We start from the raw sequence: 57,671 nt of genomic DNA, 5'->3' as shown, positions 1-57,671 counted from the left end.
GTGCCAGTTGCCGGCGATAAACAGCACCAGCGCCAAGAGCCCAAGCCCCAGTGACTGGCGACGGATTGTGCTGCTCTGCATGGATGGGAAAGCCTTGTTCACCTAGCCGACATCCCTGACCTGTTCCACCCAGTTTTGCTGGGGAATCGGTAACTCGCAGGAATCGCCACGGCCAATGGGGAAATACTTGAAGCCTTTGCGTGTCAGGCGTTCGCCGTCATACAGGTTGCGGCCATCGAAGATCACCGGGGTTTTCAAGCGCTGATGAATCAGGTCGAAGTCCGGCGCCTTGAATTGTTGCCATTCGGTGCACACGATCAGCGCATCGGCGCCGCCCAGGGTGGACTCCGGGGTGCCCATCAGCATCAGGCGCGGGTCGTCGCCATAGATCCGCTGGGTTTCCTGCATGGCTTCCGGGTCGAAGGCGCGCACATTGGCACCGGCGGCCCACAAGGCTTCCATCAGCACGCGGCTGGGAGCGTCGCGCATGTCATCGGTGTTGGGCTTGAAGGCCAGGCCCCACAGGGCGAAGGTCTTGCCCTTCAGATTGCCCTTGAAGAACGCATTGATGCGCTCGAACAGCTTGCTCTTCTGGCGCTGGTTGATGGCTTCCACTGCTTCGAGCAGGTCGCTGGAGCAGTTGGCTTGCTTGGCGCTATGGATCAAGGCACGCATGTCTTTGGGGAAGCACGAGCCGCCGTAGCCACAGCCTGGGTAGATGAAGTGGTAGCCGATTCGCGAGTCTGCACCAATGCCCAGGCGCACCGATTCAATATCGGCGCCCAGGTGCTCGGCCAGTTCGGCAATCTGGTTGATGAAGCTGATCTTGGTGGCCAACATGCAGTTGGCGGCGTACTTGGTCAGTTCGGCGCTGCGCAGGTCCATAAAGATGATGCGGTCGTGGTTGCGATTGAACGGCGCGTACAGGTCGCGCATGACCTCACGTACTTCCTCGCGCTCGCAGCCAATGATGATGCGGTCCGGGCGGCGGCAGTCGGCAACGGCCGAGCCTTCCTTGAGGAATTCCGGGTTGGAGACAATATCGAACTCCAACTGACGGCCAGCGGCATTCAGGTTCTTTTCGATATGAGCGCGCAGGGTGTCACCGGTGCCGACCGGCACGGTGGATTTCTCCACCAGGATTACCGGCTGCACGCGATGGCGGGAAACGGCGTCACCCACCGACAGCACGTATTTCAGGTCGGCAGAGCCGTCTTCATCCGACGGCGTACCCACGGCGATGAACAACACTTCACCGTGCTCGACAGCGAGTTTTTCGTCGTAGGTAAAATGCAGGCGTCCGCTTTCCAGGTTGTCCTTGACCATCGCGGCCAGGCCCGGCTCGAAGATGGTCACGTGACCTTTCTGGAGCGACTCGACCTTGCTCTTGTCAACGTCCATGCAAATGACATCGTGACCGACTTCGGCTAATACAGTGGCCTGTACCAGACCAACGTAACCACTACCAAATACGCTGATTTTCATGGGGTATTCCTGGGACTTGAGGTGCATGCACGACGAGAGTTGATAACCAGTACGCCGAGGATGACCAAGGCCACCCCCAGGGTTTTTGAAAGCGAGAAAGCTTCGTTGAACACCGGCAGGCTGGCGGCCAGCAGGTAGACCAACGCGTAGCTGATGCTGAGCAGCGAGTAGGCACGGCCCAGAGGCAAATGCTTGAGTGCGCCAAGCCAGCAGAGCATCGACAGCGCGTAGGCGATGATCGCCAGGATCACCACGCCCAGGGCGCTCAGGTCGATGCTGTTGTGGGCGAAGGCGGCCAGCCACTCGGTGGGCAAGGGCAGGCGCGTCATGCTCCAGCGCATGCCCAGTTGGGCGCCACTCACCAGGCCGACACTGCCCAGGGCCAGGGCGAAACCCTTTATGCGGCTCATACCTGGCGCCCCAGCAGCACGACGCCGGCAATCACCAGCCCCACACCCAGCCAGTGGCGGCCATCAATGGGTTCGTGAAATACAAAGCGCGCCATCAGCGTGACCAGCACAAAATTCAGGCTGAGCATGGGGTAGGCAACTCCCACTTCCAAGCGCTGCACTACCAGCAGCCACACCAGCAGGCCCAGGCCCAGGCACACCAACGCTGACCATAACCACGGCGAGCGCACCTTCAATGCCCAGCCTTGAGGCAGGTTCCGCCAGCTTTCCACGGCAAACTTTTGCGATACCTGGCCCATGCAGGTGAGCAAGCAGGCTGTGAGCAGCAGCAGCAGGGTGGTCATGGCGCGACCTGCGGGAAAATGAGGATCACGATCTTGCCTTGGGCATAACGCTTGCCATCGGTGGGCAGCAGCGCGAGCTCGTCCTTTTCACCTTGGCTGTTGACGCGCATCACCACACCCACGGCACCGGTGCGGCGGGTTTGCGCCATCCACGCCTGGATCGCATTACGGTCGACCAGCCGATGGGTCGTGTCGGCGTAAGCCAGCCCGTACTTGACCTCGCCCGAGGTGTTGTAGAGCGTGATATCCGGTCGTTTGAGACGCCAGGACAGTGCAGAAGCAGCGCCCAGATCGTTGCTCAACAGGGCGACAGCGGGCTGTAATTCCTCGATGTGATCGATGATGAACTGGTCCGGGGTCTTGTTATAAACCACCGAATGGGGCAATGCCGCAGGCACCAAAACCACTAGTAGCCCACTGCCAATCAGCGGCGCAGCCCAAAACGTCAAGGGCCGTGCCGCTTGCAGCAGGTTGACCACGATCCAACCGAACAGGAAGATGAACACCAGCACCAGGCTGAAGGTTTCCTCACCCGGCTCGTACACCGGTTTTTTCAACTGGAACCAGCTGAGGGCCAGCAATACCAGCACACCGATCGCCAGGTTCAGCCAGCCATTGATGCGCAGGACGCGACCGTGGCCTTGCTTGAGCTTGTCGCTCAAGGTCGAGCCCATCAGCAACGCCAGGGGCAGCATGCAAGGCATGATGTAGGAGGGCAACTTGCCCTTGGCCAGGCTGAAAAACGCCAGCGGCATCAACAGCCATAGCAGCAGGAATGCGGTTTTCGGCGCGCGCTTTTGCAGCCATGCCTGCTTGAGCGTGGACGGCAACAGGGCTACCCACGGTAGCGCGAACGCTACCAGCAGCGGCAGGTAATACCAGAACGGCTCAGCGTGCTGGGCATCTTCCCCGGCAAAGCGCTGGATGTGCTCGTGCCAGAAAAAGAAATGCCAGTAGTCCGGTTCTTGCAGGTGCACAGCCAATGCCCACGGCACGCTGACAGCAATTGCAACCACCACGGCCACGCCGCCAAACGTGCACAACTCACCCAGGCGTTTTTGCCAGAGGGCGTAGGGCAGGGCGATCAATACCGGTAGCAACCAGGCCAGGAAGCCCTTGGTCATGAAGCCCATGCCGCACGCGAAACCCAACAGCGCCCAGGACCACAGTCGGCCCCGCCGCGTGCTGCTGTCAAAGCAGAACCACAACGCCACGCCGGTCAGGTTGACCCAGAAGGTGAACTGCGGGTCCAGGTTGGAATAACCACCGAGGGCCGCCACGCTGACGAAGCTCATGTACAGCAGGGTGCTGACCAGGCTTTTGTGCGGGTCGTTCCACAACCGGCGGGATACCAGGTAAACCAGCACAATGCTCAAGGCGCTGCTCAAGGCCGAGGCAAACCGCACGCCGAACAGGTTCTGCCCGAAAATCGCCTGGCCCAGCGCAATCATCCAGTAGCCCGCGGCGGGTTTTTCGAAGTAACGAATACCCATGAAGTGCGGTGAGGCCCATTTACCGGTCAGCAGCATTTCCTGGCTGATCTGCGCATAGCGGGTTTCATCGGGAATCCACAGGCCATGGGTGGCCAGCGGCAGCAGGTAAAACGCGGCAAACGCCAGCAGGAGCAGGGGCAAGGCCCAGCGACGAATCATGCCTGCTGTACTCCCAGCCAACCCTCGCGGCCGCTCAATGCGCCGCGCACCAGTTTTTGTTGGGGCAGGGTGGTTACATCTGCGGGCAGAAGATCACCCAAGGGTTTGAAATCAATGCCGCGCTGCCCTGCCTGGGCGAGCAACTGGCGAAAATCATTGGCCATCAAAATCCCTTCAACTTCTGCGTGGATGGTGTAGACGTTCAGCTTCGCTGCGCTGAACCGGTCCAGGATGAAGCGGTTGAAATCATTGGCAGCCACCACCGGCCCGACGACTTCGTCGAAGGTCGGCAGGTCTACCGGAATTTGTGGGGTGCCCGCGCTGCCATCGGCCAGTGTCGGTCGAAACAGGCTGGTGCCCCGGCAATCACTGTTGTAGCGAAAATTGAAGCCTTGCTTGGCTTGCACCACACGTTCGTCGGCGCGCCACCCGGCGGCGGCTGAACAGTCCACGCGCTCGCCTAGGATGTCGCTCAAAGTCTGCACACCACGCCGAATCTGCTCGACCAGCTGTGCCTCGCTCCAACGCCCGGTATTGGCCTGCCAGCCATGGTGATCCCAGGCGTGCAGGCCGACTTCATGCCCGGCGGCCTTGGCCTGGCGCATCAGATGCCCCAGGTCGCGGCCGATCGGCTTGCCTGGCCAGGCGGTGCCGGCCAGCAAGATGTCCCAGCCATACAGGCCGGCGGCGTTGGAACGCAGCATCTTCCACAGAAACTGTGGCCGAATCAGGCGCCACAGATGGCGGCCCATGTTGTCCGGGCCGACACTGAAGAAGAACGTCGCCTTTACCCCGGCTTCATCCAGGGATTCGAGCAGCCGCGGCACACCTTCACGGGTGCCACGGTAGGTGTCGACGTCGATGCGAAGACCTGCCTGCATTACTTTTTATCCGCAATTTCAAGCATGGCTTCACGCAGGAAGAAATCGAGCGTGTTGCCGATGGTTTCGCTCATCTGCACGCTCGGCTCCCAGTTCAGCAGGCGCTTGGCGTTCTCGATGCTCGGCTTGCGGTGCGCCACGTCCTGGTAGCCCGTGCCGTAGAACGCCTTGCTTTCGACGTCGCGGAAACCGGCGAACGGTGGGAAGTTGTGGCGCAGTGGGTGAGCCTCGAACTGACGCAGCAGTTCTTCGCCCAACTGGCGGATGCTCGCTTCGTTTTCCGGATTGCCGATGTTGATGATCTGGCTGTCGCACACGCTATTGTCGTTATCAATGATGCGCGCCAGCGCTTCGATGCCGTCGGCAATGTCGGTGAAGCAACGCTTCTGTTCACCACCGTCGAACAGACGGATCGGCGTGCCTTCCACCAGGTTCAGGATCAATTGGGTAATGGCGCGGGAGCTGCCGATACGCGCAGAGTCCAGGCGGTCCAGGCGCGGGCCCATCCAGTTGAACGGACGGAACAGGGTGAACTTCAGGCCCTTGTCGCCGTAGGCCCAGATCACGCGGTCAAGCAGCTGCTTGGACACCGAGTAGATCCAGCGCTGCTTGTTGACCGGGCCGACCACCAGGTTGGAGGTGTCTTCATCGAAATACTGGTCCTGGCACATGCCATAGACTTCGGAGGTCGAGGGGAAGATCACGCGCTTGTTGTACTTGACGCAGTAGCGCACCAGCTTGAGGTTTTCTTCGAAGTCCAGTTCGAACACACGCAGTGGGTTACGGGTGTATTCGATTGGCGTGGCGATGGCAACCAATGGCAGGACCACGTCGCATTTCTTGATGTGGTATTCGATCCACTCGGTGTGGATGCTGATATCGCCTTCCACATAATGGAAATTCGGGTGGCTGCGCAGACGCTCGATGGCGTCGGAGCCGATGTCCAGGCCATAGACTTCGTAACGGTCGTCACGCAGCAGGCGCTCGGACAGGTGGTTACCGATAAAGCCGTTTACGCCCAGGATCAACACGCGGGTACGACGTGGCTTGCGGCCAGACTCGGCGCCGCGCAGTACGGAGCCATCCACCAGGCCCAGTTCATCGGCCAGGGCCGGACCGGCCAGGTACAGGCCGTTTTCGTTACGCTGGCCAAACTTGATGACCAAGGAGTCTTCACCGCAGGCAATACGCAGCGGGTTGACGCTGATCACACGGCCTGGCGCCAAACCGTCGTTGCCCTTGACCACGTCGGCTTGCCATACGATCAGCTTGTGCTCGCCCACTGCGCAGAAGGCGCCCGGGTACGGCTGCGTCACCGCGCGCACCAGGTTGAACAGTTGTTCGGCAGGCTTTTTCCAGTCCAGCTTGCCATCGGCGGCAGTGCGGCGGCCAAAATAGGTGGCTTGGTTTTCGTCCTGGGCGGTTTCGGTGAGCTTGCCCAGGGCCAATTGTGGCAGCGCGTCGCGCAGCAAGGCTGTGGCCGCATCACGCAATTTGGCGTGCAGGCTCAGGCCGGTGTCGGTGCGGTCGATGCTGACTTTCTGCTGGGCGAGGATGGCGCCGGCATCGGCACGCTTGACCATGCGGTGCAGGGTGACGCCGGTTTCGGTTTCGCCGTTGACCAACACCCAGTTGGCCGGGGCGCGGCCACGGTATTTAGGTAGCAACGAACCGTGCAGGTTGAACGCGCCCTTGCGGGCGGTGGCCAGCAACGGTTCGCTCAGCAGGTTGCGGTAGTAGAAGGAGAAGATGTACTCCGGGTTCAACTTGGCGATGCGCTCGACCCACAGCGGGTGGTTGGCGTCTTCCGGGGCGTGCACCGGGATGCCATGGCGTGCGCAGAGTTGGGCGACGGAGCCGTAGAAATTGTTTTCCTTGGGGTCATCGGCATGGGTGAACACGGCAGCAATGTCGTAACCCGCACCGAGCAGGGCTTCAATGCCTGCACAGCCGATATCGTGGTAAGCGAAGACAACAGCTTTTGAACTCATGACTGAACCTGATCCGAAGGAGAAGTAGAAGTAGAAGTATGGGAAGACACCAGGCCGTCAACGACGACGACTGGAGTCGGTGCTGCCGGCTGGTTGCGCAGCACTTTTTCAATAAAGAAGCGCGGGCGGGCGCGTACATCGCTGTACATGCGGCCCAGGTATTCGCCCAGCAGGCCCATGCCGATGAACTGGCCACCGGTAAACACGAACAGCACCGCAAACAGCACGAACAGACCATCACCCGCCCAATCGGCGCCGAAGGCCAGGCGCATGACGATCAGCGCAAAGGCGAACAGCACGCCCAACGCCGCGAGGCTGAAACCGACGATGGACAGCAGGCGCAATGGTGTGGTGGTCATGCAGGTCAGCAGGTCGAACATCAAGCTGATCAGGCGCATGGCGCTGTATTTGGACTCGCCGTGCTCACGCTCGGCGTGGTGCACGAGGATTTCCGTGGTATGGCGGGCAAAGCCGTTGGCCAGGATCGGGATGAAGGTGCTGCGTTCACGGCAGGCGAGCATGGCGTCGACGATGGTGCGGCGGTAGGCACGCAACATGCAGCCGTAGTCGGTCATGGCCACGCCGGTAGAGCGCTGCACGGCCAGGTTGATCAAGCGCGACGGCCAGCGACGGAACGCGGAGTCCTGGCGGTTGTTACGCACGGTGGCGACCACGTCGTAGCCCAGGGCAGCTTGCTCCACCAGGCGCGGGATCTCTTCCGGCGGGTTCTGCAAGTCGGCGTCGAGGGTAATTACGACTTCGCCACGGCACTGTTCGAAGCCGGCCATGATCGCGGCGTGCTGGCCGTAGTTGCGGTTGAGGATCACCGCTACAACATGGCTGCCTTCTTCAGCGGCGGCGTCTTCGAGCAGTTGGGCCGAATTGTCGCGGCTACCGTCATCCACCAGGATGATTTCGTATTCGTAGGCCAGCTGCTTGCAGGCTGCTGTAGTACGACGCAGCAGCTCCGGCAGGCTCTCTTGTTCGTTGTAGACCGGGATAACGATCGACACGCAGTGAATAGGGTAGGGTTTCAAAGTTTCATGACCTCGGCTGGAGCAACTTGACGCGTGAAAACAGCAGCAATCATCGGGCAGAACTACAGCCCGCAGATGACAACGCGGCGCTAAAGATAAAGCGTAATCAACAGGTTAGTCGATAAACCACGGAATGCCCTGAAGTACTGCTTACAAGGTTAAGCGCAAATGTGTGCAACGAATATGAAAGGCGGATGAAAAACTCGTTTATTTGACAGGTAGACAGCTAGGGTTCAGCTAAGTAATCAAGGCGTTACATGTGCAGGCCGGATGGTCAGATCGGAACGCTGTGCCGGGCGTTTGGTTCAATCCGGGCGCTCCCGCTCGGCCAATGCCGGTGATTGAACAATCTTCTCTGCATTGGCGCTCAAGTGCCGGTAAAGTAAGCCATCTCTTGCCAGGGTACTCGGATGAATAGCGTGCAGCTTTTGCGCGGCCAGTTGCGGCCTGCGTTGATGGGATTATTGATGACGATGGCCTGTGTCACCAGCGTACGCGCCGATGAAGGGATCGCACTGACCAGCATTGAACAGGTGCCGGAAGGTGTGGAAGTGCCCGGCAAGCAAGTCGGTGCTTATACCTGGGATGACCTTCAGGGCAAGAACCTGCTGGTACTCGCCGAGCAGGTCAGCGAGCGGGAGGATGATGGCACCCAGTCGGCGTTTGTCTACGCAGCGCAGTACCTGCTCACGGGCGATCGCCCCAAGCGGGTCTGGATGCTGCACGACGACGTGCAACACTGCGAGTTCGACGCCAGCCTGCGCTTTGATCAGGCGGCCACCAAAGTCACCGACCTGCTGCGCGACGGCAATACCCAGGTCACGGTCGGTTATTCGCGCACCTGTACCAGTGATGTGAGCCCCAATGAGTTCAAGCTGATCATGCGGGTCGGCAAGTCCGGCAAGTATCGCCTGCGCGGCCTCGATCGCGTCGGCGCCAGTTGGTGGGACGAAGATGCCGGTGCCCTGCGCGGCATGCCCTTGCCCACTGACTGCAGCGTCGAGGCCCAACAGAAGTTGGTCAGCCAGTACAAGGAGCAGGGCACCGAACTGCCACTGCCAGGCTGCTATGGCGACGAGAAGGACTTTGCCAAGGCCCCGGCTGGCTACCTGACGTTTATGCGTGGGCATTGGTTTGCGCTGATGCAGCGACAGGACGCTGACTGGAGCCAGTCCCTGGCGCAACCGCAGGAACCGGCAGAGGAAGTCGAATTGGCGCCGTGATTTTGTGCCAGGGCCGCGCCTGGGTTAGACTCAGTCTTCGCCAATCCACTAAATACATCGATTAATCAACGAGTTGATTGATGTATTTAATCCAAAGGCTGATCCCTTGACCGAGACTATCCGCAACCCGCTGACCCTCTACCTCACTCGCCTGGCGCCCTCCAGCCAACTGACCATGCGCTACGTGCTGCAGGATGCCGCCGACCGCCTGGGTTTCGAAGACCTCAACCTCGAAGACATTGACTGGCATTTACTGCAACCCGAACACGTCGTCGCACTGGTGGCCGCATTACGCGAGGACGGCTATGCGCCGAATACCTCATCGCTGTACGTGAATGCGGTACGAGGAGTGATGAATGAAGCGTGGCGCATGAGCTTGATCAGCCAGGATCACCTGTTGAAGATGCGCTCGGTCAAGGCTGCCGCCGGTACGCGCCTGGGGCAGCGCCGTAACCTGCGTCGTACACTGATCCGCGAGATGCTCGATGTATGCGCCGCCGATCCTCGGCCCCAGGGGCTGCGGGATGCCGCAGTAATCGGCCTGTTGTATGGTTCCGGGATGCGCAAGTCGGAGTCGGTCAATCTCGACCTCGCGCAGATCAATTTTGATCAGCGCAGCCTGCGGGTGATCGGCAAAGGTAATAAGGAACTGATCAAGTACGCGCCGGACTGGGCGTTCGCAAAACTGCGGGCGTGGCTTGAGTTTCGTCGTGAACAACTCAAGGAAGGTGAGCAGGACGACACCTTTCTGTTCAACCGTATCCGCCGGGGCAGCCACATCACGCGCGAACGCATTACCAAACATGCGATTTATTACATTGCTCGGCAGCGCGGTGATCAGGTGGGTGTGAAAATCATGCCCCATGATTTCCGCCGTTCGTTCATCACCCGAGTGATCGAAGAGCATGATTTGTCGATTGCCCAGAAATTGGCGCATCACACCAATATCCAGACCACCGCCAGCTACGACGTACGCGACGACAATGAGCGGCGCAGGGCAGTGGACCGCTTTGATCTGTGAGCTGGGCGGGGTAGGGCAAGCCTCAGGAGGAGGGCGGGACGCTTGAGGCCAGGTGCGCCGGCAACCGGCGCAAGGTCCACAACGTGGTGAGCATTGCGGCAAGCGCACATAGCGCAATGCCGATCAACATCGGTGCAGGAGTATGGTCGGCGAATACGCCCACCAGGGTCATCGAAACGGCCGCGGTAACCATCTGGATCGCGCCAAGCAAGGCAGACGCAGAGCCTGCCACCGCGCCATGATCTTCCAGCGACAGCACACCTGCCGCCGGCAGCAACAGGCCGAGAAAACCGAACCCAATAAACAGCAGGCCCATCATCAAGGGCAGGCTATCACCCCAGAATGTGGTGGCTGCCAACAGGGCCATGACCGTGGCTACTGCGACCACCGACCAACGAATAAGCGGCGCCAGACCAAACCGTGCGCTCAGGCGTGCGGTCAGTTGGCTCATGGCAAAAAACGAGGCGGCGTTGAGGGCAAAACACATGCTGAACTGCGTCGGTGTCAGGCCGAAATACTCGATGTATACGAAGGGCGCGCTGCCGATAAATACAAAGAAGGTCGCAAGGCCAAACCCGCACACCACCGATAACCCGGTGAATACCGGGTCGCGCAACAGCGCTCCATAACTGCCGAATGCATTGCCCAGGGTCTTGCCCAAACGGCGTTCGGCCGGGTGGGTTTCCGGTAGTTGCACGATGGTCATGACCAGGCACAGCACGGCGACCACCGCCAGCACAGCAAATACTTCGCGCCAACTCCAGATCGAAATCACCAGGCTGCCGGCCAGCGGCGCGAGGATTGGCGAAACACTCATCACCAGCATCAGCAAAGCCATCAGGCGCGCTGCCTCATGGCCGGTGTACAGGTCGCGCACGATCGCCCGCGGGATCACCATCCCCGCACAGGCACCGAACGCCTGTATGGCACGAAATCCGATCAATACTTCGATCGTCGGCGCCAATGCGCAGCCGATACTGCCAACGGTAAAGATCACCAAACCCGCATAAATCGGCAGTTTGCGCCCGAACACATCGCTGATCGGCCCGTAGAACAACTGGCACACACCAATGACCATGAAGAACACGGTGAGGCTCATCTGCACCGCCGCCGGTGAGGCCCCAAGGCTTGCGCCCAGGGTTGGCAGCGCGGGCAGGTAGATGTCGATGGCAAACGGGCCGACGGCGGTGATCAAGCCCAGCAGCAGGGCGAGATGGGCGATACTTCGAGACATTTGGCAGGTCCGGCTGGAGCAAAGGACGGTCAGCTTAAGTGAAACGCGCAGATCCGCAAACTTAGGCTTCACTAACAAGGAGTTGTTGCCGATACAGCTAACAGTGAGCACTTGAACGGTTGGATTCCCAACCGATGGTCCTGGCACGGGGATACCAGCATGACGATCAAATTACGCTTGATGCTGTTGATTGGGACCGGATTGCTCACCGCCTTGATCATGAGCCTGGCCAGCTATTTGGGAAATACCCGGATGGGCGATGCGGTACAGGACAATGACGTCAGCATGACCGTGCTGCGTAATCACATGGAAGCCGACATGATGCACGACGCCCTGCGTGCCGACGTGCTATCGGCCATGTTGGTGGGGCTAGGCAAAAGCACCAGCACACCAGCCCAGGTCAACAGCTCGCTCAAGGAACATGCCGAACACTTTCGCCAGGTGCTGGCGGACAACTTCAAGCAGCCGTTGGACGATGCAATCAAGGCGAGCCTGGAAAACATCAAGCCCAGCCTGGATACCTATATCAGCGCCGGTGAGCGTATCGTCGCGCAGGCCCTGGACAACCCCGAAGCCGCCCGTGGTGAGCTGGAGACCTTCAATGCCGCGTTCAGTCGGCTGGAAGATCAAATGGCGGCCTTGAGCGAACTGATCGAAAACAAGACTCAACTGACCAGTATCAGTACCCGACAAACCATCAGCCACGCCAATTGGACCCTGGCCGTGGTACTGATCGCCAGCCTGTTACTGCTGCTGGCACAAGGGCGCTGGGTGATCCTGAGCATCATGGGGCCACTGCGTACCGCCAGCCGCATTGCCGACAGCATTGCCCATGGCAACTTGAGCGAACCTATTATCGAGCCCAGAAATCACGATGAAGCCAGTGCGCTGATTCGCAGCCTGGCCACCATGCAGCGGGATTTGCGCGGCATGATTGAAGTGGTTCGCAGCAACGCCCACGGCGTCAATGGCATGAGCGAACAACTGAGCCAGGGTTGCCATGAAGTCGCAGGCAGCAGTCAACAGCAAAGCGCCGCCGCCAGCACCATGGCCGCCGCCGCTAGCGAAATGACTGCCAGCATCGAGGAAATCACTCGCCACGCCCAACGCGCCCTCGACATGGCCAACCAGGCAGAAACCCTGGCCAAGGACGGCGGCCGCGTCATTCACCAGGTTGTCAGCGACATGGATGGCATTGCCCGTTCAGCGCAGCAATCGGCCCAAGTGATCCGCACACTGGACAAGGAGTCCGAGGCGATCTACAGCATTATTCAAGTGATCAAAGGCATCGCCGACCAGACCAACCTGCTGGCCCTGAACGCCGCCATCGAAGCCGCCCGTGCAGGTGAGCAGGGCCGCGGCTTTGCAGTCGTCGCCGATGAAGTGCGCAGCCTGGCCGGACGCACCAGCGCATCCACGCAGGAGATCGCCAGTATGGTCGGGCGCATCCAGCTGAACACCCGGGAAGCGGTGACCAGCATGGAGGAGGGCGTTGCTCAAGTGGACAAGGGCATGGCCGTTACCGCCGAAGTGGAACGCGCCATTCGCGAGATCCTTCAGGCCACGCTCAGCACCACCGAATTGGTCAACGATATTTCCCGCACCATCAGCGAGCAAAGCCTGGCCAGCAATGAAATTGCTCACCAGGTGGAGATGATTGCAGGTATGTCGCAAAACAACAGCCGCGTGATTGGAGACACGGCGTCAACGACGGATGAATTGTCGAGTTTGGCGGGGAAGCTTTCGCAGTCGGTGGATCGGTTCAGGTTGTGAACCGACCTATCTATATATAACTCAACTAAATAGTCATCTAGTTTAGTTATAGTCAGTGGTTATATAATAAGGGCAGAGCTAGCTCATCCTTCACGCTAGTGTGGGTACGTGCACGATACTTTACATTTGAGCATCATAAAGGGACGGTCTATATGCGGGGAAGGCTTACGTCAGGTCTATGGGTGGCATGTTTCGTGATCAGTGCCACGGCGCTGGCGGATGAACTGCCGCGTAGCGAGCAGATAAAAGCTTTCCGCGCTGCTGGATTTAACCAAGAGACGTCGGAGTGCGAAATCGAGACAACAGGTAGCTACACGCCGGCAACCATGGAGCTGATCAAGGACCTGAACGGCGACGGTCGGCCGGATGCGTTGATTACCGAAGGCAGCACTGACTGTTATGGGCAAGCGGGTACTGGATTTTATCTAGTCAGCCAGCAGACTGACGGTCACTGGAAACTCATGCTCAAAGAAAGCGGCGTCGCTGAGTTTCTCCCTGGCAAAGGCAGTAATGGTTGGCCTGATGTCGAGGTCGGCGGCCCGGGCTCTTGTTTCCCAGTACTGCGTTATGACGGGCAACGTTATCGATTTCACCACAGCGTTGGTGAACCGTGTGCTGACTCGCCGTAAATGCCCGGTGGCCCAAGGGTCAAACGGAGGCAGGTCAGCGAGGGCAACGATGGCTGCTTATGAATCTGGCGCGCGGTGGTCTAGGTCGCTTAGTGAAATGCGCCGAACAGAGCCCCTGAAGGATGGCTCAGTGGTTCGCATAATGTATATTATGTTAAACGACAGGTCATGTCATAAATGTTCATGAGCTACCTAAGTCGCTGATTCGAGAAGTCCTTGGCCTCCCGTAGAGATTTGAAACTTGCAAAATCCGCAACCCCAAGACCTGCTGATGTGCTATGGGATACGCTGCAGCATAAGTCGAAAGGCCTTGTTTCCTGATGCAGCGCTACAACTGGGGTCGACCGCATCAATTCAACGGTAGGCTACCGCCAGCGATTGCCGAGGAAAAACTTAATCCGGAGTCCGGGATTAGTTAACCACTACACTTCTCCTCGAACTCGAGACCAACTTTTCACTTCCTATGCGCTCGGACACGGCGGCATCAAGGGCTCGGTGCTCACGAACTCGTCGTTCAAGCGTTGTCATCGAGGTATGAGGAGAACACTCAAGGCGCGTTCTTGAAGGTCAAAAGTTCGGCGCATGGCCTGAAAAAGATGGGCTGGAAATCCGTTCTTGATCTGGGCCAGTCGTTCAGAACCCCTCAGTGCGAAGCGACCGGAACTGAAGGCCCAAAACTCCTCGTTCCCTAAGTTACGCAACCTCTCATGCTTTCCATTTTGGCGCCGCTCAGGTGCTGAAGTGCTCAATGGTTCTACTCCTTCACGCGGGAAGCAGGATTTTGATAATCCTATCATCGGGTGTCAGCAGTCGAATACGTGTTAAACGCTTCGGAGGGGGGCCAATTTCATGCATCTTTTAAAGGGGATGACCGCCCTCCTCTTTGATCCCGATTTCCTCCTATCAGAATTGGCGGAAATGGGGAGGTCTATCTGCGCCGAAAAGTCAGGGGGCTCGCTATATACATCGTAATTTCCGAAATCGCCTCCCGCCGTTAACTACTTAATAAGCCTGCAAAAATCTGAGGGCCGGTAAAAGCGTTCTTCCGCTATGTAGCGGCTGAAACGTCTTGCCTCGTGAGAATATATTCAGCGAGGAGTAAGTATGTCCTCACAAAACCCTATCAGATAATTCGCGCTTTTTATCTGTTATTTCCACACGCTAGAAGGACGAATCTGATTCGCTATGATTGATGCCTCATGGCATGCAGACTGCGGTTTCGGTGTAACGTAAAATGCAAAAGTCGAAAATCACGGATTGAGATAAATCGTATGACGACAGAGCAATATATGAACTTTGAACAGTTCAGCGCTGAAAAGCCAGCCCTAAAAAAGGACATACGCCTTGTTGCGCGCCCATTGAATATGAAGGCTGAGCTATTGGCTATACAGGTACAAATGGTCAATATCGCATGATGCGCTGTTTGCCTCTTTCGTTGTTCGCCCTTAGCGGGCTCTGGCGCAGACGCACCCGCAGGTATCGGGAGGTCATGGCCACTGTCTGTGTAGTTAGCGGTCTGCTAGCATTACCAGCCAGTGCCCTGGCGGGCTGCGCGGCGAGCGGCAATAAAATCGTGCCGTCGATTTCGGATGTGCCCACTGACAGCGGAGGGATGATCTCGTCCGTTTGGCACTCGGCAACCATGTCGCTCATCTGCACGAAGATGCCCTCAGGCACCTATACGAATACGATGGGTGCTACAGGCGTGCCTGCCGGAGCATCCGTCGAGTTTGATGGTGCGTCCTACAACCTCTACCAGACGAACGAGAGTGACGTATTTTACTTTGGGACTTCTTCTGTCGATGGTGGGGCGGAGCACGGATTGAGTTCCAACGTCTACGAAACCGTGCGAGAGATAGGCTTCAGCGGCAGCAGCGGCCGCGTCTTCGACTTTACAATGCGTTCGACGGTCAAAATAAGGTTTTACAGCCCCAAAAAGAGCATGACCTCAGGCCTGCGCACCATCAATACATTGGACGTCATCACGGGCAAAATTACCCATACTAAACCCGGGGTCTACAACGGTATATGGACGATGCGCACTGATAAATTCACGTTCGTGGCCAAGGGTACCTCCTGCACCTTAACCACGCCGGCCAATATTAAGCTTAAGCAAGTGAGCATGGTCGATATGCCTTCAGTCGGGTCCAGCATCGCCGGCGGTGCATTTGTACTGGGCCTGAAATGCAGCACGGATGCACCTGCATTTCAAGTGAGTTATTCCATGTCGGACGTGTACAACCCTTCGAACCTTTCTTCCTATCTGAGCCTGGCCGATGAGCCCACGAGAGCGGCGGGTATCGCATTACAAGTGTTGAATGGGACTAACGCCATCAGTTTCGCCCCTTCAGCCAATACCATAATGGGCAACTTGAGGAGCGGTACGATCAGTCAGCCTATGACCGTGCAATACATACGGACCGGTAAGATCGCGACGCCTGGAAAAGCCAACGCGGCTGTCACCGTGACCTTTACTTATGACTGATTGCTTTCTGGACTATCACACGCAAGCGTCCGGCCAACCCACCTTCCTGACCACGACACTATTTGCAGCTCACCGGAGGGCATTCCCTAGGCTCTAGGTGGCTGGCCAGACAGAAACGCTTCCAGTCATCGTCATCAGGTCCCACTCTTGACCTTACTCCAGACCCGCGTGCGCACCCGCTCCAGTTTCAAGGGCAGCGGCTCCAGCGCAAACAGCGTATCCAGCACTGCTTTGGAAGGATAAACCCCCGGATTATCGCGCACCTTCGCATCCACCAGCCCCGTGGCATCCTTGTTGGCATTGGCATAGCTGAGGTAGTTGGACGATGCGGCGATCACCGGCGGGCGAAGCATGTAATCGATAAACGCCAAACCCTGTTGGAGATTCGGTGCATCGTTGAGCAGTACCAGGTTTTCCACCCAGATCGGCGCGCCTTCCTTGGGAATGCTGTACTGAATCCGGCGACCATTACCGGCTGCGTCGGCCGCTTTGCGAGCGTCCATCACGCCACCCGCCCAGCCGACGACGGCGCAGATATCACCGTTCGCCAGATCGGTGATAAAGCGCGAGGAGTCGAAGTAGCGGATGTGTGGGCGCAGTTTCAACAGCAGGGCCTGGGCCTTGAGGTAGTCTTCCGGGTTTTGGCTGTTATAGGGCAACCCCAGATAGTGCAAGGCGATCGGGATGATTTCAGCGGGCGCATCGAGCATGGCGACGCCGCACTCGCCCAGCCTGGCGAGGTTTTCTTCCTTGAAAATCAGGTCCCAGGAATCCACCGGTGCGTCATTGCCCAGCAGCGCCTGGACTTTGGCTACGTCGTAGCCGATGCCGGTGGTGCCCCACAAATACGGCACCGCAAAGCGATTACCGGGATCGTTGTTGTTGACCTTGGCGAGGATGTCCGGGTCCAGATGGGACAGGTTGGGCAGTTGCGAGCGATCCAGTTCCTTGAGTACACCGGCCTTGATCAGGTTCGGCAACAGGTCGCCGGTAGCGACTACCACGTCATAGCCGCTACGCCCGGCCATAAGTTTGCTTTGCATGACCTCGCTGTTGTCGAACACGTCGTAGGCCGATTGAATGCCGGTCTGCGCCTGGAAATCCTTCAGCGTGTTGGGTGCGATGAAGTCATACCAGTTATAGATATTGACCTTCGGCTCCGCGGCCTGAGCACATGCTATTGCGCCGCTGATAACGGCAGCCAGCCCCCATTGCATGCATCGAATAGCGATCATCACGAACTCCTGGGCCGGCACCTGCGCGCCAGCTGATTATTGTTATGGAGGGTACAAACGCGGTCAGCGAATCAGCAGTTCACGGCGGCCGTCGGGGTGCTCCACAGCCTCGCCTTGCAACAGCAACCGACGATCATTGAGGTAGTGATAATCCCTGCGGGCCGCATTGATTTGAGTAAGGTCCAGACTGATCACCTGGCGTGTTTCTTCGCGCCCGGCTTCGTACAGCAGGCGACCAAACGGGTCGACCACCGTGCTGCCGCCAGCAAACACCAGGCCTTCATCACCCTGCCCCGCGCGGTTGACCATCACGCTGAACAGCTGATTTTCCTGGGCCCTGGCCATGATCGCGGTGCGATGCACCGGGCCGTAGGGGTCCATGTTGCCGTTGGTGACGATGATCAATTCAGCACCCAGTTGCGCCAGCGCCCGCGCCGTTTCCGGCAGCTCGATGTCGTAGCAGATCAGCAGGCCGACACGCACGCCGTTCCACAGCGTAGTGACGAAGCGATCGCCTGGCGTGATGTCGGCGCGCTCGGAGGGCCACAGATGGGTTTTGCGATAGCGCAGGGCAATACCCTCGGGTGTGATCAATACCGAGGTGTTGTAATAGGCGTCCGCATCACGTTCGACCAAGCCAATCACAACCGACACATTGCGTTGGCGCACCGCCTGCTGCACGGTTTGCAGCGTCGGGCCGTCCAGAGGCTCGGCGACCTTGGCCAGTTGTTCGCCACCGACGAAGCCCATCAAATGGGTTTCCGGAAATACCAGCAAGTCGGTATCCGCGTTGCAGTTGGCGATGGTCTCCAAGGTGCGTCCCAGGTTATAAGCGGTATCACCGTCGCGGCCGGCTAACTGCAAGAGTTCGATGTTCATGGCAGGTCCTTGGGCAAAGTGGAAACCCGAATTTACCCGGGCCTTCAAATGAGTATGGGGTGCAGCGCAATGGGAAAAAATCACTTCAATGGGGTACCCCGCAATGGGTAGTCAAACCAATCTGACCTTGCAGGATGTGGCCTGGCATGACGCGGTCGGGCGGCTGATCGAAAACCTCGACCAACCCCACTTCTGGGTATCCATGACGCGTTTGCTCGGGCGCTATGTGCCGGTGGACAGCTGGGTGGTGCTGATCTTCAACCCTGGCAGGCCACTGGTACTGGCTGAATCGCCTACGGAGGAAGGCGGCACCGACTCGCTGTTCCAGGACTACCTCAAGGGGCTTTACCTGCTCGATCCGTTTTACCTGGCCAATCGCGAATCACCGCGAAGTGGGCTGTTTCAACTGGACGACGTTGCCCCCGAGTGTTTTGAGCAGACCGATTATTACCAGCGCTACTTTCGCCTGAACGTGGTCGCCGATGAGGTCCACCTCAATGTGCAACTCGATCCCCAGCGCACCCTGAGCCTGTCGTTGGGCAGCCGTTGCCGTTTCAGCCAGGAGCAACTGGCCCTGCTGCGGTTGATCCAGCCCTGGGTGGCCGGGCTGATGCGTCAGCGTTGCGTGTTTGAACAGGCTTCGAACAGCGCGCCGTCAGCAGAGCCGTCAACGGACTGGCAAGAGCGCCTGCTGTCACCGACGCTGCAGATCAGCTCGGCGTTGTCGAGCCGTGAAGCCGAGGTAGCGCAGTTGATGCTCAGTGGCTGCTCGAACAAAGAGATCGCCCGCAAGCTGGCGATCTCTGCCGAAACGGTCAAGGTGCATCGCAAGCACATGTACAACAAGCTGGGGATCAAATCCCAGTCCGAGCTGTTCCTATTGTTCCTTCAGGCTCAGGAGTGAACAGCAGCCGTCCAACCCACCTTCGTCATCGCCGCCAGCAATTGTTCAGGTTTGAGCGCCAGTGCTTGTCGGCCACGGCCCTGCAGGTCGTTGGCGGCCAACAGAGCATTGAGAATTGCTTCCTCGACGGCGTCCGCAGCGGCCACAAACAACGCGGAGATGTAGTCGTTATTGACCATCTGTAAGGCCGTGGTCGGCGGGCCGGGTTGCCCGAGATTAGCAACCGGCAAGCCGGTATTGCCTACAGAGAACGCGATGAAGATGTCGCCGCTGTCGTCTTCGGTGCCGCCACCGACCCGCGCCAAACCGATACTCGCACGCTGTGCCAGGCGTGTGCATTGATGGGGCAGCAAGGGCGCGTCGGTGGCGATGGTGATCACGATAGACCCCATGCCAGGCACGCCGACGTTCACCGGCCCGTCATAAGGCGAAGGCGTGTCCTGCAATACGCTGCCCACCGGGTAACCCGCCACGCGCAAGGCGCTGCGTACGCCGTAGTTGGCCTGCACCAGTGCGCCCACGGTCCAGCCGCCCTCTTCGGCGCTCAGCACGCGAGACGACGTACCAATCCCACCTTTGAATTCATGGCAGATCATCCCGTTACCGCCGCCCACGCAGCCTTCCTGCACCGGGCCGCTGTGTGCATCCGCCAATGCGGCGTGCACATGCTCGGCGGTGACGTGCTGGTCCCAGATATCGCTCAAAATGCCATCGTAGGTTTCCAGCACCACCGGCATGCACCAATAGGTGTGTTGCTTGCCCATTTCACGTTCGGCGGCCACCAGTGCATCACGTACCACGCCGACGCTGTGGGTATTGGTGTAGGCAATGGGTGTGGTCAGCAAGCCTGCTTCGCGAATCCACTCCAGACCGGTGGCGTCGCCGTTGCCGTTGAGCACGTGAACGCCGGCGAAACACGGCGCCAGATGAGCTGCGACCGGCCGCGGCTCGATGATGGTCACACCGGTATGCATCGAGCCGTCGGTGCTTTCGGCATTGAGGGTGTGATGGCCGACGCGAACGCCGGGCACATCGGTGATGGCGTTGAACGCCCCGGGTGTGCCCGTGCCAATGGTGATGCCCAGGTCTCGTAAGCGCATGTTTTAACTCTCAATAGTCGAGTGAAGAACGTGCGTGAAGTCTAGGTTGGCGGCGGATGCGTGACGATAACCTCCTGTGGTTACCCTCGGGGCGTTAGGTTATTAGTAAGATTGTACTTGTTGATCACGGGGTTCAAACACGAAAAGAAGAAAGGTGGATACCGGCTATATCCACCAACTGACCCCACACGTCAGGGCAATGATCGCACCCACCCCGAGCAGCCACCAGAACAGGGTGCGCTTACGCACTGGCGCACCGGCAGGTAGGCATTCAGGAGGCTCCTCAGGCGGCGGTTCAATTGGCACAATCACCACGGGCACTGAGGGCGGCAACGCCGGCGTTGGGCTGGTGACTGGCGCTCGCCCATCGGCTTCGGTACGACGCGCCAAACGCTGCATCAATCCACCGAGCTGCTGACGTAACGCTTGCAGCATGACCGGCGGCTCATGCCTCTGACTAACCAACAGCCTTGCCAGCCCCTCCAGCTTTTTGTCCATGTTGGCCAGAGCGGCTAATGCCGAGCGTGGGATTTCCAGGCTGCGCAGTACCCGCTGCCATTGGCCGAACAACCAACCCAATATATCCAGGCGTGCCGACACCTTGGGAGGCCACACACTACCGTCTGCGCGGCACACGGCATCGATCATCTCTACACCCTGGGCCATGCCTTCCAGCCCCCGCAGGTGACTGCAAGCCAGGGCAAAACAGGCGGTGGTTTGCAGGTCGGCGCCATTTTTTTCGAACAGGGCCAGGCTTAATTGCTCCACCTGGGCCCAGTCCACATCCGGACAGGCCGGATGCGTCAATTTGGCCAGCTCGTTACGCAGCAAGGCAAACTCACGCAAGCCACTCGGGTCGCCGCCCACTCGCAGCGGTCTTTCCAATAACGCCGTCATTGCGCTTCCTTCAGGGTTCATGGGTTCGACAGAAAGTTCTGCCGTCTCAAATGGCGTACCAGCACCTTGCCCTCGGGCGCCAGGGTGGCAGCAAAGGTCACCTGCTCGCCCGCTTTGAGCTGCACGTCGAGAGCGTATTCCAGATGGCCCGGCACGGCTTGCGGCAGCAGCTCGATCTGCACCGCCGCCAAACGAGGCTCGTACTTGAGCAACGTGTGCACCAGGGTGTTCATCAGCCCGTGCGCCGAGGCAGGCAAGCCTTGCAGGATCTGGCCCATGTCCGGCAAACCGTAATCCGGCAGGTGGCTCAACGAGCCCGCGCGGCTGTTGAGGATGCGTTGCAGGTTGTCCAGCACCGACAGGGTTTGCTGGTCTTCTTCGCGCACGCGATGCAGGTCCAGTTCACCGTCGAAGTTCTGCAGGAGTATTTCGTAGAGCGAGGGGTTCAGCTCTCCCATGCGCTATTTCTCCACGGGCGTTTGCAGCGTCAATCGGTTGTTACCCAACTCGATCACCCGCGCCTGGTCCGGGTCCAAGTCTTCGCGGGACAGGGTGAGGCGCCAGGTGTTTTTGACGGTATCCGGGTTGCGAAATAACGCCACCACCGTGACAAACTTCGCGTCCTTATGCATGGGCATGTTCAGTTGCGCGCCCTCTCCGGGCTTCACTACCTGAGCTCGCTGGTCCAGCAGATCGGCACTCAACAGGTTGTCCGCATCGCTCAGCACGCGTTCATAAGTCGCCTTGTTGATCAGCGTGTCGTCACGCAACTGATACACCCGCACCAGGGTCGGCACCGACAGGCCGCTCATGTCGGTCACGTCGGTGTTCATCGCCGCCCGGCCGGTAAAGTCCAGGTGCAGGGTGGTCACTTGCTTGTAGAAGATCGACTGGGTCGTGGACACCGTGGCGTCCGTCACCTTCTGAGTCAGCCCACAGCCGCCCAGCAGTGCCCCGAGCACCGCCACTGTTACTGCATTAAAAACGGTACGCGACATGCTGTGCCTCTCTGAACTGGGGGTTACCTTGCAGGCCCTGATAGCGGCCCAGATTGATGGTGATGGTGTCGTCGGCGCCGATCTGCCAGGCCGTGCCGCCCAGGCCCAGCACGCCGGTCATGCCCAGCAGCACCGGTGGGCCGCCCAGCACGGGTTTGGGCAAGCTGCGCACCGGCAGCGACAACTGCAACTTCGCGGTGCAGCGCCAGCCCAGGTACACCCGCAATAACACCAACAGGTCGGTGTACAACTGGCCTCCCGGCAGCCAACCGTGGGCTTCGTCCAGGTCTTCGGTGTACAGCGCCAGGTGCAACTGACTGTTGGCATCAAAGCCCGCGCTGCCCAGCGGCGTGCCCTGGGACAAGCCCACCGGGCGGCTGGAGGACAGACTGGCCGGCTGCGCCAAGGGGATCTTGCGCGGCCAGTGCGGTGTCACCCTGGGTTGGGTATTGGGCGCCAACAGCTTGACCAGCGCGGTGATGCCTTCAGCGTTGCGCGTGGGCAGGCGCATCACGCCCAGCAGCGCCAAAAAGCGCGAGATCGGTGTAGCCACCTGTTGCGCCGTCCCGGGAATGCCCAGGCCCACCAACCCCAGCAGGCATTGCGAAGTGGCGTCGCGGCCTCCGCTTTCGAAGGCTGCAGGGTAGGAGTACTTGCGCCAGATCCGATAGAACTGGGTAAAGATCCGGTGATTGAAGATATCCAGAAACGCCTCCAGGGCTTCATGGCCTTCGCGGCGTTGGGCAATGTCATCCAGGAAGCTGGTGGGCATCGGCGAATCAACGCCGTACAGCCCCAGCAGGCGCGTGCGCACCGTGGCCGGACGCTCGGGATGGTACTCATCGGTTTCGATGGCCCGCAGCTCTCCGGCGGGAAAACCCATGCCGGGGTCGGGGCGAAAGCGCACCGGGTCATCCGCCGGGTGGGCGGTGCTGCCCAACAAGGGGTGACCGGGCAACGCCTGTTCCAGCAACTGGCAGAACCGGTACAGGTTGGCCTCCGCGACCCGCCCGCCCAGTGCGTCCAGCAAACCGGAGGCTTTCAGCCGGGAATACGCTGACTGTGGTTCTCGTTCCATCGCAGGCACTTTCCAGTAGGTTGCAGGATCAGCGTGAGCTGGTTGAATAGATGAATGTCGGCATACAGGCCGAAGAAGCGGTGAAGCATTTCGCCAAACAGGCTGATATCGCCCTCCCCCGAAAACCCGTTGGCATCCAGGGTGACTTCGATGTCTACACCGCGCAGTAAAAAGCCCTTTTCGAAGCGCTGAACCAGATGGTGGCGAACATCGACAATCGCCTCCAGGCGACGACGGTTCAGCTCGCTGCCGGTCCAGTCGTACAGCGCCAACGTGCCGCGCAGTACCTCGGCGCTGTCGAGCATCGGCAGGAAGTTGGAGCCCAGGTGGCTGAGTACCCGCCAATGGAAACGATCCCGGTTGGGCGGGTACTGCGGCAGGCTCGGCGCACACAGGTTGCGCACCCGCAGACCGGCCTGGGTCGATTGCACGGCGGTGTCGAGCAAGGTGCTTTGCAATGCTTTGCGCGGCAACAGGCCGTTGGTGCCGGTCAGGCGCAGGGACAGGCTTTCGGTGGTGTTCAAGCGGTCCGCGTCGAAGCCCTCGCCCCCCAGGATCAGCCAGGTGTCGTGCAGGCCCTTGGCCGAGCGCTTCAAGCGGGTGTGGAAGTAGCGCTCCGGCGCGTCGTCGCGCAGCATCCCGCCCTTGTGGCGGAAGCTGGTGAACGGCACATAGTCGTGGCGCTCGGCGTTTTTCGACGAGGTGACCCGGTCGACCGAATAGATCTCCGTATGGCCGTCCTGCAAACGCATCGGCCGCAGCAGGTAGTCAGTCTGCAACGGTGCCAGGGTCAAGGGGTCGGCTTCCAGCGGGAACAGGTTGATTACCGGCACCGCATGCAGGCGAATATGCTCGTGATTGAGGCTGAATTCGTGGGGCCAGGCCTCGCGCAACACCACGTCCAATTCGAACCATGGCGTGCCGCCAGCCAACTCCAGGCGCTCCAGCCCGCACAGGGTCACGAACATGAACTTCTCACGGAAGGTGAAATATTCCAGCAGCAACTGATAACCGCTGAAGGCGCTGTCGCCCTTGGGCCACAGGCGGTCTTCATCGGCAAAGCCCTTGGGCGCAAAGTGCGCCTGCAGCGCCTGGCGCTCGGTTTGCCCTGGCAGGCGCGCATACACCGCCTGGGTGTTCAAGGTCAGCGCCTGATGCAAGGCGCTGGCCAGTGGCGCGTCGGCATTGAGGTACAGCGGCAGGCGGCTCAGGTCGATCTCGCCCCAGTCGGTCAAGGCGCCGCAGGCAAAGCGCAGGCGCAACACCGAGCGGCCGTCCGGCTCGTAGGCCAGGCGCACCTGCTCCAGCGCCAAAGGTTGCAGGGTCAGCGCCTGGGTGGTGGTGTAGCAGCAGCGTGTTCCTTGCGCACCGATGGGCTGGGACAGCACCTCGAAACCCTTCACGATCAGTTCGCTGTGCTTCATTTGCTTGAGGTCCGGCGCCAGCTCGATGATCGACAGCGACGGAATGGTGCGCAAGTAGTGCGGCCACAGCAGGCTGACCAGCCCTTCGGTCAGTTCCGGCAAGTCATCGTCGAGCTTTTCGCGCAGGCGCCCCATCAGGAACGCGAAGCCCTCGAACAGGCGCTCTACGTAAGGGTCCTGGGCACCGGGTTTATCCAGGTTGAGTTGCGCCGCCCGGTCGGGAAACGCCTGCGCGAACTCCTTGCCGGCTTCGCGCAAGTAGCGCATCTCGGCGTCAAAGTAACGCAGCGTCAAATTATCCATGCTCACACAAACACTCCCGCTCAATAAGGGTTAGCCGCACAGCACGGCGGCGCGTACCGGGTCGATCGTCACCAGCGCCGCCAGCAAGGCTTCGGTGCGGCGGGCCAGGCCGGGTTTGTCGGCATCGTTGCGTTGCGCTTTCAAGCGCAGCAGCTTGAGCAGACGCGCCTTGACCTCGAAATTCAGTTCCGGCTCCCAGGTCGCCAGGCCATGCTGCTGCGCCGTGGCATCCAGCTCGCCAAGCAGGTGCATCGCCAGGTCACTCTTGCCGTATTGCTCGGCAACCCGCGCCATCAACAACCGCAACAGCCAGCGTTGGCGCCCGCTCTGCACGCCCGGACGTGCCGCCAACCAGGCCAGCGCCGCCTCGACGCCATCACTGTCGGCCTGGGCCACCGCTTCGCTTTCCAGCGAGAGGATGTCGGCGTCGGCCGAGGTCAGCACCGCCCGTGGCGCGGGCAGCCATTGTTGTGGGCGATTGCCGCTGACGTGCTGGGTGATCCAGTCACGGGTGGTCTCGTCGGCGAAGGGTGTGCCGTCGCTCCAGTGCAGCAACTCCAGGCCCGGCAAACGCTCAAGGAACATCCCCAGGTCACGCTTGACGATGTCCGCCCAACTGTCCTGCGGCGCCGGTTGCTTGCTCAGCGCCTGGTACAGGTACCACTGCAAATCCAGCCAGAAATGGTTCACTCCCTCGGCGTACATGCGTTCGATCTGGTCGAGCAGTTCCGACCAGCCCTGTTGCAGGTACAGGCGCTTGAGCTGCGCGCGATAATCGCCACGCGGCGGTGCCAGGCGCGTGGTGCCGCTGGCCTCCTCCGGCGGCGCCTGGTGCACGGTGTCCCAGCGCAGGCTTTTCATCAGCCGATGCGCCGCGAGCCACCCCAGGGGTTGCTCGCGCAGGTAAACAGCCAGCGCGCGGCCGTTGTCCAGCAGGTCGCGCCCGGACTTGATCGTCGTAACGCCGGGCGCTGCCGTGTGCAGGTTGGTTTCATGACTGGCGCTGTGCTGCGGCACCAGCGCATCCACCCCACCCGACTGCGCCAACCTTGCCGACAACGCGTCATACAACGCGCCCAGGGCCGGGCGCTGATCCGCCGGCCAGGCTTGCAGCCCATGCTCCAACCAGGCCAGCGCCGCCACCGTACGCTCGGCCTCGCCGCGCACCACCTCCGGGTACAGCGACAGGCTGTCCAACACCTTGCCGCTGGCCAGCCATTCCAGGGCCATCTTGCGGGTGTTGGGCCGCGTCGGCAGCACCTCGGCGACATAGCGCTCCACCAGTGCAGCCAACAAAGTCAGGCCATCCGCCAACCCGGCCTCACCGTCTTTTTGCAGGCGCGCCCACAGGTAATAGGTGGCCACGCGCAAATCCTTGCAAGTGTGCTCCAGCAGCTTCTGCGCCCACTGCACCACCTGCTCGGCATCGGCGCCGGAGAGCTTGTTGACCTCTTCGCGCATACGCTGGAAGTCGTCGTCGTAACCGGGGTCGTGGCCGGCGGGCGCATCGCTGCTGATCGGTTGCAACCACGCCTGCCAGGGCCCGGCCTGCTGACGGGCCAAGGCCACGGCGTCACGTTCGCCCAGGCATTGGGTGACTAGGGTGTGCAGGCTCATTCAAGGTTCCCCTGTGTTGCAGTCATCGCCGTGCTCTCAGCCAGAAAAATCTGCTGCGGCAAGGTGAAGTTACGCAGCGCCAACAAGGCCAGCGGCCCGGTGCTCATTTCGGTGCGCAGGTTCCAGGTGAGGTCCAGGCCATCCGGGGCCTTGAGGACCATGCGAAAGCGGCTGTCGCCGTCGTCCAGCGGGGTGAGCGTGGCTTTTTCCAGCAGGCGAATCAGGCCCCAGGTGCCCTCGAAATCCCCGAACAGGCGCTCGCCGCTCTGCACGCTGGTCCAACTCAAACTCGCCCCCGGGTCGTCGCTGAAGCCCGGCCAGTTGAAGCGCTGCCAGGCCTGGCGCTGGTTGAAATACTGGTGCTCTTCGCCATTGAGAATGAAGTTGGTCTGCACCACGTTGCGCGACGGTCGGCCTTGCAATTCGAAGCTCATGCCCATGCCGCCGTCGGTGTACATCACGTCGGCCAACTGGCTGAGCTGGTTGATCGCCGCCAGGAATTGCGGGTTGAAGCGCAGCCCCTGACTGTGGCGCGGGTCGGCCACCCAACGGCTGCCTTCCTTACGCAACACGCCGCCCAGTTGGTTCTGCAAAAACTGCTCGATGCGCCCGGAGTCGGCGCGGATCATTTGCCCCAGCATCGGCAGCGAGGCGTCGCTGGTGGTGTTGGCGAACGGATAACGCCCGGCGAACGCGCCCTGCCAGTCGGTGACGATTGCCCGCCGCCACTGGTTGTTGAGCCCTGCCGCAGAAGGTTGCAGCACCCGTTGCCAGGCTTGCGCCAGCGGCTGCACAAACAGGGTCTGGCCAACCACGCCCCACTCCGCGCCCAGGCTGGCGGCGATCAGGCTGCCGTAGGACTGGGTGTCGGTGAGGTCCACGCTTTTGCCCTGGAACACGGTTTGCGCCAGGGCCTGGGTCATTTCCCGCGGGTCGGAGGCGCTGCTCACTTGTTGCAGCTTCAGGCGCACCCGCGTCACGCGGGTGAGGAAGGCTTGCAGGCTCAGGCGCTCGCTGTCGGCCTTGCCTTCGGCGTCCTTGCCAAGCAGGGTCAGCAGCGGCCCGAAGGTGCCGTCCAATGGACTGCGCGGCACCTGGCTCTGTTGGTCGATCAACGGCACCTTGTCCTGGTCGAGCAGGTCTTTTGCCGACTTCATCAGCGAGTCAGCCAAGGCCTGCGTGCGCGTGCCGGCCTGGCCCTGGTAGGCCAGGGTGTTCATCAGCGCGATCAATGGCGACTGGCGCACGTCGGTCATCAGGGTCAGTTGGTCGATCACATCGCCCATGCCCTCGGCCTTGCGCCAGCGCAGGCTGTTGAGAAAATCCAGCCAGGCACTGGCGTAGTCCTGGAAGTAGCGTTCGGTGAGTTGCTCCTTGAGCATCTGCGGGGTCAGCTCGCTGGCGATATCGGTCTGACTGTCGCTGAGCACCCAGTCGATTTCCTCGCGGCGTGCTTCGGCGATCTCATCGATGGCCTGACGCACCCGGCCTTCCCACGCCTGCCGGGTAAAGACGCCCGCTACGCTGGCCGTGGTGGTGAACAGCGCCGAGGCATCGGTTTCGCCAACCATGCCGTGCAGGCTCAGCGCCGGGTATTGATTGGCTGCAATGTCGAGCACCTTGCGGTACAGCGCGGCCTGCGCATTGCGCTGGCCCAACTGGCTGAGCAACACCTGGCGGGCCTGGGCCACCAGCGCCGGGTCGGCCTTGATCGCCCAGTCCGGGTGCGCGGCCAACTGCTCACCATAGAAACCCCACAAGACCGGCGACAGCCCTTGCCAAAGCCCATTCGTCACGCCGCTGCGCGCGGGTTCGGCGTTTACCAGCGCCTTGCGCAAAAAGGTCGCATCGGCCTTCTGCGGCCGAGCCAGCATCAGGTACGCCTTCAAGTTCTCATAAGCCCCTGCAGCAGCCCCCGCACGCTGTTCGCTGCCGGGCGGCAAGGCGATAAACGCCTTGAGCCGGCCCTGCAGGTTGGCCACCACCGGGTCGCGCATCAAACGATTATTGGCCTGCACGTAATGCGGCCACACCGCTGCCAGCAGGTTCTGGTTTTGCTCCAGGCCGAAGCGCTGATACCACGGCACGCCGTTTTTGGCGCGGTAATCCAGACGCGCCAGCTCACGGGTCAAATCGTTGAGCGCGGTCAACTGCACGTCGCCGCTGCCGGGCTGCTGCAAGGCCGCTACCGAACGCTCGACCTCGCCAATCTGCACGCGGTTGGTCACGAACGAGAGCAACAACCCCGCGCCCCATAACAGCGCCAGGCCCAACACCAACGCATACCCGACGCGCACCACGCCCCAGCCTAGACGGCGGCTATTGCGGTTATCCTCAAGCACACCCTGCCACGGGGTAGGCGCGGACCAGTCGTGGGTTTTTGAAGCAGACTTTAGCGGCGCTACCGGCAAGCTGAACCACAGCCCCCGCAACGGCACGCCCCGGGAAAACTCGGGCGTCAGCGGCTCCAGCACCTGCCGCCAACGGGCGATCCCCTTGGCCTGCAAATCACGCGACAACCGCAGCAGAAAATCGTGGGCCAACGTCTCATTCATCTGCCCCAGCCCGGCGCGGCGCAACGGCGTGAGCAACTCGGTCAAATGCTCCTGCAGTTCCTGCGCACTGAAACGCTCGGGCAATACACAGCCCACCGGTTGCACCGCACGGCCGGTTTGCTCCCAGGTGCTGGCGCACACTTGCCAGAGGTACAAGGGCAACTGCCAACCTACGTGATGCGCCAAACGTTTTAACTGGCGCACGCCAGTGGCCATCGCGGCATCGTCGGCGGCCTGGGTGTTGTCCAGTGCCCAGACTACGCCATCCAGAGAACGCCAGCGGCTCAGGCCGGACCAGTGTTCGGTGAAGGTTTGCTCCAGGGATTCATGGGCGTTGCCGCCCCATAGTAGGACGGTGCCTTGGCCTTCCAGCCAGTGGCGGGTGGTGAGGTTGGGGGCGATGGCGTTGACGGTGTCGGGGTCGCCGATGATGAGGAGGAGGCGGACTTTTTTGCGCCAGAGGGGGCCGTAGTGCTCGCGCAGATGTCTTCTGATCGAGTGGGTGCGCTCTTTCATGGAAGCACCGCCCGCCCCTTCGCGACCAGGCTGCGCAGGTTGAGGCATATCATCCGCCTGCTGCGCTTCTTGACGATACGTTGAACGCCCTAACTGGTTGCCCAATGAATGGTAGGCGCCCACAAGCGCCAGCAGAACCAGAGTCGTGGCAACTATTACCCACAGGCCGATAGATTGCTGGTCGCTGCCCGCCTGAAGACCTAATACGTTCGGGTAAAGCCAAACCACCCCCGCCAGTATTGCTCCAATCAGCACCAATACGCCGACCACAATCCACACCCCTACTGAACGTCGAAGCTGCATTTGAAATCCCTATTGCGAGAGCGGTGGCACGGGCGTCAACACCGTGCTCCAGAGCCCCGTATCAACACAGTCGCTCCCGCTGAAAATGAACTGCGGCCCAGCGCCGCAATGAATGGAATGTGCCGCCAAGGCGATCGCCAGCCACGGCGATGCTTTACCTGGGTGCCCCAACGAGGCGTCCAGGTTGTAAAACCCCTCGTTGAGCTTCGCCGGAAGCGGCACTTCAGCCAACACAGCGGTCAACGCAGCGTCACGCGATGTATCAACCCCTGCTCGCCATGTTTGCTCGATTGATTGCGCAGTCAGAGGCACCCAGTCCAAGGCCTGATGCGCGGCGTAACACAGTGCAGCGTTGGACGGTTCGCGCTCCTGCTCCGGGCGATGCAGGTAGGCCATTGGGGGTAACAGGGTTTGGGTCAGACGATTGCCAAACAGTAATCCCACCGCCGCTTCAGCCGTGTCTTCGGGCTGTTGCACGGCAAACCGTAATGCCACCACCAACAACAACGCCTGATCACCAATGCGGTAATCGAGCCACTGATCCACAGCCTCCAGGCCATCGCGCTCAATAGGCGTTGTCAGTTGGCGAACACCGGACTCACTCCACGCTTGCTGCCACACCTGCTGCCATACGTTATCCGGCAACGCAGTATCGACCTCCAACAACAGCGCTAACGGCTTATCGTCGGGTATCTGTTTCAGCGTTGGCGCTAAATCGGCAAGCAGGTGCGCCAATATGCGTAACAGCGTTACCTCAGGGACTTCATCCTTATCGGTGGCGAGACGACTATGGCGTGACACTGCCCCTTGCCTGGACGGTTGAGCCTTTAGCGCCTTGTCCCCGCTCAATACGAGATCCAACTGCGTCGTGGAGGGTGCATCAGGCGCTCGCCAAGCCGTGTTAACGCTGATCCCCAACACTTGTTGAACACGCCGACCACGTCGGACTTTTTCAATCAGATCCTCTTCACGCGACTTATCCCACCCATCAGCAACCTGCTGCTGGCCGAGATACAGCAAGGCACGCCCAAAACCCAGCAGGCACCACCCCAGCAGCGGCCCACCAACGGCAAGCCCCCAAAAACGTAACGGTTGTTGACGCAACGCTTCTGTACCGAACAAAAACGTCCCCGCCACACCCAGCAGCAAAAGCAGCAGCGGCACCACCGCTAGCCAGAGCCACCACCTCGGTCGTACCGGGCGTGACGCGAGAGCAGGCACCTGATCCAATTTGACCGGCATCGCTAGCTCGCGCTCGCTTCAGGCAGTGACGAAATAAGAAGGCAACCGCAAGCACAGCGATGCCCGTGAAACGCGACGGGAAGGCCGTTGTCGCGAAACGTTGGATGCCCCTCGGCGATTACCGTACGGCCATGGCCAGGGAGTGGGCAAATCACTGGGTCGCCCTGTCGCGCTACGCCAATTCCTCTGAAGACCATGACAATGGAGCCCGATTGAACGGTGCCGCCGCCGGTTGTTTTGTCGCCGATTCGGATGATGTTTTTCATGACTTACCCCTACTCAAAGAGTCTAACTATTTTACTTTTAAAAACCTGTTTACTTAACACTTCAAAAATATTACAACCACACTTTAAAAATTTTAAGCATCCACTATCAAAGTAAATTTTAAAAACCTTAATAATTTCCCACCTGTATCGCTGGCGACCAGCCATCTCCGCCAATCCAATATTAATCTGTCAAGTTACGGCAATAACTTCGAGTTCCTCGGACAACCGCAATCATTGACTTCAGAATACCCCCCAACACCATCATCGCATTAACACAAACACTTTAGTCAGAAAGACTACGTTCAAGAGCATTTGACGGAATCAGCTTTTCTCTCCCAAGCTTCTTCATCGCCCCTACATATTCCCTATAATACGCCTTGGATTTTTCTTTATCAGAACCCCATAATACATCTGCAATATTTAGTTTCAGAACCACCCTATTAGGTTCAACCGTTTCTACTTTTTTTAAAACCTCATATGCCATACCTTCTTCACCAGACAGCCCCAAGGCATAGCCAAAATCATTGTAAGCGATGACAGTCGACTTACTGACCGGAAAATCTAGATATAGCTGCCGAACACGCTCAACGCTTAGATAACTTTTAATTGCGGTGTAATCCCTGCTCTTCAAGCGAGCCAAAACAATACTATGCGCTAACTCGAGAGAATCTTTCGATAGTCCCGCTTCGAGCTCAAGTATTTTCTCCCTAGCGATCATACGCTCAACGTACCAAGCATAACTGCTTTCCCCACCTTCCAAGCTTCCTTCATAACTGGATAGAGCCTGAGATAGCGTTTCTTTTCTTAGGACTGAATTCAACCCATTACCGCCATAAATAAAAGTTTCATACTGAATGCCACTAAGTCCAATTCCCGAATGCTGGACAGACCATGCACACGTGAATACAAAGTATATTTCCTTTGCTTTTACAGTATAGGCATCGCTTATTTCAGCGGCCCCTCCTTCCGACTCACATACATCTGGAAGGCTATATCTCCCTCCATCCTTTCCTTTAAGCTCCCCCTTTAAAGTTGGGCCAAACTCTCCATCAACCGATACAAACTCTGCTCTATCCATCCCATTAAAAAACGGACTTAAGTTGTAAAGCCTACTTTTCGCACTGACCAGCGGCGAAAAGACAATCAATCCAATCAGTACAATCCGCTTCATTGGTTATTTAGCTCCGCTGCAATCATGTTGCGTAGGTCATTGAATAGAGTGACGCGTTCGTCCAAGCCAACGGTGCCGCCATTTACCTTTATTGAAATATCAGCAACATGTTGAAATATATTATTCTCTGTATTGACCGCATACGAGCGAGCTATTAAACCATTCATCTTGTTCATTTCCCACCACACAAAGGCCGACTCAATTCCATACTTCAAATCACTAACTATCAAGTCCGGATCCGCTACAAAATCCCTAGGATCCGAAGGATCCTTTTGATTATGTACTCGAGAGTACTCTCGATAATTATTTTTCCCTGTCAGCTGTATAATTCCACGCCCACGATACTTGTATCCCTCTTGACTCGCCTCATCTCCATTGCCATTTCTATTGGCATAAACATAGCTTCCTAAATTTACAGCATTATGTGCATACGTATCGGACTCACTCCATAGTTTAGGACGAAGCCTTGGCAAGACAATGCACTCATCAGTCGAGCTATTATAGCCCCGCAGGTTATTCCTACAGCCAAAAATCTGCCTCATTCGGGGCGCTGTATAACTGAGATTTTCCTCCCTCACTCTGAACCCACTTTCATGACCTACTTGTGCTAGAAGATGTGCAATTCTAATAGGACTATTTATCTCATACAATTTCGCGTATTTATTCAATAAAGGCAGAATCATTTCACAATAAGCATCTGAAAGACTCGGCTTTGCTTTCTTCAACATATTGAGTGTTATCAAACGGTGCTCAGAACTCAGGGCAAACAAACCAGACAACCCCACCGGATGAAAGTGATACACCTGCCCATGCCCCGGCAACCCCACTCTCGGCGCCACCTCGTTCCACCAACTTATTTGCTTGATCCGCTCTTTCTCCGCCAACCAATTAAGATGAGGCGTCGACCCACTATGACCAAGCACTTCATCCAGCGCATCCCACTTATGGGGTGTGAAACGCCATTCGCTTTCATAGTGAATGATCAGTTGAGAAAGCGACTGCGCATGCGCGGGCAGGCGGATCGCTGCTTGCAACTCTTCAGCGGTCATTTTCCCATCGCGGTTTCGGTCAATGATGTCGTACAAACGACTCTTCATCGGCCCTTTATCCGATGCATCCGCCAAGGCGCCGTGCTGCTTGAGTTGTTCTTCATCGAAACGGCTGACGGCTCGAAAGAACGAGGCCAACGTTTGCTGGGGAGAGTCAAAGTTGAAGATCGTGTCATACCCCACCCAGGACCATGGATTAACCCAGGGCGTAACCCCTACTTCTTCGCGCACCCAACAGTCGTGCAACATATTGTTGGCGTCGTGCAGTAGATGCTCAAGGCGATACCAGTTGTAGGCGTTGTGTTCATCCGTGGCCGGGATTGCGATTTTTTTCTCGGCAGAAAGGCCATCGAGCCAGCTTTTAGGAACCAGTAGGTCAGCATCGCTTGACGAACTGGCGTCGCGCAATCTGGGAGGTTGCGCGGCATTGAAACGGTCATGGTGTTTTACAACGGCAGTGCCCTTGACAAGCTTCAGCCAGGTTTTGTCGGTGGCAGGCATTAGATCTGCCCAGCCCTGGCAGCCCTCGATGAACGCTTTCACGTCATCGCCACTGAACACCTCGAGGTGCAGTTTCTTTTCTGGATGCTCTGCCTTGCTGTCTTGGTACTCGCCGATATGACCAATCAATTCGCCCGCCTTGATCGCGACAGGCTGATCGAGCACCACGATGCGGTCCGCAATCGGTTCTCGGGCACCCTCCAGTGAATCGAAATGAACATACTGGTTCACTCGCTCAAGCTTTCGAAATGGCCCTTCACCGCTGACCGTCACTTCCGTACCGTTTGGCAAGGTGCCAATGATGGTACTGCCGACGCTGGCTTCTGCGCGGACGTTGAGTGAGGGATCGCCCTTGACCCTATAATCGTCCGTTGCCATGGGTTCTAGAAAATCAATCGAAAGATAGCCACGTAGTGAGCCGTCAGCCGCTTTTAAAAACTCCGGCCCGTGGGTGTTTTCCAGTTTGCGGTAGATGCCGTCGCCAGTGACTGTCACCGCCGCACCGCGTGGCAGAAGACCGAGTGCTTTGCCTCTCTGTGCCTGGTTACGCACATTCAAGCCCTGCTGCCCAGGATGGCCTGGGTGCATATCAGTCACCGTAGCCTTGACACGGAAGGCAGCGCCTTCGGGCCAGAACTTGGGGCGCTCGATGCCATGGGCATTCTGGTAAACCGACCAATCCTGCAAGTGCATATACAAGCTGTAGAAAATCAGGCTGGGCGTTACATCCGGGCTGCCCTCGATTGTCGGTGGCTGAAGGCGATGGCGTACCAACACGAAATTGCGTGAAAACGGCTTTGGCACGGTTCCGTTTTCGACGAAGTAATTCGTGGTCGGCGCGTGCGTGTCGATGCGATAGGCAACCACTTCACCGTCGGCCAGGCACTGCACGCTGGACTGATCCAAAGTGCCGGCGGTCCCGCTGTCGAAATGCACGCCACCGTGCCACAACCCGTTGCGTCCCAAGGGGTAGTAACCCGACGCGGCCTTGGACAATTGGGTTAATTGCAGCAGCGGAGAGTTTTTATCCTTGAAGGGATGGCTCCAGTTTTTTACGGGCTGCAATGCGCCGGTCTCCGCGGGTGCCGATAGGTGAGGCTGGGCCTGAGGGGTCTGTGACGCCGGCAAGGCTGGCTCTTCTAGCGCACGAGTCGGTGTCGCCCTGCCACTGCCAAGACGTTCAAACATCTGAAAAAACAAGTTAGCCATCATGTCCTTCACTCCTGGTTCGCAAAGGGATCAGCCAGAGAAATCCATAAGCCCCAGGGACTTGGACTTGTGCTCGGTCAATTGAGGTGACGTTGGCATATTCAGAACTTGCTGGGCTGGGCCCAAGTAGTCGAAGTGCGCCGACTTGACGTTGTAATCCCCTGCCGTGCCCGACTCGATACAGCTCTGATCCAGGGTGATGTAGCTGCCACCCGCGTTCAGGGTGATTTTCTTTTTCGCGACGATGCGAATTTCATCCTCAGTGCTGATGATGCTTAGCCCGTGACGGGCCATCACTTCCAACGTGTTGTTCTGGGCCTGAACGCTCACAGGCCCCTGGTTCGCAATCAGCTTGATACCCAGCTTGCGCACAAACAGGCTCACCCCCTGCCCCACGCCGATAAACAGGCGCTTGATCACGCTGATATCCGCCTCGCCACCAGCGTTGAGCATCAGGTTGTTCTGTGCCGCCAGCTGCAAGTGTTTACCGCTGGTCAAGGCGATACCCTGCGGAGCACTGAGTAATAAGACCGAGGCTTTGAGTTGATCGAGTTGGTCGCGCATCAACGTCAATTGCGCCTGCACATCTGCGGGGTCGGCCTTGGCAGCCTGAGCATCGGTGGACAGCCCTTCTAATTGGTCTGCGGCCTGTTGCAAATGGCCCACGGCAGCACTCATTTCCAGCATCTGGCCATTGGCACGAGGCTGCACGTCAGCACTGATAAAAAGACCGCTGCCCGCACGAATTGCCGCATGTCCATCGGTACGCAGCTCTGCGCCCTGCCCTCGCGGTTTGCGGTCGGCATCCACCAAATGCCCCAAATTCAACTGGCTCTTCCCACTGTGCTCCGTACTGAGCTTGACGTGCTCCTGCCCCCGCGTGTCGTCCAGGCGCAGTTTGTTGTTCGACGGCGTGCGCAGTACGTTGCGTTTGTAGTTGCGCATCGTCACGTGGTCGACGTGTTGGCTGTCGTGCAACGCGTGGGCGATATAAGGCCGGTCGGGGTCGCCTTGTTCGAAGGCGATGGCCACTTCGGTGCCGGCCAGCAGTGGCAGGTGCAGGCCGTGGGTGTCGCCGGCGTAGGGCCGGGCCAGGCGTAGCCAGAGGCTTTCTTCGCCGGGTTTCCAGGTGTCGCGGTCGAACAGGAAGTGGACTTTGTAGCGGCCTTCAAGGTCGATGTGGCCGTAGGGGTCGTGCTCCTTGGGGCTGGTGACGCGGGCCGGGACGGTGCCGGCGATTTGCGGTTTGGGCAGCAGCGCTGGGCGAAAGCACACGGTTTCTGAATACGGGATGGCCTGGAAGCTGGCTTCAAAACTGCGGTCGCGGGCGGCGTGGGTGGTGACTTGGGTGATGACCGCGCCGGGGGTGAAGGCGTTGGGCGCGCCGCCGGAGATTTTCAGGACCTGGCCGGGGGTCAGGCTGGGGCTGCTGCTGATGCCACTGAGGTGGGTCTGGCCGTTGAGGTAGCGTTCGTGGCGCAGGCGCGCGTAGAAGTAGCCACTTTCACTTTGCAGGTCTTCGTCCTGGTCGTAGCGGTCGCCGATGGCGTTGTAGGGCTCGGCGTAGTGGTAGGCCTCGCCGTAGGTGCCTTTGGCGCCACGGCTTTGGTCGACATCACCGTCGAGGTGGGCGTTGGCGACACGGTGGTGGTAGGCGCGGATGTTGACGTGTTTCTCCACCACCTTGTGGTTCGATTGCAGGCGCCATACGCCGTCTTCGCCGCTGCTATTCAGGCCGGATTGGGGGCGGTATGGCAGTTGCACGTCGAACTGGTAGTGGCGTTGGTCGTCGTGGAATTCCACCACGTCGATGTTCAGGCGTTCGTCACGGGTGAAGCGGTACCAGATGCCGACTTCGGCCAGCAGGCGCGAGATGAAGGCCAGGTCGCTTTCGTCGTACTGCATGACTTGTTCGCGCTTGGGGTATTCGCGTACCAGGTTGAAGAGGAAGTCCTGACCTTCGAAATCATGGCGGCTGCGCAGGATGCTTTCGACGATCTGCGGCACTGATTGGTGTTGGTAGATACGAAATTGTTTGCCGCGAGCGAGCAAGGCCAAGCGCGGTTCGAGGGTGATTTCGTAGCGGGCTTCGTCGAGGGAGCCGGACAGGCGTTTGAAGCCGGTGACCACGCCGTGCAAGGTGCGTAGTGGCTTGACCGGCGGTACTTCAATGCCTACCGCCTTGAGTGCGGCCATGCCTGGGTTTAGGCCGGGGCCGTGCAGGCTGAAGTTGGCGTCTTGGCCCAGCACGCTGTCGGCACCGATGTCGCCGTCGATGCAGGTGAATTCCACGCGGTAGTTGAACGGCTGGCTCAGGCCTTCGTGGCCTTCGAAGGCCAGCACGTCCAATACTGAATCCAGCCCATACACCGACAGTTTGTGCCGGCTGTGGTCGAAGAAGGTGCGCAGTTGGTCGAGAATCATCGGTTATCTCCGTTGTCTCGGGCAGGTTCCATCACTAACGAATACGGCGCTTGGTGGTCGTTGTGTAAATTGGGATAGCGCACATCGGCGTCGTTTGTCGGGCGAGCAGAAGCGCCACAGCTGAGTAAGGCTGCGCTCAGTAGCACTGCGACAAAAGACAGGCGCATCATCCGAGCAGCCCCCACTCCACCGCTTCATCGCGCAAGGTGATCTTTTCGGAGAACGGCCAAGGACGTGGGTGAGTGCGCTCGACTTGATGTACCGGCATGGTCTCGCCCTGTTCAAAGTGGCGGACGACTTCTTTCCACCTAATCGCGAGGTCGTTGGGCCAGATGATTTTCCAGTAGCCCGTTTCAGGGCAGGTCTCACCGCTGTAGCAGATAAGCACCGGGAAATTGGCTTGGCTGAAAACCGGTGAACCGGGCATTGGTTTTCCGGTGGCCGGATCGAGCACCATGGCTTTGGCCAGTTGGTTGATCAGTGCCTCGGTGGGCTTGGGCGGTGGGATGTTGGCGAAGCGGGCTTCCAGCCATTGCAGCTTGCCGTCCCAGGCCGGGAGTTTGGCTGGTGGCAGGGGGAGGATTTCGTTGATTTCGGGGACTTTGGGGTCGGCGTAAGAGTAGTTTGCGAGGATTCGCCATATTTTTTCATAGCGTTCAGCGCGTTCGAGGTCCTCCCGTTGGCCTAGGTAGTACAACTTATCGGAGGGAGCAACGGCAAGAAATGCGCCTTTTATACGGTCAGCAGCGCTCTCATCACCAGCGGCAATGCCCATCTGGAAAGCCTCAAGCGCTCCTTGGTACTCTCCTTTGTTTTTAAGCTTTACGCCTAGAGCAACGGCTGCCTGACCATTGCCCTGGGCGGCCGCGCAACTGCGCATCTGAAGGGCAACGTCAGGTGCAATATCAATCGGCGCTAACTTCTCTGCTACATAGGCTTGGGCTTGGGCATTTCCCTGATCAGCCGCCTTGCGGTAGTAACGCAGTGACATTTCCGGATCTTGCTTCAGCCCGGCAGATCCCTGTTGTAAGAAGATCCCGATAAAGTAGTAACCCGTTGCAACTTTTGCCTCGATCAATTGCTGGCTCAAGCGCAAATGCTCTTCACCCCGCAACTTAAAAAAGCCACGCATCGTGCCATTCTGCAAATTAATATTGGCCTTGTAGTGACCATTCTCGGCCGCAATGCGATACAGCCGCTCAATCTCCATATCTACCGTCTTGTCTTGCTTGAGTTGGTTGTTTTTCTGCAACCAGCGGGCGTACTGAAACAAGACGTCGCTTTCGGCGGACGGTGCCGGAATTTTCTCGTATACACACGTAAAGGCCAGCTTGGCCTTGATTTCAGTGAGCGGGTTCAAGGGCGCCTCCTTCGTGGGTAAAGTAAAAGCATTGCCAGTACCGCACGCGGCCAGCAACAGGCTAGATAGCAAAAGAGTCAGGCGCATTCAGTCAAGATCCTTGAGGGTAGCTTCGCCGTAATAGAATTCGACTAGGGATGCACATGGCAAACCTTTATCTTCTTGGAGGTCTCTGTTTTCCCCAATGATCGTTTTCCAAGTTGCAAACGCTTGAGCAGGATCATCCTGCGCGCCCCTCTTATCCGTATGCATCTCCCACAACCGCCGCCGCAACGCCTTCGTCACATCCGCCCACTCATGAGCAATATTCAACTCACTGTCCACCATCATGCTGCGGGTGTTGATATTCGCCGAGCCATGCGTGGTGAACACGTCATTGACGATCATCAACTTGGAATGGATATACACCGGCATCCACTCCTTGCCAGCCGGTGAGTCAGGCGCCACCAGCGAGCAGAGGTGTACTTTCAGGCCGGGCACTTCCGGTGAAACAATCGGGCTCTTGTCGACCGCTTTGATTTGCTCATCGAGTTGAGCCTGCCATTTCTTGAGTTCCCGTTGCCCAACGTGGTCATTCCGTTCAGGTCGTGGCTGCGGAGGCATGTCCTTTTTTATCTGCTTGATGCGCAACAGCTTGGTCACCCCCGGAATCGTTTCGGCGCGCCCAAGGCTCTCGATCATTTCCTGGGTTTTCACCGTACCCGCACCCATGCCACCTTCGGTGTCATTAGTGATCACGAACAAATGCAACGCACCGTGCAGGCCCGGCTCACGCCCATCCTGTGTCTGGATCCGCGCCGCTTGCTTGATCGCCTCCGCCAGCGGTGGCCAGCGGAAATACTGGTTTTCGATATAGATAAACTGCGTCGCGTTATTGATCGCCTTCAAGTAAAGCGCCTCAATATCCCGCTTGCCGGCTTGGGCCTGGGTACGCAATAACTGGGCGAGCAACAGGTTGCCTTTGCACGCCGTGAGGTGCTCTGCGACCTCAGTGGAACACCGCGAAACCAGGAGGTCTTCGCCGGTCTCCTTGAGCCAGGCGGTCGCGAAGTTATGGTGCAAGTGCTCCAGAATCGGGCCGCTGACCTGGCTGGAAATATCCTGACGTGGCTTGTCGCCACGGGGCCCGGCGTTTGGGGCCGGTTTACTCTCCGGGGTGCGGTTTAACGCCGAATGCCCGTCAGTATCCCAATACTCATCAAGCATGTTGTGGCCCATGACAAAGCCGACAGCGCAATCGCCTAACTCGTAATCGACCAGCACACTCTTTTGGTGATGAGTGGCCGTCAGGCCCAGCGTGTAGCGCATTTTTTTACTGATGTTCGGATCAAGACTGGCGTACTTCACCCAGTGATTAATTTCGGCGCGCTCGCGTGTGCTGAAACCACGACTGACAAACAGCGGAACCTTGTCATTACCTCGCAGGGCAGCCTTGTCATCTGCGACAGCGCAGTCGGCAAACCATTGTCGATCATCGTCATATTGCTTCTGGGTAGAACTCTGCAGCTCCCGGTCCTTGATCCGCACCGTACCTTTACCGGGCAGATTGGCCTCACCCGCAAAGCCGGCACTGTTGAACGGCATTTCCCAACCCAGCACACGCACCTTGACACCGTCCGACGCCTTGGCCCTGAGCAGCTCACCGATACTGGGCGCGCTGCGGTCACGGATGAAATACATCGACGGCTGGAATCCCCAGCAGATGATATCCACGGTCTTTTTGGCCGCTGCGATTGCCTCATGTACGGCCCTGAAGGCTTCCTCACCATTGACCAAGGGGAGATAACCCGCCATGGCGGGATGGTATTCGGTGTTGCACACAAACCAGGGCGCGCAGCATGTCGCCTCCTGGGTATGCTGGAGGGCAAGCGGCACCACGATGTCGGATTGAACTTGAGTCATTGTTGGTCTCCCTTCTTGCCTCGGGCGCCTTCCATCACCGACGTGTACAACGCTCGGTGGTCGGTGTGTGAGTTGGGCTGGCGTACACCGGCGTCGGTTTGCGAGGCATGATGATGCAAACCACTGTTGGCCATATGCGCTTGCTCGGCATTGCGGTACTCCGTTGGCACCGGAATCTGGTAACTCACACCGTTAGCCATTTCCAGCCGGTAACCTTGAGTCACGACCTGGTGGTCGACCATCAAGTGCCCGGTGTCGTCCAGCACCCCCTTTTTAAGCAACGCGCCATCGGCGTATAACGTGTAAGGCATTCCGGCCCAGCCCAGGTTGGAAGCATTGGCGACTTGTGGTACACGCAGTCGCACTTTTTCCCTGGATAAGCCCTGCGGAAAATCGGGATGCGCGGCATTCATAGTGGCTGGGCCCAAGTAGTCGAAGTGCGCCGACTTCACGTTGTAATCCCCTGCCGTGCCCGACTCGATGCAGCTCTGATCCAGGGTGATGTAGCTGCCGCCTGCGTTCAGGGTGATTTTCTTTTTCGCGACGATGCGGATTTCATCTTCAGTGCTGGTGATGCTCAGCCCGTTGCGGGCCAATACTTCCAGCGTATCGTTCTGGGCCTGGATTTTTACTGGCCCTTGGTTGGCGATCAACTTGATGCCCAGCTTGCGTACGAACAGACTTACTCCTTGCCCCACGCCGACAAACAGGCGCTTGATCACGCTGATGTCTGCCTCACCGCCGGCGTTGAGCATCAGGTTGTTCTGTGCCGCCAACTGCAAGTGCTTGCCGCTGGTCAAGGCAATGCCTTGAGGCGCGCTGAGGAGCAGCACGGACGATGCAAGCTGTTCAATGTCTTGTTTGAGCAGGTTTATTTGCGTTTGCACATCAGCCGGATCGGCTTTGGCAGCCTGAGCATCGTTTGACAACCCCTCCAACTGGTCTGCGGCCTGTTGCAAATGCCCTAATGCAGCGCTCATTTCCAACATCTGGCCGTTGGCCCGAGGCTGCGTATCAGCACTGATAAAAATGCCGCTACCCGCACGAATCGCACCATGCCCATCGGTACGCAGCTCTGCGCCCTGCCCTCGCGGTTTGCGGTCGGCATCCACCAAATGCCCCAAATTCAACTGGCTCTTCCCACTGTGCTCCGTACTGAGCTTTACGTGCTCCTGCCCCCGCGTGTCGTCCAGGCGCAGTTTGTTGTTGGCCGGGGTGCGCAGTACGTTGCGTTTGTGGTTGCGCATCGTCACGTGGTCGACGTGTTGGCTGTCGTGCAACGCGTGGGCGATATAAGGCCGGTCGGGGTCGCCTTGTTCGAAGGCGATGGCGACTTCGGTACCGGCCAGCAGTGGCAGGTGCAGGCCGTGGGTGTCGCCGGCGTAGGGTCGGGCCAGGCGTAGCCAGAGGCTTTCCTGGCCGGGTTTCCAGGTGTCGCGGTCGAACAGGAAGTGGACTTTGTAGCGGCCTTCGAGGTCGATGTGGCCGTAGGGGTCGTGTTCTTTGGGGCTGGTGACGCGGGCCGGGACGGTGCCGGCGATTTGCGGTTTGGGCAGCAGCGCTGGGCGAAAGCACACGGTTTCTGAATACGGGATGGCCTGGAAGCTGGCTTCAAAACTGCGATCGCGGGCGGCGTGGGTGGTGACTTGGGTGATAACCGCGCCGGGGGTGAAGGCATTGGGCGCGCCGCCGGAGATTTTCAGGACCTGGCCGGGGGTCAGGCTGGGGCTGCTGCTGATGCCGCTGAGTTGGGTCTGGCCGTTGAGGTAGCGTTCGTGGCGCAGGCGTGCGTAGAAGTAGCCGCTTTCACTTTGCAGGTCTTCGTCCTGGTCGTAGCGGTCGCCGATGAGGTTGTAGGGCTCGGCGTAGTGGTAGGCCTCGCCGTAGGTGCCTTTGGCGCCACGGCTTTGGTCAATGTCACCGTCGAGGTAGGCGTTGGCGACGCGGTGGTGGTAGGCGCGGATGTTGACGTGTTGCTCCACCACCTTGTGGTTCGATTGCAGGCGCCATACGCCGTCTTCGCCACTGCTGTTCATGCCCGATTGCGGGCGGTACGGCAGTTGCACGTCGAACTGGTAGTGACGTTGGTCGTCGTGGAATTCCACCACGTCGATGTTCAGGCGTTCGTCGCGGGTGAAGCGGTACCAGATGCCCACCTCGGCCAACAGGCGCGAGATGAAGGCCAGGTCGCTTTCGTCGTACTGCATGACCTGTTCGCGCTTGGGGTATTCGCGTACCAGGTTGAAGAGAAAATCCTGACCTTCGAAGTCGTGGCGGCTGCGCAGGATGCTTTCGACGATCTGCGGCACTGATTGGTGTTGGTAGATACGAAATTGTTTGCCGCGAGCGAGCAAGGCCAAGCGCGGTTCGAGGGTGATTTCGTAGCGGGCTTCGTCGAGGGAGCCGGACAGGCGTTTGAAGCCGGTGACCACGCCGTGCAAGGTGCGCAACGGCTTGACCGGGGGCACCTCAATGCCTACCGCCTTGAGTGCGGCCATGCCAGGGTTTAGGCCGGGACCGTGCAGGCTGAAGTTGGCGTCTTGGCCCAGCACGCTGTCGGCGTTGAGGTCGCCGTCGATGCAGGTGAATTCCACGTGGTAGTTGAACGGCTGGCTGAGGCCTTCGTGGCCTTCGAAGGCCAGCACATCGAGCACCGCGGCCACGTTGCGAACCGTGAGTTTGTGCCGGCTGTGGTCGAAGAAGGTGCGCAGTTCATTGAGCATGTTCAGGCCTCCAGGGCGACCGGCGTGTGATGGTCCTGGCCGTCGGTGAAGTGCAGAACAATGCCCTCATCCTCGCTGTAGCCCAGGGTCACCTCGGTGGTTTTTTCGTGGGCGGCCTGGCGTCGCAGCAGCTGTTGGCTGAGTACCGGCAGGATCTGTTGATTGAGCAGGCTGTCGATGTTGCGTGCGCCGGTGTCGGGCAGCAGGCACGCGGCAACCAGTGCCTGGTTGAGCGCCAGGTCGATGCGGCAGTGCACGCCGTAGTGGCGCTGCAAGCGCTTGGCAACCTGGCCCAGCTTGATGGCGACGATGCGTTGCAGGGCATCGGCCAGCAACGGGCGGTAGATGAGGGTTTGGAAGCGGGCGAGCAAGGCCGGCTGGAAATGCTCGCGCAGGATCGGGCGCAGCAGTTCTTGCAGGGTGCTGTCCGGCGCACCGGGGAACTCTTGCAGGCAGGCTTGCAGTTCGTCGCTGCCCAGGTTGGAGGTCATGAGAATGACGGTGTTGCGAAAGTCGATTTCACGCCCTTCGCCATCGCGCATAAAGCCACGGTCGAACACTTGGTAGAACAGGTTGATCACGTCGCGGTGGGCTTTTTCCACTTCATCGAGCAGCACCACGCTGTAGGGGCGTTGGCGCACGGCTTCGGTGAGCACACCTCCCTGGCCGTAACCCACGTAGCCGGGTGGCGAGCCTTTGAGCTGGCTGACGGTGTGGGCTTCCTGGTATTCCGAGAGGTTGATGGTGATCAGGGATCGTTCACCACCGAACAATTTGTCCGCGAGGGCCAGGGCGGTTTCGGTTTTGCCGACGCCGCTGGTGCCCACCAGCAGGAACACACCCAGCGGCGCCTTGTCGTCGGTCAGGCCGGTCTTGGCCGCACGCAGGCGCTGGGCCAGGGCGCTCAGGGCGTGGTCCTGGCCGATCACCTGTTCGCCCAGTTGGCGCTCCAGTTCCAGCAGGTTGGCCTGTTCGTCCTTGAGCAGGCTGCCCAGGGGTACGCCGGTCCAGTCGGCGATCACTTCGGCCACGCTGCGCACATCCACATCCAGCGACAACAGCGGTTGGTTGCCCTGGACTTCGCGCAATTGTTGTTGCAGGTGCAGGCAAGCGTCCCGGCTCGACGGTTCGGCCAGGCGTGCCGCGAGCAGTTGCCGGGTGAGGTCGAGTTCGTGGCGGTATTGCTCCTCCATGGCCGCTTGCCGATGCTGCAGGTCGGCGTGCTGGCCGGCAATCGCCTCCAGGCGTTCCTCGGCATCGGCGCCATTGAGTTTGTGGTCTTCTTCCAGGGCCAGGTGCTCCAGTTCCAGGGCAGCCTGCTGGGCTTTGAGGCGCACCAGGGGTTGCGGCTCGCAGTCCAGGCCCATGCGCACCCTGGCGCTGGCGGTGTCGAGCAGATCGACGGCTTTGTCCGGTAGTTGGCGCCCGGTGAGGTAGCGCCGCGACAGGCTGACCGCCGCCTGCACCGCCGCGTCCTGGATGTGTACGCCATGGTGGCTGGCGTAACGCGCCTTGAGGCCGCGCAACATGAGGCTGGCGTTGGCATCGTTTGGCTCGTCGACCTTGACTACCTGGAAGCGCCGCTCCAGGGCCGCGTCCCGCTCGAAATACTGTTTGTACTCGCTCCAGGTGGTGGCGGCGATGGTGCGCAATTCGCCTCGGGCCAGGGCCGGCTTGAGCAGGTTGGCCGCATCGGCGCCGCCGGCCTGGTTGCCTGCGCCGATCAGGGTGTGGGCCTCGTCGATGAACAGCAGCACCGGCTGCGGCGATTGCTGCACGGCGTCGATCACGTTTTTCAGGCGTTGTTCGAACTCGCCCTTGACCCCGGCGCCGGCCTGCAGCAGACCCAGGTCCAGGGTACGCAGGCTGACCGACTTGAGGCTGTCGGGCACGTTGCCTTCGGCGATGCGCAACGCCAGCCCTTCGACCAGCGCGGTCTTGCCCACACCGGGCTCGCCCACCAGGATCGGGTTGTTCTTGCGCCGGCGGCTGAGGATGTCGATGACCTGGCGGATTTCATCGTCACGCCCGAACACCGGGTCGATCTGCCCTGCCCTGGCCTTGGCGGTCACGTCCTGGGTGAAGCGGTCGAGGATGCCTTGCAACGCCTCCTGCAGTTCGGGGAGCGAGGCGCTGTCGAGCGGCGCACCATCGGCAAGCTCCAACGTAGAGAGCTGGTGCAGTTGTGGACGCTCTATCGACTGCTGGTCGAGCAGCTCGGAGAGGCGTTTCAACTGAGTTTCGCTGACGCTGAGCAACGGCCAGGCGGACTCGCACGCCAGCAGATCGGAATTATCCAGCAAGGCCGCGAGCAGATGGACCGAGCGTATGCTCTCGTTGCGGCTGTCCAGCGATGCGTATAACCAGGCGTATTTGATCAAGTGGTACAGCTTGTCGCACAGCTGCGGTTTGCTTTGCACGCTGCGCGGCAGGCTGTCGAGATGATCGAGCAGGCCGCGCCACAGCGTGTCCATGTCCCATTCATAACGCCGGGCGATCACGGTCAGGTCGCCCTCGCCCTGCTCCAGCAGCTTGAGCAACCAGTGCTCGATACTGATCAGCCCGTGGGCACGGCTTTGGCACAAGGTCGCCGCAGCACTCAGTGCCTGGGCGCAATACGGATTGAGGCGGCGAAGCAAAAGCGCGGAATTCTGGGCCATGGGCGTACATCTCTGGTCTGTGGGCTCGGCGTGTCATCAAGGCTCGATGTGTTTGGCTGAGCGTCCGCGAACGGGCGCTCAACCCTGCACACCGCGAACCGGCAGGCGCACATCGCCTGCCGGTATCCGCGCATCAGGCGCTCTGGCGTTCGTTCCAGGCGTCGGAGTGGATGATGTTGCCGTCCTTGTAGGTCCAGGTGACCTTCTCGTAGCGCAGCTCGACCTGTTCCATGTGGTTGTGCTTCTCCTTGCCCGGGTCTTTGATGTCGTGCATTTTCGGCGCGACTTTGACGACCTTGACGTTCTCCAGTTTGGTGATGAAGTACTCGACTTCCTGGCCGGCGTCGTCGATGCGGTACCACTTGAACTCGGCGCTTTTGAGCGTCTGGCCCGTGGTCACAGCCTTGTAGAGGTAAGGGCTGGACGCATCGATTTCCTTGCTGAACAGGAACGGGGTGTGCACCCGCGTGCCGGTCAACTTGCCGGTGTTGTTGTCGGTGGGGATGTACAGGCTGTGGTCCTGTGCGATGACCTCGATACTGCCTTCGCGCTTCTGCACGTTCACGGAACCTTTGATTTCCGCGCCGCCATCATCTTGCAGCCAGAGGTAAACGGGAATTGCCATTTGAAGCTCCTTTTCTCGGGGTTTGCGTGTCGCGGAATGCGACAGGCGGGGTCTTGCCCGGCCCCGCAGCGGGCAGCGCACAGGCCCCCGCTTCCGGTACCAGACGAATATCGACGCGACGGTTGGCGGCGCGCCCGGCGTCGGTGTCGTTGCTCGCCACGGGTTGCTGGGCACCGAAGCCCTGGACCGCGAAGCAACTGTCGGGAATGTCGCCCATGCGCTGCATCCAGTCGCGCACCGAAGCGGCGCGAGCGCGGGACAGCTCAAGGTTCTGGCCAGGTGTGCCGGTGATATCGGTATGCCCGGCGATGACGATCAGCCAACCGGCCTGGGCCTTGATGTTGACCAGCGCGTCGATCAGCACCTTGGTGGAGCCAGCCTTGAGTTCAGCCCGGCCGGGGTCGAACAGCGAAAGACTGTCCAGGCGCACCGGGTCGGGAATCTTCACCGGCGGCGGTGCCTCGGGTGGCTGGCGGTGGGCGGCGATGGTCGCCAGCAACGGCAGGCGCAGGCGCTCGCCGCGATACAGGCCCAGGCCCAGGGCCAACGGCTCGCCCTGGCGGTAGTAGTCGTCCAGTCGCGCAGCGTCTTCGCGCAATACGGCCACTGCGTTTTCGCGCAGGAGGAATTGCGGCTGGTCGCGGCGCTCGGCCAGCGGGATGGCGTGGTAGCGGCGCAGGTCATCACTGACCTGACGCAGCAGCAGGTTGTTCTGCCAGGCCGAACTGGCCAACGCCACCACGCCCGCCAGGGTGAACAACCACACCGCCAGGATGCCCGCACGCAACCGCGCAGAACGCCGAATGCGCAGGGGCAGCAGGTTGAGCAAAGGATCGGGAAATGGCAGGCTCGCACCGGCCACCGAGGGTTCGGACGCGCCGAGGGCGACCCTGACGCGCAGCCATTGCTGCCACAGGTTGCCGGGCACGCGCTGAGGCACGGCCGGCACCAGCGTCATCGCCCACACCAGCGGCACACGCCCGTCACGCCCGGTAAAGTGCGACAGCACCTTGTCTTTGAGCCACGCGGCCAGGCTGCCGACCTGTACGCCCATGGCCAGACGCTCCGTACCGTGGGCGCTGTCGACGGCCTGGCGCTGCCAATCGCTCAAGCTGGCACAGGCACCGGCACTGCGCACCCACAGGTCGGGCTCGCCGCTCTCGCAACTGAACCAGGCGTCTTCGTCAGTGGTGGTCTGCCCATAACTGACCAGCATCAAGGGCAACGCGAGGCCGCGTTTTCGCGCCAGCGTGAGTTGGTGGCGAAAGGCACGTATCCGCCCCGCCAACTCGCCTTCATCCGTATGTTCAACGGGGTTGACGCAAAACATCACGTTCAGTTGCCCACCCCAGTCCGGGCGTTGCGTCAACACGCCCGCCACTGCCGTACCCAGTTGGTCCAGCGCAGGCACCCGCACATAACAACCTTGCGCAGTCACCCGCAGCGCCAACTGGTCGGCGGGAACGGCACCGAACAGTCCCGTGAGCCCATCGCCACACACCAGCACCACGGGCTGGCGATAAGTTGCCGCCGGCAGGGGCGTCTCACCCGGCGGCAGCAGTTGCGCGCCGCGCTTTGCGAAACGACGCTCTGCCCAGACCCAGGCCAGCACGACCGTCAAAATCGCTGCCGCTCGCACCCAGCCCGAGGCCGGAATGATCAGTGCCAGCGTCACAACCAGCACCCCGGCCCACAGCCAGAGCCCTCGCATCAAGTTGAGTGTCATCGCAGCCTCACGCCTGGCCAGGAGCAAGCGTGGCGACCAGGCCACCGAGCATCTGGTCCAGCCCCCACCAGACGCCGACCAGCAGCACGCCCGCCATGGCCAGGCGAACCCAGGGCGAGCGCAAGGTGCCAAGCCGCTCGTTGCGTGGGCCGCTGCCCTGGGTGGTGAGCATCGGGTTGAGCTTCAGGGGCGGAACGTGCGCATTCAGGGCGTCCATCAGCCGCTGGCGCTCGGGGTGGTTGAGATCCGGGTAGCGCCCGCGAAAACCCAGGAACATCACGCGCTGGAACACCGTCAGCACCAACAGGTCGGGCATTGGATGGCGCAGGGCCTGGCGCATGTCCTCATACAGGAACTCACCCGCCTGGTGACGGTTGAACAAGTGGGCCTGCAAGGGCTTGCTCGCCCAGCGCGCATGGGCCGGCCCCGTGGCACGGTTCAGCACGGTTTCATCGAACAGCGCGCTCTGAGCATGGCAGATCAGCGCCGTACTTTTGTTGCTCACACCGGCCGCCTGCAACGCTTGGTACACCTGCTTGACCTGCCGCACGCAGCAACGCCACAGCTCGGAGGTGTCTTGCACCTCTGCGCCCTGGCGCAGTTCGACCACCAGCAGGTAGCTGTTTTGCAAGAGTTTGTCGATATCCAGCGCCGAGGCCGGGTTCTTTTTCGAGGCAGTCAGGTTCATGCGCGCAATACCGCGAAGAGTTCAAGTTTGATGTCAACCAGCGTGCTGGGGACGTACAGCGCACAAACCCCTTCGGCGAGCATGGCCTGGCCCTTGGGGTGCCCAAGGTCGAGGGCGAAATACTGGTTTTCCAGGCGCAGTGGAATCGCCGCCGGTACATGGCTGAGCGGCTGCAGCGGAATACCGTCGAGCGCGGCGTTGACCAATTGGTTGACGTCGTCCGGCGTGCCGACTTTGCACAGACGCGGGAAGTGTTTTTGCAACTGCGCGGCCGGCATTCGGCAGCGCACAGACAGGTAGAAATCGGCACCGTCGCGCTCACGCAGGCGGGCATCGTTGAGCGTGACCTGCCAGCGATTCGCGGCCACCTCCTCCAGCACCAGCGCCACCACCCGCGACGGCAGGCTAGCCTCGAGCAAGGTGGAAATGGTCTGCATCAAGGGCGGGAACACGGTTTCCAGTTGCTCATGCCGGTAGGCTGGAATCTGGTCGATATCGTGTTCCAAAGAAAACGTCAGCAAGCCACCGGCCAGTTTGATCAGCGCCTGGTACACCTGCTCGGGATGCCGCGCCGGGTGAGCCTTGAGGTCGGCCAGCACCGGTTGATAGGTGTTCAAGGCGTTGAGCAACCAGAACAGCGACACGTCGGCCACGGCAAAATCGGCCATGCGCTGGTTGCTTTCGCGGCGCATGCCCATCAGCCGTTGACGCTTGGCGGCCAGTTGGGTCAGCAGGTTGTCCAGTTGGGTCACCAACCCCGGGTGGGCGGCGAAGCTGAGCAAGGGCGGGACAAAATCAGGGTCCAGGTGCCAGGCGCCCTGCCCGTCACGCATCAGCCGCGCGACGGGACAGGTCAGGTAGTCGGCGTTGTCATCGTCGGCCAGGCGCAGCGTCAGCACATGTTCGAGCACGCCAATCGATTGCACCTCATCGCCATACACATCCTGGACCTGGCGCCAGTCCTGGCGATAGCGCACGGGCCGGTCGACCCGCGTGCCTTCGAACACACAGTTATTGCCATTGGCCTGTTCCAGCGGCAACGCCAGCACCAAGGTGGCGCTGCGGCGGGAATCGGACAGCAGCCCCGCCAGCTCCAGCGCCGGTGGCAGGCGATCCACATGGTCGGTGTCGATCAAGGTGCCATCGGGCAGGCGCACGCGTAACTGCGTGGCCTTGAGCTTGCCCAGGTGCAAGGCCTGCAAATCGAAGGCCACCCCCCAAACCCCCCAGGGGTGTACGAGGCAGAGATGGGCCAGACGGTCGTCGGCCCACGCCTCCCAACGCGCCTGCTGCTGGAACTGTTGCGGCGACAGCAAGGCGCCCGCGGCCCACAGGGGGCGGTCGATCTTCATCACATCGTGTCCTTGCGAAGGGGGTCAGGCTTTGGCCTTGGGCATCTGCGAAACCAATGACAAGTTGACGTCCATGCCTTCGACCTGAAAGTGCGGAATCGCATACAACTTGACGCGGAAGAACCCCGGGTTGTCCTCGATGTCCTCGACCGTCACCCGCGCATCGCGCAAGGGGTGGGACGCTTGCAGGTCATCACCCGGGTCGGTCATTTCGGTGACGAGGCCACCCACCCATTTGTTCAGCTCCAGTTCGAGCAAACGGCGGTCCTTGGTGGTACCGATGTTTTCGCGCTGGATCAATTTGAGGTAATGGGCGATGCGCGACAGCAGGAAGATGTACGGCAGGCGTGCGTTGATGCGGCTGTTGGCCGTGGCATCGGCGGTGTCGTACAGCGCGGGTTTCTGGGTGGAGTTGGCGGAGAAGAAGCACGCGTAGTCGCGGTTCTTGTAGTACGACAACGGGATGAAACCGAGGTTGGCGAATTCGAATTCGCGGGTTTCCGGGATCATCACTTCGGACGGGATCTTCACCTGGTTGCCGGTGCCCAGGTCGTAGAGGTGAATCGGCAGGTCGGTGACCGCACCGCCCGACTGCGGGCCGCGAATCTGCACGCACCAGCCGTTGGTAATGAAGCTCTTGACCATGTTGGCGGCGAAGGCAAACGAGGCGTTGGTCCACAGATACTTCTCGTGGTCCGGGCCCTTGACGCTTTCGATGTAGTTGAAGCTGCGCACCGGGATGGTGTCCGGACCATAGGGCAGGCGTCCCAGTACGCGTGGCATGAGCAGGCCGATGTAACGTGAGTCGTCGCTATCACGGAACGACTTCCACTTGATGTATTCGGCGCGGTCGAAGTAGTTACCGATGTCCTTGATCGCCGCGACTTCTTCCATCGACTGTTTGCCGAAGAACGCCGGCCCCACCGCGCCAATGAACGGCATATGGGCGGCAGCGGCGACTTTGGAAATGTTGCGCAGCAGGGCAATATCCTGCGGGCCGCGCCCGAACTCATAGTTGGAAATGGCCGCCGCAATCGGCTCACCGCCCGGGGTGTCGTATTCCTGGGTGTAGGTGTGCTGGTACAGGCCGCTCTGGGCAATTTCGGGTACGTCTTCGAAGTCCTGGATCAGGTGATCCTTGCTGATATCCAGCAGCTCGATGCGCACGTTCTGGCGAAAATCGGTCTGGTCGATCAGCGACTTCACGCCGCGCCAGGTGGACTCGACGCGCTGGAAATCCGGGTGGTGCATGATCGCATCGAGTTGACGGCTGATCTGCGTGTCCAGCGCGGCGATTTGCTCGTCCAGCAGCGTCTTGTCCAGGCGTTCGACTTTCTGCGACGACTGCTTGAGCAGGTTGAGGAATACGCTGACTGCTGCGGTCACTCGCTCATCGGGCGAAGCTTCGGACAGCACTTCGGCATTCTGGAAGGGCTCGATCGCGCCCAACTCCGATACCGGGTTGAGGTTGATCTTGGCGAACAACGCGTTATACACGCCCTGGCCGACTTCGGCGGCATAGGTCTGGGTTTGCTGCGGTTGTGACGATGGGTGTTCGACGGACATGATCAAAATTCCTTATCAGCGGACCAAGGGCAATCAACGAGCGGACGGCGGCGCCAGGGCGGCCAGTTCAGCGCGCAGTTCGTCGCTCAGGGCGTCGTCCTTGAGGATGCGCTCCAGCTCATGGCGGAAGGTGGCGTTATCGAGCAGGTTGGATTTGAGGTCGCGCAACAGGTTGCGCATCGCCAGCAGGGCGCGCAGCTGCGGCATTTGCCGGGCGACTTGCTCGGGCTCGAAATCCTTCATGTTGCGGAAGGTCAGCGCGATGGCCGCTTCGGCGTCGCCCTCGACCAGGGTATTTTCCACCGCCAGTTTCACGCTGGGGGAAAACTCGGCCAGCACGCTGTCAAAGTTGTTCTTGTTGATGTCCACTTTGTTTCGTTCAGACAACGGACGCTGTTCCTGACCGTTGCTGTAATCACCCATAACCATGAGTTTGAGTGGCAGCTCTATCTTTTTCTGCGCGCCGCCGGTGTGCAAATCGAGCTTGATATTTACCCGAGCCTTGGGTACTTCGTTTTGAAAGCTATTTGAAGCCATACACCCTCCAGACACTCTTTGCGCGACACGCCATTGCGTCACGAACAACAACTGAAACTGGAGTTAATGCTTGGCCGACAGCCTCTAAAGGGTTGCCGTCCTGGCATATAAACTCCGCTGAGAAGCTGCAACAAGCAGCGAACTTTCGTGTAATAACTGAATACCCACACCGATAGCGTGGTACTTCACCCTGCGATGACTTTACCTTCAGCGAGCGGCGGGCAACTGGGCGCCCTGCTTCAGGTTTTACCCATTTTTAAACAGCTGGCTGCGCCCACCCGCACCAAAACGGCGCACAAAAAGATAGCTATTCCTGTCCGCGAGCCAATGACGGTTTATGTGAGAGCCCACCCAATAAACATAACGTTTAAAGAGTATTACATCCCGCTTGAAAAAATATCAATACGTCACCTTTGTTCACATTTGCATGAATACTCAATACAGCACACCTACATGAGCACATCACGCTCGGAAATTTCCTACATCAATTATTCGAAACTACCGCTAGACACTTAGCCGAACCGAGAAATTATCTCGCTAAATCTTTTTTCCTACACTTGGGGAGGGGGAATCTTTGGCTGTAGGGTGAAAAATCCCTATTAAATGTCCTACACCTCAAGTCGTTTCCAGGAAGCAAAAACCTGGGTATTTTTTCCGAGTGGTGAAACAAAACTCCGTTACTAAACATTTCAAAGGATGCAAAAAAAACTTCGCTTTAGAAGGTTTTGATGTGTCAGTGCATAAAGCGCCAGGCAACGCGTCGCTGCCGGAGCACCGTGAGCAGCATCTGCGCGAAAGACAGCAGGAGGCTTGCTGCGTCGAGCTCAAAAGACCGATTGAGGTAGCACCGCATCTGTACCGCCCAAGCGCAGGCGTGGGAAATTTTCCCGATCAGGACGCCCTACTCGAATCAACATTGAATGCTACGCGCGTCATAAGCCCGCCTATCTCTTTGATAATTATCGTATTGACTCTGCCGAATAGCGGTTTACGAGCGCTATGTCCGTTCGCGGCCGGCAGGAAATTTCCTACAGAGTCATGGGATTCAGATTGCTTGAATATGCATCGCTTGTAGGTGCTTGAGGCAGACCCCGCCTGAGCGTAGACAAGAGCAACCAGGCCAGGCCGATACGAGCGTCAGTTTGTTCCATGAGACGTGAGCGACCCAGATGTTCCCATGAACAAACACACTCAATAAGCATTAAAAGCTAGCACTCTCAACCCATACGAGTGGGAAGTCGCTCATTTTAAAAAGCCTGCTAAATTGAATTCTGTTATCCAGCGAGTTTCAGCGCGAATGATTAACGGAACCCCAACTTAATTATTTTTGCGGAGACGGCTTACGCCATCGACATGAACAAAATACATGCTGTGATTTGGAGCGTTTCAAAACACTGTTGGTTGGTCGTCTCTGAACACGCAAGCAGCGGTGGCGGGCGAAGCAGCCGTCGCGCGGTCATTGATCGAAGTGGTTTGGCCAAGGCGCAAACGGCACTGGGCGTACAACAACTGCCTGGCTCTATCAATGCTGTTTCACTCTGCTTGCGCACAGTACGCACTGCTCTCATGCCGATGATGTTGACTCTCGGGATTGTATCCATCGCTGTTGCAGGGCCAGGCGATGGTATTTACGTCAACGACGGCACTGACTCCGGGTGCAGCCGTGTAGGTGACTCGGGCTCGATAAGCGGCATAACTAACGCCGCGGCGTGTACCCCTGCCAATAAGGACACTCAAACTGATCACTCGTTGTTCTATAACCCACTGGGGCTGGTAGGCCTGGGATCAACGTCGTTGACGCTGGGTAACGAACTCTTTGTCAATGGCGGTTCCACCGCAACACTTTTGGCCCCGGTGACCGCCGGCGCGCATATCAATACCCTCGACATGCGTGGCACCAAGGTTCTGCAACTTGCGAACGGCACTGTGTCGGCCACCTCGCAAGACGCCGTGAACGGCGCCGAACTGTTCAATACCGCAACTTCAACGGCAACCGCGCTGGGGGGTGGCGCTCAAGTCACCGGCACTACCGGGCAGATTTCCGCCCCAAGCTATAGCACCACCACTGTCAATGCAGCGGGCAATGTCACCACCGCCACGACCAGCGCCAATGTCGGTGATGCATTGACCAACCTGAGCACCAGCCTGGCCAACAGCGCTAACGTGGGTGTCAACTATGACGACGCGGCCACCAAGGCCCGCGTGACGTTCAACCCGACTGGCGCTGCAACCACGCTGGCGAATGTTGCCGCCGGCACCTTGAGTGCCACCAGCACCGAGGCGGTCAATGGCACCCAGTTGAATGCTACCAATACCACCGTCAGCGCCCAGGGTGCCCAACTGAGCGGCATGGTCAACGACGGGACAGGCATCAAGTACTTCCACAGCGCTTCAACCAAGGGTGACAGCAGCGCCACCGGTCTCGACAGTGTGGCCATCGGCCCGTTGGCCACAGCAGCCGGCGGCGGATCCATCAGCCTTGGTAACGGTGCCACCACCACTGCAACGGGTGGTCGAGCGATCGCCTTGGGGAACTTATCAAGCGCCCAGAGTAACGGTTCCGTCGCGATCGGCTCTGAATCCACCGCCTCCGGCATTGACGGTCTTGCGTTGGGCTGGCAGGCCCAGGCGCTGGCAGCCGGCGCCGTCGCGCTTGGCGGTGAGGCCGCTGCGTCAGGCAATAACAGTGTCGCCCTGGGCAACAACGCCAGTGCTACGGTCGCAAACTCCATGGCGTTGGGCTCTTTCGCCACCACCACTGCTGCTACTGCGACGACCAATGGCGTGATCAACGGCACCACTTACACCTACGCCGGTACTGCGCCTGTGGGCGTGCTCAGTGTTGGCAATGCAACCCAGCAACGGCAGATCACCAACGTCGCCGCAGGCGAGGTTTCGGCTACCAGCACCAATGCGATCAATGGCAGCCAATTGAACGCGACCAACACGGCAGTCAATGCCTTGGGCGCCCAGGATCAACAATTCACCACCGCTCTGGGTGGCGGCGCGCAGTTGGACCCGACCACGGGGGCCTGGCTCGCACCGAGCTACAGCACCACCACCATCGATACCGCCGGCAATGCCAGCGCCCCTGCCATCAGCAACAACGTGGGCACTGCCTTGACCGGCCTCAGCACCAGCCTGGCCAATACCGCCGCCGTGGGCGTCAAGTACGATGATGTGAGTACTAAAACCTCGGTGACCTTCAACCCAGGTGGCACCGCCACCACCCTGAGCAACGTCGCCGCCGGCACCTTGAGCGCCACCAGCACCGAGGCGGTCAACGGTAGCCAGTTGAATGCCACCAACACCTCCGTCACCGACCTGGGCACCAGCCTCAACACGTCCATCACCAACCTGGGCAACAGCTTCAGCACCCAGTTGGGCAACATCATCAACAATGGCGACGGCATCAAGTATTTCCACAGCGAATCCAGCCTGGGCGACAGCACGGCTACCGGCCTCGACAGCGTAGCCATCGGCCCGGTGGCAACCGCTTCGGCCGACAATGCCATTGCCCTGGGCAACGGTGCCAACGCCAGCATCGCCAACTCCCTGGCTCTGGGTAATGGCGCCACCACCGCTGCGGCCACTGCAACTGCCAGCGGCGTGATCAATGGCACCACTTACAATTACGCCGGCACTGCGCCTGTGGGCGTGCTCAGTGTCGGTGCCGTCGGTGCCGAACGGCAGATCAGCAATGTCGCCGCTGGGCGGGTCTCGGCCACCAGCACCGACGCGGTCAACGGCAGCCAGTTGAACGCCACCAATACCTCGGTGACCGACCTGGGCACCAGTCTCAATACGTCCATTACCAACCTGGGCAACAGCTTCAGTACCCAGCTTGGCAACATCATCAACAATGGCGCCGGCATCAAGTACTTCCACAGCAACTCGGCCCTGGGCGACAGCACGGCCACCGGCACCGACAGCGTAGCCATCGGCCCGGTGGCAACTGCTTCGGCCGACAACGCCATTGCCTTGGGCAACGGTGCCAATGCCAGCATCGCCAACTCCCTGGCCCTGGGTAATGGCGCCACCACCGCTGCGGCCACTGCCACCGCCAGTAGCGTGATCAACGGCACCACGTATACCTTCGCCGGTGCCGCGCCTGTGGGCGTGCTCAGCGTTGGCGCCGTCGGTGCCGAGCGGCAGATCAGCAACGTCGCCGCTGGGCGGGTCTCGGCCACCAGCACCGACGCGGTAAACGGCAGCCAGTTGAATGCCACTAACACCTCGGTGAGCGACCTGAGCACCAACCTCAGCACGCAGATCAGCAACCTGACCAACACTGCCGCCGAGGGCGTCAAGTACGATGATGTGAACACCAAAACCTCGGTGACCTTCAACCAAGGCGGTACTGCAACGACCTTGACCAACGTCGCCGCCGGCACCTTGAGTGCCACCAGCACCGACGCGGTCAACGGTAGCCAGTTGAACGCCACCAATACCTCGGTCACCGACCTGGGCACCAGTCTCAATACGTCCATTACCAACCTGGGCAACAGCTTCAGCACCCAGTTGGGCAACATCGTCACCAACGGCGCTGGTATCAAGTATTTCCACAGCAACTCGGCCCTGGGTGACAGCACGGCCACCGGCACCGACAGCGTAGCCATCGGCCCGGTGGCAACTGCTTCGGCCGACAACGCCATTGCCCTGGGCAACGGAGCCAACGCCAGCACCGCCAACTCTT

40 protein-coding genes and 1 pseudogene (1 of these 41 only partly in view) are annotated in these 57,671 nt (G+C 59.7%); 7 read left to right on the top strand and 34 right to left on the bottom strand.

The window, feature by feature from the left end; genetic code table 11:
- The 8 genes in view from E4P01_RS20890 to arnC are tightly spaced (each overlapping or abutting the next) and all read right to left on the bottom strand, a layout consistent with a single transcriptional unit that may run on beyond the window.
- On the bottom strand, positions 1 to 102 hold the 5' portion of the coding sequence (locus tag E4P01_RS20890; protein WP_216091387.1) for a phospholipid carrier-dependent glycosyltransferase. The gene continues 1,521 nt to the left of window position 1, outside the view; only the first 102 of its 1,623 coding nucleotides appear in the window; its start codon is at positions 100 to 102; its stop codon lies beyond the left edge, outside the window.
- Positions 103 to 1,485, bottom strand: a complete 1,383-nt coding sequence (locus E4P01_RS20885; RefSeq protein WP_032875337.1) for a UDP-glucose/GDP-mannose dehydrogenase family protein — start codon at positions 1,483 to 1,485, stop codon at positions 103 to 105. It lies immediately after the preceding gene.
- The gene (gene arnF / locus E4P01_RS20880) at positions 1,482 to 1,895 is read right to left on the bottom strand and encodes a 4-amino-4-deoxy-L-arabinose-phosphoundecaprenol flippase subunit ArnF (protein ID WP_078821367.1); all 414 of its coding nucleotides are present in this window, start codon (positions 1,893 to 1,895) and stop codon (positions 1,482 to 1,484) included. The genes E4P01_RS20885 and arnF overlap by 4 nt, the downstream gene beginning before the upstream one ends.
- Complete coding sequence (gene arnE / locus E4P01_RS20875; protein WP_216091386.1) at positions 1,892 to 2,239, bottom strand: 4-amino-4-deoxy-L-arabinose-phosphoundecaprenol flippase subunit ArnE; 348 nt, start codon at positions 2,237 to 2,239, stop codon at positions 1,892 to 1,894. Before arnE ends, arnF begins: the two co-directional genes overlap by 4 nt.
- Positions 2,236 to 3,891 carry a lipid IV(A) 4-amino-4-deoxy-L-arabinosyltransferase gene (arnT, locus tag E4P01_RS20870; RefSeq protein ID WP_216091385.1) on the bottom strand — a complete coding sequence of 552 codons (1,656 nt, stop codon included), beginning with the start codon at positions 3,889 to 3,891 and terminating at the stop codon, positions 2,236 to 2,238. The genes arnE and arnT overlap by 4 nt, the downstream gene beginning before the upstream one ends.
- Positions 3,888 to 4,772 (bottom strand): 4-deoxy-4-formamido-L-arabinose-phosphoundecaprenol deformylase, encoded by an 885-nt coding sequence (arnD, locus tag E4P01_RS20865; protein WP_032875325.1) that lies wholly within the window; start codon positions 4,770 to 4,772, stop codon positions 3,888 to 3,890. The genes arnT and arnD overlap by 4 nt, the downstream gene beginning before the upstream one ends.
- Entirely contained in the window at positions 4,772 to 6,763 is a 1,992-nt protein-coding gene (gene arnA, locus E4P01_RS20860; RefSeq protein ID WP_216091384.1) for a bifunctional UDP-4-amino-4-deoxy-L-arabinose formyltransferase/UDP-glucuronic acid oxidase ArnA, read from the bottom strand. The genes arnD and arnA overlap by 1 nt, the downstream gene beginning before the upstream one ends.
- Entirely contained in the window at positions 6,760 to 7,800 is a 1,041-nt protein-coding gene (gene arnC / locus E4P01_RS20855) for an undecaprenyl-phosphate 4-deoxy-4-formamido-L-arabinose transferase (protein ID WP_148853329.1), read from the bottom strand. The genes arnA and arnC overlap by 4 nt, the downstream gene beginning before the upstream one ends.
- 410 nt (positions 7,801 to 8,210) lie before the next feature.
- Between arnC and E4P01_RS20850 the strand changes: the two genes are divergently transcribed.
- Together E4P01_RS20850 and E4P01_RS20845 are read left to right on the top strand one after the other, a co-directional pair.
- A complete protein-coding gene (locus E4P01_RS20850) occupies positions 8,211 to 9,023 on the top strand; it encodes a hypothetical protein (RefSeq protein ID WP_216091383.1) in 813 nt (270 codons plus the stop codon).
- A 106-nt stretch (positions 9,024 to 9,129) separates the two neighbouring features.
- The gene (locus tag E4P01_RS20845) at positions 9,130 to 10,044 is read left to right on the top strand and encodes a tyrosine-type recombinase/integrase (protein WP_216091382.1); all 915 of its coding nucleotides are present in this window, start codon (positions 9,130 to 9,132) and stop codon (positions 10,042 to 10,044) included.
- 22 nt (positions 10,045 to 10,066) lie between these two features.
- On the opposite strand, the gene E4P01_RS20840 is transcribed toward E4P01_RS20845, so the two are convergent.
- A complete protein-coding gene (locus E4P01_RS20840) occupies positions 10,067 to 11,278 on the bottom strand; it encodes a multidrug effflux MFS transporter (RefSeq protein WP_216091381.1) in 1,212 nt (403 codons plus the stop codon).
- 159 nt (positions 11,279 to 11,437) lie between these two features.
- Here E4P01_RS20840 and E4P01_RS20835 point away from each other — a divergent pair, with 159 nt between their 5' ends.
- From E4P01_RS20835 to E4P01_RS20825, 3 genes are all read left to right on the top strand, one after another.
- Positions 11,438 to 13,051: a methyl-accepting chemotaxis protein gene (locus tag E4P01_RS20835; protein ID WP_216091380.1), complete on the top strand. Its 1,614-nt coding sequence runs from the start codon at positions 11,438 to 11,440 to the stop codon at positions 13,049 to 13,051.
- Positions 13,052 to 13,245: 194 nt separating this feature from the next.
- Positions 13,246 to 13,680, top strand: coding sequence for a hypothetical protein (locus E4P01_RS20830; protein ID WP_050549419.1), 435 nt, complete (start codon positions 13,246 to 13,248; stop codon positions 13,678 to 13,680).
- 1,489 nt (positions 13,681 to 15,169) lie between these two features.
- Positions 15,170 to 16,165, top strand: a complete 996-nt coding sequence (locus E4P01_RS20825; RefSeq protein WP_216091379.1) for a fimbrial protein — start codon at positions 15,170 to 15,172, stop codon at positions 16,163 to 16,165.
- 134 nt (positions 16,166 to 16,299) lie between these two features.
- On the opposite strand, the gene E4P01_RS20820 is transcribed toward E4P01_RS20825, so the two are convergent.
- Together E4P01_RS20820 and E4P01_RS20815 are read right to left on the bottom strand one after the other, a co-directional pair.
- A complete protein-coding gene (locus E4P01_RS20820) occupies positions 16,300 to 17,400 on the bottom strand; it encodes a polyamine ABC transporter substrate-binding protein (RefSeq protein ID WP_216091378.1) in 1,101 nt (366 codons plus the stop codon).
- Between the two features lie 63 nt (positions 17,401 to 17,463).
- A complete protein-coding gene (locus E4P01_RS20815; protein ID WP_032876636.1) occupies positions 17,464 to 18,279 on the bottom strand; it encodes a carbon-nitrogen hydrolase family protein in 816 nt (271 codons plus the stop codon).
- Between the two features lie 103 nt (positions 18,280 to 18,382).
- On the opposite strand from E4P01_RS20815, the gene E4P01_RS20810 reads away from it, so the two are divergent.
- Positions 18,383 to 19,183, top strand: a complete 801-nt coding sequence (locus tag E4P01_RS20810; protein WP_216091145.1) for a LuxR family transcriptional regulator — start codon at positions 18,383 to 18,385, stop codon at positions 19,181 to 19,183.
- On the opposite strand, the gene E4P01_RS20805 is transcribed toward E4P01_RS20810, so the two are convergent.
- From E4P01_RS20805 to tssB, 23 genes are all read right to left on the bottom strand, one after another.
- On the bottom strand, positions 19,174 to 20,283 hold the full coding sequence (locus E4P01_RS20805; RefSeq protein WP_032876639.1) for a P1 family peptidase: 1,110 nt from the start codon (positions 20,281 to 20,283) through the stop codon (positions 19,174 to 19,176). The two genes, E4P01_RS20810 and E4P01_RS20805, sit on opposite strands and share 10 nt — an antisense overlap.
- 165 nt (positions 20,284 to 20,448) lie before the next feature.
- On the bottom strand, positions 20,449 to 21,180 hold the full coding sequence (locus tag E4P01_RS20800) for a type VI secretion system ImpA family N-terminal domain-containing protein (protein WP_216091144.1): 732 nt from the start codon (positions 21,178 to 21,180) through the stop codon (positions 20,449 to 20,451).
- Between the two features lie 17 nt (positions 21,181 to 21,197).
- Positions 21,198 to 21,638 (bottom strand): type VI secretion system baseplate subunit TssE, encoded by a 441-nt coding sequence (tssE, locus tag E4P01_RS20795; RefSeq protein WP_154842377.1) that lies wholly within the window; start codon positions 21,636 to 21,638, stop codon positions 21,198 to 21,200.
- Between the two features lie 3 nt (positions 21,639 to 21,641).
- On the bottom strand, positions 21,642 to 22,178 hold the full coding sequence (gene tssJ / locus E4P01_RS20790; protein ID WP_065944078.1) for a type VI secretion system lipoprotein TssJ: 537 nt from the start codon (positions 22,176 to 22,178) through the stop codon (positions 21,642 to 21,644).
- Positions 22,159 to 23,256 (bottom strand): type VI secretion system baseplate subunit TssG, encoded by a 1,098-nt coding sequence (tssG, locus tag E4P01_RS20785; protein ID WP_216091143.1) that lies wholly within the window; start codon positions 23,254 to 23,256, stop codon positions 22,159 to 22,161. Before tssG ends, tssJ begins: the two co-directional genes overlap by 20 nt.
- On the bottom strand, positions 23,220 to 24,989 hold the full coding sequence (gene tssF, locus E4P01_RS20780; RefSeq protein ID WP_216091142.1) for a type VI secretion system baseplate subunit TssF: 1,770 nt from the start codon (positions 24,987 to 24,989) through the stop codon (positions 23,220 to 23,222). Before tssF ends, tssG begins: the two co-directional genes overlap by 37 nt.
- A 24-nt stretch (positions 24,990 to 25,013) precedes the next feature.
- Entirely contained in the window at positions 25,014 to 26,600 is a 1,587-nt protein-coding gene (tssA, locus tag E4P01_RS20775) for a type VI secretion system protein TssA (RefSeq protein WP_216091141.1), read from the bottom strand.
- The gene (locus E4P01_RS20770) at positions 26,597 to 29,974 is read right to left on the bottom strand and encodes an ImcF-related family protein (RefSeq protein WP_216091140.1); all 3,378 of its coding nucleotides are present in this window, start codon (positions 29,972 to 29,974) and stop codon (positions 26,597 to 26,599) included. The genes tssA and E4P01_RS20770 overlap by 4 nt, the downstream gene beginning before the upstream one ends.
- A gap of 9 nt (positions 29,975 to 29,983) precedes the next feature.
- Entirely contained in the window at positions 29,984 to 31,216 is a 1,233-nt protein-coding gene (locus tag E4P01_RS20765) for a hypothetical protein (RefSeq protein ID WP_078820973.1), read from the bottom strand.
- 2 nt (positions 31,217 to 31,218) lie between these two features.
- Complete coding sequence (locus tag E4P01_RS20760; protein WP_248130136.1) at positions 31,219 to 31,413, bottom strand: PAAR domain-containing protein; 195 nt, start codon at positions 31,411 to 31,413, stop codon at positions 31,219 to 31,221.
- 352 nt (positions 31,414 to 31,765) lie between these two features.
- On the bottom strand, positions 31,766 to 32,653 hold the full coding sequence (locus E4P01_RS20755) for a hypothetical protein (protein WP_216091139.1): 888 nt from the start codon (positions 32,651 to 32,653) through the stop codon (positions 31,766 to 31,768).
- The gene (locus E4P01_RS20750; protein WP_216091138.1) at positions 32,650 to 35,415 is read right to left on the bottom strand and encodes an SH3 domain-containing protein; all 2,766 of its coding nucleotides are present in this window, start codon (positions 35,413 to 35,415) and stop codon (positions 32,650 to 32,652) included. The genes E4P01_RS20755 and E4P01_RS20750 overlap by 4 nt, the downstream gene beginning before the upstream one ends.
- A 27-nt stretch (positions 35,416 to 35,442) precedes the next feature.
- On the bottom strand, positions 35,443 to 37,833 hold the full coding sequence (gene vgrG, locus E4P01_RS20745; RefSeq protein WP_216092156.1) for a type VI secretion system tip protein VgrG: 2,391 nt from the start codon (positions 37,831 to 37,833) through the stop codon (positions 35,443 to 35,445).
- Positions 37,834 to 38,002: 169 nt separating this feature from the next.
- Positions 38,003 to 39,283 carry a DUF6396 domain-containing protein gene (locus E4P01_RS20740; RefSeq protein ID WP_216091137.1) on the bottom strand — a complete coding sequence of 427 codons (1,281 nt, stop codon included), beginning with the start codon at positions 39,281 to 39,283 and terminating at the stop codon, positions 38,003 to 38,005.
- A complete protein-coding gene (locus E4P01_RS20735; RefSeq protein ID WP_216091136.1) occupies positions 39,284 to 41,098 on the bottom strand; it encodes a phospholipase in 1,815 nt (604 codons plus the stop codon).
- Positions 41,095 to 43,821 (bottom strand): type VI secretion system Vgr family protein, encoded by a 2,727-nt coding sequence (gene vgrG / locus E4P01_RS20730; protein ID WP_216091135.1) that lies wholly within the window; start codon positions 43,819 to 43,821, stop codon positions 41,095 to 41,097. The genes E4P01_RS20735 and vgrG (E4P01_RS20730) overlap by 4 nt, the downstream gene beginning before the upstream one ends.
- Before the next feature lie 2 nt (positions 43,822 to 43,823).
- The gene (tssH, locus tag E4P01_RS20725; protein ID WP_216091134.1) at positions 43,824 to 46,481 is read right to left on the bottom strand and encodes a type VI secretion system ATPase TssH; all 2,658 of its coding nucleotides are present in this window, start codon (positions 46,479 to 46,481) and stop codon (positions 43,824 to 43,826) included.
- Positions 46,482 to 46,614: 133 nt separating this feature from the next.
- Positions 46,615 to 47,106: an Hcp family type VI secretion system effector gene (locus E4P01_RS20720; protein ID WP_216091133.1), complete on the bottom strand. Its 492-nt coding sequence runs from the start codon at positions 47,104 to 47,106 to the stop codon at positions 46,615 to 46,617.
- Positions 47,072 to 48,832 carry an OmpA family protein gene (locus E4P01_RS20715; RefSeq protein WP_216091132.1) on the bottom strand — a complete coding sequence of 587 codons (1,761 nt, stop codon included), beginning with the start codon at positions 48,830 to 48,832 and terminating at the stop codon, positions 47,072 to 47,074. The genes E4P01_RS20720 and E4P01_RS20715 overlap by 35 nt, the downstream gene beginning before the upstream one ends.
- 7 nt (positions 48,833 to 48,839) lie before the next feature.
- A complete protein-coding gene (gene tssL / locus E4P01_RS20710) occupies positions 48,840 to 49,520 on the bottom strand; it encodes a type VI secretion system protein TssL, short form (protein WP_216091131.1) in 681 nt (226 codons plus the stop codon).
- Positions 49,517 to 50,872 carry a type VI secretion system baseplate subunit TssK gene (tssK, locus tag E4P01_RS20705; protein WP_078820963.1) on the bottom strand — a complete coding sequence of 452 codons (1,356 nt, stop codon included), beginning with the start codon at positions 50,870 to 50,872 and terminating at the stop codon, positions 49,517 to 49,519. Before tssK ends, tssL begins: the two co-directional genes overlap by 4 nt.
- A 24-nt stretch (positions 50,873 to 50,896) precedes the next feature.
- On the bottom strand, positions 50,897 to 52,438 hold the full coding sequence (tssC, locus tag E4P01_RS20700) for a type VI secretion system contractile sheath large subunit (protein ID WP_216091130.1): 1,542 nt from the start codon (positions 52,436 to 52,438) through the stop codon (positions 50,897 to 50,899).
- 33 nt (positions 52,439 to 52,471) lie between these two features.
- Entirely contained in the window at positions 52,472 to 52,975 is a 504-nt protein-coding gene (gene tssB, locus E4P01_RS20695) for a type VI secretion system contractile sheath small subunit (RefSeq protein ID WP_065944094.1), read from the bottom strand.
- A gap of 1,749 nt (positions 52,976 to 54,724) precedes the next feature.
- Between tssB and E4P01_RS20690 the strand changes: the two are divergent.
- Positions 54,725 to 57,671, top strand: a pseudogene (locus E4P01_RS20690) (hypothetical protein); the annotation flags it as partial.

Source organism: Pseudomonas sp. NCIMB 10586, from assembly GCF_023127895.1.
Taxonomy (GTDB): Bacteria; Pseudomonadota; Gammaproteobacteria; order Pseudomonadales; family Pseudomonadaceae; genus Aquipseudomonas; species Aquipseudomonas synxantha_A.
This window is presented reverse-complemented; position numbering and strand designations above follow the sequence as displayed.

What these genes read in the sequence shown, in the direction of transcription:
- E4P01_RS20885 (WP_032875337.1), bottom strand. Translation starts at nt 1,485, where the DNA reads ATGAAAATCAGCGTATTTGGTAGTGGTTACGTTGGTCTGGTACAGGCC.
- arnF (WP_078821367.1), bottom strand. Translation starts at nt 1,895, where the DNA reads ATGAGCCGCATAAAGGGTTTCGCCCTGGCCCTGGGCAGTGTCGGCCTG.
- arnE (WP_216091386.1), bottom strand. Translation starts at nt 2,239, where the DNA reads ATGACCACCCTGCTGCTGCTGCTCACAGCCTGCTTGCTCACCTGCATG.
- arnT (WP_216091385.1), bottom strand. Translation starts at nt 3,891, where the DNA reads ATGATTCGTCGCTGGGCCTTGCCCCTGCTCCTGCTGGCGTTTGCCGCG.
- arnD (WP_032875325.1), bottom strand. Translation starts at nt 4,772, where the DNA reads ATGCAGGCAGGTCTTCGCATCGACGTCGACACCTACCGTGGCACCCGT.
- arnA (WP_216091384.1), bottom strand. Translation starts at nt 6,763, where the DNA reads ATGAGTTCAAAAGCTGTTGTCTTCGCTTACCACGATATCGGCTGTGCA.
- E4P01_RS20850 (WP_216091383.1), top strand. Translation starts at nt 8,211, where the DNA reads ATGAATAGCGTGCAGCTTTTGCGCGGCCAGTTGCGGCCTGCGTTGATG.
- E4P01_RS20840 (WP_216091381.1), bottom strand. Translation starts at nt 11,278, where the DNA reads ATGTCTCGAAGTATCGCCCATCTCGCCCTGCTGCTGGGCTTGATCACC.
- E4P01_RS20835 (WP_216091380.1), top strand. Translation starts at nt 11,438, where the DNA reads ATGACGATCAAATTACGCTTGATGCTGTTGATTGGGACCGGATTGCTC.
- E4P01_RS20825 (WP_216091379.1), top strand. Translation starts at nt 15,170, where the DNA reads ATGGCCACTGTCTGTGTAGTTAGCGGTCTGCTAGCATTACCAGCCAGT.
- E4P01_RS20820 (WP_216091378.1), bottom strand. Translation starts at nt 17,400, where the DNA reads ATGATCGCTATTCGATGCATGCAATGGGGGCTGGCTGCCGTTATCAGC.
- E4P01_RS20815 (WP_032876636.1), bottom strand. Translation starts at nt 18,279, where the DNA reads ATGAACATCGAACTCTTGCAGTTAGCCGGCCGCGACGGTGATACCGCT.
- E4P01_RS20810 (WP_216091145.1), top strand. Translation starts at nt 18,383, where the DNA reads ATGGGTAGTCAAACCAATCTGACCTTGCAGGATGTGGCCTGGCATGAC.
- E4P01_RS20805 (WP_032876639.1), bottom strand. Translation starts at nt 20,283, where the DNA reads ATGCGCTTACGAGACCTGGGCATCACCATTGGCACGGGCACACCCGGG.
- E4P01_RS20800 (WP_216091144.1), bottom strand. Translation starts at nt 21,180, where the DNA reads ATGACGGCGTTATTGGAAAGACCGCTGCGAGTGGGCGGCGACCCGAGT.
- tssE (WP_154842377.1), bottom strand. Translation starts at nt 21,638, where the DNA reads ATGGGAGAGCTGAACCCCTCGCTCTACGAAATACTCCTGCAGAACTTC.
- tssJ (WP_065944078.1), bottom strand. Translation starts at nt 22,178, where the DNA reads ATGTCGCGTACCGTTTTTAATGCAGTAACAGTGGCGGTGCTCGGGGCA.
- tssG (WP_216091143.1), bottom strand. Translation starts at nt 23,256, where the DNA reads ATGGAACGAGAACCACAGTCAGCGTATTCCCGGCTGAAAGCCTCCGGT.
- tssA (WP_216091141.1), bottom strand. Translation starts at nt 26,600, where the DNA reads ATGAGCCTGCACACCCTAGTCACCCAATGCCTGGGCGAACGTGACGCC.
- E4P01_RS20770 (WP_216091140.1), bottom strand. Translation starts at nt 29,974, where the DNA reads ATGCAGCTTCGACGTTCAGTAGGGGTGTGGATTGTGGTCGGCGTATTG.
- E4P01_RS20765 (WP_078820973.1), bottom strand. Translation starts at nt 31,216, where the DNA reads ATGCCGGTCAAATTGGATCAGGTGCCTGCTCTCGCGTCACGCCCGGTA.
- E4P01_RS20760 (WP_248130136.1), bottom strand. Translation starts at nt 31,413, where the DNA reads ATGGTCTTCAGAGGAATTGGCGTAGCGCGACAGGGCGACCCAGTGATT.
- E4P01_RS20755 (WP_216091139.1), bottom strand. Translation starts at nt 32,653, where the DNA reads ATGAAGCGGATTGTACTGATTGGATTGATTGTCTTTTCGCCGCTGGTC.
- E4P01_RS20750 (WP_216091138.1), bottom strand. Translation starts at nt 35,415, where the DNA reads ATGATGGCTAACTTGTTTTTTCAGATGTTTGAACGTCTTGGCAGTGGC.
- E4P01_RS20740 (WP_216091137.1), bottom strand. Translation starts at nt 39,283, where the DNA reads ATGCGCCTGACTCTTTTGCTATCTAGCCTGTTGCTGGCCGCGTGCGGT.
- E4P01_RS20735 (WP_216091136.1), bottom strand. Translation starts at nt 41,098, where the DNA reads ATGACTCAAGTTCAATCCGACATCGTGGTGCCGCTTGCCCTCCAGCAT.
- vgrG (WP_216091135.1), bottom strand. Translation starts at nt 43,821, where the DNA reads ATGCTCAATGAACTGCGCACCTTCTTCGACCACAGCCGGCACAAACTC.
- tssH (WP_216091134.1), bottom strand. Translation starts at nt 46,481, where the DNA reads ATGGCCCAGAATTCCGCGCTTTTGCTTCGCCGCCTCAATCCGTATTGC.
- E4P01_RS20720 (WP_216091133.1), bottom strand. Translation starts at nt 47,106, where the DNA reads ATGGCAATTCCCGTTTACCTCTGGCTGCAAGATGATGGCGGCGCGGAA.
- E4P01_RS20715 (WP_216091132.1), bottom strand. Translation starts at nt 48,832, where the DNA reads ATGACACTCAACTTGATGCGAGGGCTCTGGCTGTGGGCCGGGGTGCTG.
- tssL (WP_216091131.1), bottom strand. Translation starts at nt 49,520, where the DNA reads ATGAACCTGACTGCCTCGAAAAAGAACCCGGCCTCGGCGCTGGATATC.
- tssK (WP_078820963.1), bottom strand. Translation starts at nt 50,872, where the DNA reads ATGAAGATCGACCGCCCCCTGTGGGCCGCGGGCGCCTTGCTGTCGCCG.
- tssC (WP_216091130.1), bottom strand. Translation starts at nt 52,438, where the DNA reads ATGTCCGTCGAACACCCATCGTCACAACCGCAGCAAACCCAGACCTAT.
- tssB (WP_065944094.1), bottom strand. Translation starts at nt 52,975, where the DNA reads ATGGCTTCAAATAGCTTTCAAAACGAAGTACCCAAGGCTCGGGTAAAT.